Source organism: Paenibacillus sp. y28, assembly GCF_037137075.1.
Taxonomy (GTDB): Bacteria; Bacillota; Bacilli; order Paenibacillales; family NBRC-103111; genus JBBBNV01.
Window position 1 is genome coordinate 1 of the sequence record NZ_JBBBNV010000015.1, and the last position, 57671, is coordinate 57671.

General features: G+C 54.0%; 55 protein-coding genes and 1 other RNA gene (1 of these 56 running past the window's edge). 51 read left to right on the forward strand and 5 right to left on the reverse strand.

The window, feature by feature from the left end; all coding sequences use genetic code 11:
* Positions 1-364: hypothetical protein (locus tag WBG83_RS13220; RefSeq protein WP_336745553.1), on the forward strand; the 364-nt coding region annotated here is incomplete at its 5' end.
* Positions 365-457: 93 nt separating this feature from the next.
* Here the strand turns inward: WBG83_RS13220 and WBG83_RS13225 are convergent.
* Positions 458-2260 (reverse strand): putative bifunctional diguanylate cyclase/phosphodiesterase, encoded by a 1803-nt coding sequence (locus WBG83_RS13225; protein ID WP_336745554.1) that lies wholly within the window; start codon positions 2258-2260, stop codon positions 458-460.
* Positions 2261-2412: 152 nt separating this feature from the next.
* Between WBG83_RS13225 and WBG83_RS13230 the strand changes: the two genes are divergently transcribed.
* The 7 genes from WBG83_RS13230 (at position 2413) to WBG83_RS13260 (ending at position 11721) form a co-directional block, all read left to right on the forward strand.
* Positions 2413-4407 carry a stalk domain-containing protein gene (locus tag WBG83_RS13230; protein WP_336745555.1) on the forward strand — a complete coding sequence of 665 codons (1995 nt, stop codon included), beginning with the start codon at positions 2413-2415 and terminating at the stop codon, positions 4405-4407.
* 148 nt (positions 4408-4555) lie between these two features.
* Positions 4556-4804 (forward strand): hypothetical protein, encoded by a 249-nt coding sequence (locus tag WBG83_RS13235; protein WP_336745556.1) that lies wholly within the window; start codon positions 4556-4558, stop codon positions 4802-4804.
* A 763-nt stretch (positions 4805-5567) separates the two neighbouring features.
* Positions 5568-6917 carry an FAD-binding oxidoreductase gene (locus WBG83_RS13240; RefSeq protein ID WP_336745557.1) on the forward strand — a complete coding sequence of 450 codons (1350 nt, stop codon included), beginning with the start codon at positions 5568-5570 and terminating at the stop codon, positions 6915-6917.
* Positions 6918-7089: 172 nt separating this feature from the next.
* A complete protein-coding gene (locus WBG83_RS13245; protein WP_336745558.1) occupies positions 7090-8529 on the forward strand; it encodes a transposase in 1440 nt (479 codons plus the stop codon).
* 116 nt (positions 8530-8645) lie between these two features.
* Positions 8646-9638, forward strand: coding sequence for an ABC transporter substrate-binding protein (locus WBG83_RS13250; RefSeq protein WP_336745559.1), 993 nt, complete (start codon positions 8646-8648; stop codon positions 9636-9638).
* Complete coding sequence (locus WBG83_RS13255) at positions 9635-10696, forward strand: FecCD family ABC transporter permease (protein ID WP_336745561.1); 1062 nt, start codon at positions 9635-9637, stop codon at positions 10694-10696. The genes WBG83_RS13250 and WBG83_RS13255 overlap by 4 nt, the downstream gene beginning before the upstream one ends.
* Entirely contained in the window at positions 10693-11721 is a 1029-nt protein-coding gene (locus WBG83_RS13260; protein ID WP_336745563.1) for a FecCD family ABC transporter permease, read from the forward strand. Before WBG83_RS13255 ends, WBG83_RS13260 begins: the two co-directional genes overlap by 4 nt.
* Positions 11722-11870: 149 nt before the next feature.
* Here WBG83_RS13260 and WBG83_RS13265 read toward each other — a convergent pair whose 3' ends face one another.
* On the reverse strand, positions 11871-13793 hold the full coding sequence (locus tag WBG83_RS13265) for an FAD-dependent oxidoreductase (RefSeq protein WP_336745564.1): 1923 nt from the start codon (positions 13791-13793) through the stop codon (positions 11871-11873).
* Between the two features lie 505 nt (positions 13794-14298).
* On the opposite strand from WBG83_RS13265, the gene WBG83_RS13270 reads away from it, so the two are divergent.
* The 6 genes from WBG83_RS13270 to WBG83_RS13295 all read left to right on the forward strand — a co-directional run bounded on the left by WBG83_RS13270 (position 14299) and on the right by WBG83_RS13295 (position 18663).
* The gene (locus tag WBG83_RS13270) at positions 14299-14661 is read left to right on the forward strand and encodes a histidine triad nucleotide-binding protein (RefSeq protein ID WP_336745565.1); all 363 of its coding nucleotides are present in this window, start codon (positions 14299-14301) and stop codon (positions 14659-14661) included.
* Positions 14662-14896: 235 nt separating this feature from the next.
* Positions 14897-15070 (forward strand): 30S ribosomal protein S21, encoded by a 174-nt coding sequence (gene rpsU / locus WBG83_RS13275; RefSeq protein WP_336745566.1) that lies wholly within the window; start codon positions 14897-14899, stop codon positions 15068-15070.
* Between the two features lie 15 nt (positions 15071-15085).
* Positions 15086-15529, forward strand: a complete 444-nt coding sequence (locus WBG83_RS13280) for a GatB/YqeY domain-containing protein (protein ID WP_336745568.1) — start codon at positions 15086-15088, stop codon at positions 15527-15529.
* 137 nt (positions 15530-15666) lie between these two features.
* The gene (locus WBG83_RS13285) at positions 15667-17112 is read left to right on the forward strand and encodes an NfeD family protein (protein WP_336745569.1); all 1446 of its coding nucleotides are present in this window, start codon (positions 15667-15669) and stop codon (positions 17110-17112) included.
* Between the two features lie 51 nt (positions 17113-17163).
* Positions 17164-18153: a flotillin-like protein FloA gene (floA, locus tag WBG83_RS13290; RefSeq protein ID WP_336745570.1), complete on the forward strand. Its 990-nt coding sequence runs from the start codon at positions 17164-17166 to the stop codon at positions 18151-18153.
* A gap of 3 nt (positions 18154-18156) precedes the next feature.
* Entirely contained in the window at positions 18157-18663 is a 507-nt protein-coding gene (locus WBG83_RS13295) for a hypothetical protein (protein ID WP_336745572.1), read from the forward strand.
* A 177-nt stretch (positions 18664-18840) separates the two neighbouring features.
* Here the strand turns inward: WBG83_RS13295 and WBG83_RS13300 are convergent, their stop codons facing one another.
* Positions 18841-19590, reverse strand: a complete 750-nt coding sequence (locus WBG83_RS13300) for a YheC/YheD family protein (protein ID WP_336745573.1) — start codon at positions 19588-19590, stop codon at positions 18841-18843.
* Positions 19591-19704: 114 nt separating this feature from the next.
* On the opposite strand from WBG83_RS13300, the gene WBG83_RS13305 reads away from it, so the two are divergent.
* The 23 genes from WBG83_RS13305 (at position 19705) to rnpB (ending at position 42877) form a co-directional block, all read left to right on the forward strand.
* Positions 19705-20919: a hypothetical protein gene (locus WBG83_RS13305; protein WP_336745574.1), complete on the forward strand. Its 1215-nt coding sequence runs from the start codon at positions 19705-19707 to the stop codon at positions 20917-20919.
* A 34-nt stretch (positions 20920-20953) separates the two neighbouring features.
* Positions 20954-21949 carry a 2,3-diaminopropionate biosynthesis protein SbnA gene (gene sbnA / locus WBG83_RS13310; RefSeq protein WP_336745576.1) on the forward strand — a complete coding sequence of 332 codons (996 nt, stop codon included), beginning with the start codon at positions 20954-20956 and terminating at the stop codon, positions 21947-21949.
* Positions 21950-22006: 57 nt separating this feature from the next.
* On the forward strand, positions 22007-22981 hold the full coding sequence (locus WBG83_RS13315; RefSeq protein WP_336745578.1) for a 2,3-diaminopropionate biosynthesis protein SbnB: 975 nt from the start codon (positions 22007-22009) through the stop codon (positions 22979-22981).
* A 177-nt stretch (positions 22982-23158) separates the two neighbouring features.
* Positions 23159-23449, forward strand: coding sequence for a sporulation protein YqfC (yqfC, locus tag WBG83_RS13320; RefSeq protein ID WP_336745580.1), 291 nt, complete (start codon positions 23159-23161; stop codon positions 23447-23449).
* A gap of 61 nt (positions 23450-23510) precedes the next feature.
* Positions 23511-24698 (forward strand): sporulation protein YqfD, encoded by a 1188-nt coding sequence (yqfD, locus tag WBG83_RS13325; RefSeq protein ID WP_336745581.1) that lies wholly within the window; start codon positions 23511-23513, stop codon positions 24696-24698.
* 6 nt (positions 24699-24704) lie between these two features.
* Positions 24705-25676, forward strand: coding sequence for a PhoH family protein (locus WBG83_RS13330; protein ID WP_336745582.1), 972 nt, complete (start codon positions 24705-24707; stop codon positions 25674-25676).
* A 36-nt stretch (positions 25677-25712) separates the two neighbouring features.
* Positions 25713-27971: an HD family phosphohydrolase gene (locus tag WBG83_RS13335; protein WP_336745584.1), complete on the forward strand. Its 2259-nt coding sequence runs from the start codon at positions 25713-25715 to the stop codon at positions 27969-27971.
* 80 nt (positions 27972-28051) lie between these two features.
* Positions 28052-28561, forward strand: coding sequence for an rRNA maturation RNase YbeY (gene ybeY, locus WBG83_RS13340; protein ID WP_336745585.1), 510 nt, complete (start codon positions 28052-28054; stop codon positions 28559-28561).
* Entirely contained in the window at positions 28561-29256 is a 696-nt protein-coding gene (locus WBG83_RS13345) for a diacylglycerol kinase (RefSeq protein ID WP_336745586.1), read from the forward strand. Before ybeY ends, WBG83_RS13345 begins: the two co-directional genes overlap by 1 nt.
* 15 nt (positions 29257-29271) lie before the next feature.
* Positions 29272-29745 (forward strand): cytidine deaminase, encoded by a 474-nt coding sequence (cdd, locus tag WBG83_RS13350; RefSeq protein ID WP_336745588.1) that lies wholly within the window; start codon positions 29272-29274, stop codon positions 29743-29745.
* 72 nt (positions 29746-29817) lie between these two features.
* Positions 29818-30723: a GTPase Era gene (gene era, locus WBG83_RS13355; RefSeq protein WP_336745589.1), complete on the forward strand. Its 906-nt coding sequence runs from the start codon at positions 29818-29820 to the stop codon at positions 30721-30723.
* A gap of 101 nt (positions 30724-30824) precedes the next feature.
* Positions 30825-30971, forward strand: a complete 147-nt coding sequence (locus WBG83_RS13360) for a YqzL family protein (RefSeq protein ID WP_336745590.1) — start codon at positions 30825-30827, stop codon at positions 30969-30971.
* Between the two features lie 57 nt (positions 30972-31028).
* Positions 31029-31784 carry a DNA repair protein RecO gene (gene recO / locus WBG83_RS13365; RefSeq protein WP_336745591.1) on the forward strand — a complete coding sequence of 252 codons (756 nt, stop codon included), beginning with the start codon at positions 31029-31031 and terminating at the stop codon, positions 31782-31784.
* A 450-nt stretch (positions 31785-32234) separates the two neighbouring features.
* Positions 32235-33125, forward strand: a complete 891-nt coding sequence (gene glyQ, locus WBG83_RS13370) for a glycine--tRNA ligase subunit alpha (RefSeq protein ID WP_336745592.1) — start codon at positions 32235-32237, stop codon at positions 33123-33125.
* Complete coding sequence (gene glyS, locus WBG83_RS13375) at positions 33118-35193, forward strand: glycine--tRNA ligase subunit beta (RefSeq protein WP_336745593.1); 2076 nt, start codon at positions 33118-33120, stop codon at positions 35191-35193. Before glyQ ends, glyS begins: the two co-directional genes overlap by 8 nt.
* Positions 35194-35199: 6 nt before the next feature.
* Positions 35200-36009 (forward strand): pyruvate, water dikinase regulatory protein, encoded by an 810-nt coding sequence (locus WBG83_RS13380; RefSeq protein ID WP_336745594.1) that lies wholly within the window; start codon positions 35200-35202, stop codon positions 36007-36009.
* A gap of 127 nt (positions 36010-36136) precedes the next feature.
* On the forward strand, positions 36137-36631 hold the full coding sequence (locus tag WBG83_RS13385; protein WP_336745671.1) for a YaiI/YqxD family protein: 495 nt from the start codon (positions 36137-36139) through the stop codon (positions 36629-36631).
* Positions 36624-38453, forward strand: a complete 1830-nt coding sequence (gene dnaG / locus WBG83_RS13390) for a DNA primase (RefSeq protein WP_336745595.1) — start codon at positions 36624-36626, stop codon at positions 38451-38453. Before WBG83_RS13385 ends, dnaG begins: the two co-directional genes overlap by 8 nt.
* A gap of 47 nt (positions 38454-38500) precedes the next feature.
* On the forward strand, positions 38501-39610 hold the full coding sequence (gene rpoD / locus WBG83_RS13395) for an RNA polymerase sigma factor RpoD (protein WP_336745596.1): 1110 nt from the start codon (positions 38501-38503) through the stop codon (positions 39608-39610).
* 64 nt (positions 39611-39674) lie between these two features.
* Positions 39675-40508, forward strand: a complete 834-nt coding sequence (locus WBG83_RS13400) for a hypothetical protein (RefSeq protein WP_336745597.1) — start codon at positions 39675-39677, stop codon at positions 40506-40508.
* On the forward strand, positions 40508-41266 hold the full coding sequence (locus tag WBG83_RS13405; RefSeq protein ID WP_442955837.1) for a tRNA (adenine(22)-N(1))-methyltransferase: 759 nt from the start codon (positions 40508-40510) through the stop codon (positions 41264-41266). The genes WBG83_RS13400 and WBG83_RS13405 overlap by 1 nt, the downstream gene beginning before the upstream one ends.
* Complete coding sequence (locus WBG83_RS13410; protein WP_336745599.1) at positions 41242-42357, forward strand: Nif3-like dinuclear metal center hexameric protein; 1116 nt, start codon at positions 41242-41244, stop codon at positions 42355-42357. Before WBG83_RS13405 ends, WBG83_RS13410 begins: the two co-directional genes overlap by 25 nt.
* Before the next feature lie 112 nt (positions 42358-42469).
* Positions 42470-42877, forward strand: an RNA gene (rnpB, locus tag WBG83_RS13415) — RNase P RNA component class A.
* Positions 42878-42924: 47 nt separating this feature from the next.
* Here rnpB and WBG83_RS13420 read toward each other — a convergent pair.
* The gene (locus WBG83_RS13420) at positions 42925-44763 is read right to left on the reverse strand and encodes a S8 family peptidase (protein WP_336745600.1); all 1839 of its coding nucleotides are present in this window, start codon (positions 44761-44763) and stop codon (positions 42925-42927) included.
* A gap of 165 nt (positions 44764-44928) precedes the next feature.
* Between WBG83_RS13420 and WBG83_RS13425 the strand changes: the two genes are divergently transcribed.
* From WBG83_RS13425 to WBG83_RS13485, 13 genes are all read left to right on the forward strand, one after another.
* Entirely contained in the window at positions 44929-45426 is a 498-nt protein-coding gene (locus WBG83_RS13425) for a DUF3907 family protein (RefSeq protein ID WP_336745601.1), read from the forward strand.
* 67 nt (positions 45427-45493) lie between these two features.
* Complete coding sequence (locus tag WBG83_RS13430; protein WP_336745602.1) at positions 45494-45703, forward strand: DUF1540 domain-containing protein; 210 nt, start codon at positions 45494-45496, stop codon at positions 45701-45703.
* Positions 45704-45988: 285 nt separating this feature from the next.
* The gene (locus tag WBG83_RS13435; RefSeq protein ID WP_336745603.1) at positions 45989-46657 is read left to right on the forward strand and encodes a lytic transglycosylase domain-containing protein; all 669 of its coding nucleotides are present in this window, start codon (positions 45989-45991) and stop codon (positions 46655-46657) included.
* Between the two features lie 221 nt (positions 46658-46878).
* Positions 46879-48027: a cysteine desulfurase family protein gene (locus WBG83_RS13440; protein WP_336745604.1), complete on the forward strand. Its 1149-nt coding sequence runs from the start codon at positions 46879-46881 to the stop codon at positions 48025-48027.
* Positions 48028-48085: 58 nt separating this feature from the next.
* Positions 48086-49297 carry a tRNA uracil 4-sulfurtransferase ThiI gene (gene thiI, locus WBG83_RS13445; protein WP_336745605.1) on the forward strand — a complete coding sequence of 404 codons (1212 nt, stop codon included), beginning with the start codon at positions 48086-48088 and terminating at the stop codon, positions 49295-49297.
* Positions 49298-49406: 109 nt separating this feature from the next.
* Positions 49407-50066, forward strand: a complete 660-nt coding sequence (locus WBG83_RS13450; RefSeq protein ID WP_336745672.1) for a TerC family protein — start codon at positions 49407-49409, stop codon at positions 50064-50066.
* 257 nt (positions 50067-50323) lie between these two features.
* A complete protein-coding gene (locus WBG83_RS13455) occupies positions 50324-50800 on the forward strand; it encodes a hypothetical protein (protein ID WP_336745606.1) in 477 nt (158 codons plus the stop codon).
* 140 nt (positions 50801-50940) lie between these two features.
* The gene (gene typA, locus WBG83_RS13460; protein WP_336745607.1) at positions 50941-52782 is read left to right on the forward strand and encodes a translational GTPase TypA; all 1842 of its coding nucleotides are present in this window, start codon (positions 50941-50943) and stop codon (positions 52780-52782) included.
* A gap of 21 nt (positions 52783-52803) precedes the next feature.
* A complete protein-coding gene (locus tag WBG83_RS13465) occupies positions 52804-53076 on the forward strand; it encodes a YlaH-like family protein (RefSeq protein ID WP_336745608.1) in 273 nt (90 codons plus the stop codon).
* Positions 53077-53255: 179 nt separating this feature from the next.
* Complete coding sequence (locus tag WBG83_RS13470) at positions 53256-53768, forward strand: hypothetical protein (RefSeq protein WP_336745609.1); 513 nt, start codon at positions 53256-53258, stop codon at positions 53766-53768.
* Entirely contained in the window at positions 53765-54121 is a 357-nt protein-coding gene (locus WBG83_RS13475) for a hypothetical protein (RefSeq protein WP_336745610.1), read from the forward strand. The genes WBG83_RS13470 and WBG83_RS13475 overlap by 4 nt, the downstream gene beginning before the upstream one ends.
* The gene (locus WBG83_RS13480; RefSeq protein WP_336745611.1) at positions 54118-55188 is read left to right on the forward strand and encodes an LCP family protein; all 1071 of its coding nucleotides are present in this window, start codon (positions 54118-54120) and stop codon (positions 55186-55188) included. The genes WBG83_RS13475 and WBG83_RS13480 overlap by 4 nt, the downstream gene beginning before the upstream one ends.
* Before the next feature lie 162 nt (positions 55189-55350).
* Entirely contained in the window at positions 55351-55803 is a 453-nt protein-coding gene (locus tag WBG83_RS13485; RefSeq protein WP_336745612.1) for a pyridoxamine 5'-phosphate oxidase family protein, read from the forward strand.
* A gap of 82 nt (positions 55804-55885) precedes the next feature.
* Here the strand turns inward: WBG83_RS13485 and WBG83_RS13490 are convergent, their stop codons facing one another.
* Positions 55886-56476 (reverse strand): YhcN/YlaJ family sporulation lipoprotein, encoded by a 591-nt coding sequence (locus WBG83_RS13490; RefSeq protein ID WP_336745613.1) that lies wholly within the window; start codon positions 56474-56476, stop codon positions 55886-55888.
* Positions 56477-56574: 98 nt separating this feature from the next.
* Between WBG83_RS13490 and WBG83_RS13495 the strand changes: the two genes are divergently transcribed.
* Positions 56575-57671, forward strand: the 5' portion of a protein-coding gene (locus WBG83_RS13495; protein WP_336745614.1) for a PhoH family protein. 235 nt of this gene lie beyond the right edge of the window; 1097 of the gene's 1332 nt are visible here — the first part of the coding sequence; its start codon is at positions 56575-56577; its stop codon lies off the right edge, out of view.

The window sequence follows — 57671 nt, forward strand, 5'->3', positions numbered from 1 at the left end:
TATGTTCATCAAGTGTAACATAACCCTTGGTAAGATTGCCCTATTACCGTTGGAACTTTTGCGGAATCAAGCACTAGTCTATCGAAAAGCCAATCTACAGGGTACAGCGATCCAACCTGCTGCTCCGGGTGACAACATCCTCGCAAAAAAAGAAGCTTCCATCCCCTTGAACGAGATGCGTCTCTTCGAGTTAACCGGTTTATGGCCTAAACTAGTTTGCTGGAAGGCGGCATATCAAATCGAGGTCTGGAAGCTTCTTCGTTTAAGGGGGATGAGGGACAAACAAAGTACCCGGCCTCATTCCGCCTGCGCCTCTTTCGCACTGCACGAAGCACGCAGCACGAAGTGGGCGGTATTTAGCTGACGGCGATCGGCTGGACCACATGCAGGGCTGGTCAGCGAGCGTCATGCGGTGACAGGCGATGAAACCGCCGTCGAGAAATAGCGTTTCGGTGTGCTATAGAATAAGGTTTTCGCCGCTTAACTGCAGCTCCATCCATTTTTCAATCGTTTCCGCAGGCATTGGTTTGCCGAACAAATAACCCTGAATCTCGTTACACCCGATTTCCTGAAGCAGCATGAACTGGCGCTGGGTTTCGACCCCTTCGGCGGTGACCCTCAGCTTCAGGTGGCTCGCCAAGGCGACAATGGCCGATACGATCGCCACATCGTCGGAATCCTTCTGGGACAGGCCGCTGACAAAGGAACGGTCGATTTTGAGCGCATCGATAGGCAGCTTCTTCAAGTAGCTTAGGGAGGAATAGCCGGTTCCGAAATCGTCAATGGAAATACTGACGCCGGTTTCCTTCAGCATGTTGAGCATCAGGATGTTCAAGTGAATGTTGTGCATTGCCGCGCCTTCGGTAATTTCCAGCTCCAGCCGATGGGGCTTTAGCCCGCTCTTATGCAGGACGTTCTCAATCATTTCCGGCAAATTCTGCTGCTGGAACTGGCGTGGCGATAAATTCACGCTTACTCGAAGGGGTGGGAGGCCCATTTTTTCCCATTTGCATACCTGCTCGCAAGCGGCTTTCAAAATCAGTTCGCCAATCGGGATAATGAGTCCGGTTTCCTCAGCGAGTGGAATGAAATCGTTCGGCATAATGAGTCCCTGCTCGGGATGAACCCAGCGGGCGAGCGCCTCTACACAAACGATTTGCTCCGTCATGGAATCCACGCGCGGCTGGTAGTACACGACGAATTCTTTTTTTTCAATGGCTTTGCGCAGCATCGTTTCCATCGTAATACGCTCGATATTGAGCGTTCCGGTAACCTTGGTGTAGAACTGATAATTGTTTCGTCCGGCTTCTTTGGCTTTATACAAAGCGGCATCCGCATGCTTGAGCAGCTCATGGGAGGTTGTGCCGTCCTGAGGGCACAGGGCGATGCCGATGCTGCACGTGACATAAATATCCTGCCCCTCTACCTGAACCGGTTCCTGGAGCTCGTGTATGAGTGCTTCGGCCGTGCGGGCCGCATCGGATTGATCATCTATACCGGGCAGGATAATGGTGAATTCGTCCCCGCCCATACGTGCCAGGATGGCTTTGCCGGGAATCGCCTGCTTGAGCCGATGGGATACTTGTTTAAGCAGCTTGTCCCCGGCGGTGTGGCCCATTGTGTCGTTCACATATTTGAATTGGTCCAAATCGACAAAAATAACGGCCAGCTTCCCCCGCTTCCGTCGAAGGCGTTCCAGCGCATGGTCCAGCTGCTGGCGGTACTGCTCGCGGTTGGGCAGGGAGGTCAGATGATCGTAGAGCGCCATTCGTTTCATTAAGGAAAAATTTTGCCCCAAAAACACGATGCACATCAGCATGCCAACAGCCAGCATCAGCGTCTGTCCGGTAAAAAAACCGGTGCTGGGCTGGGTGAGATGGTACAGCATCACATCGCCAAGGGACAGCAGGAAATACCAGCCCGCCTGCCTTGGGCCTAGCTCCGACACATAAAAAGGTAACAGGAAAATAACGATCCAGACCGGGCTTGTCGGGGCGGTCGACCAATCGGGAATGACAAAAACAAGCGCCAATAGAAAAAAATCGGAGACCCATAACGGCCAGGCGGAGCGTTCTTCCATACGGTATTTGACAGCAGGCTGTTGCTGAGCCGCGCTCATCAGCAGGATGGTCCAGCCAAGGCTGACCGCTGTGAGCAATAGTAAAACAGGCTGTCGGGTACCGGCGAAAAAAAACAGAAGCAGTACGGCCGGCAGGAACAAATGACAGGCGGCAAAAAGCCGCGTCGGCCTTAAAATCATTTCATGCACCTCGGCAGCTAAGTATTGGCAGCGATTTTTCCAGAAAAAAACTACTTCCTCTGTTTTTAGTAGTATATAATACTTTCAAAACTGATTCTATAAAAATATATTTTGCGACAAAAATCTACAGCGTTCCGAAAGGGGTTCCTTATTTGATTACGAGCCATTCATTCCTTCATGCTGCCAAACGTCTTGCAGCTGGCAGAGCAAGCAAAAAAGCAGCCTGCATCCTTAGCGCGGTGGTGCTGTGCGCAGGATTGCTGCAGTCCTTCGCCCCTGCGCCGGCTTCGGCGGAGGAGAATATCTGGATTACCGCGCAGCGCGCGCAGGCGGCGGTAGATCGCGGCGATGCTGCAGCGGCGGTGCCGATTTGGAGGGAGCTGGTTGACCGGTTCTCCGCAGGAGGAGATTGGGAAAGCGCGGCGATTTACTGCGGCCGGCTCAATGAATATTTCGATGCCGCGAATCAGTACGAGCAGGCGATCTATTATTATGAGCTGGAGGATTATTATTGGCGGCAGCTGGGCAAGGATTGGGGAGCTATAGACGTGATGCGGGCCGATCAGCTGCGGACCACACTCGACCTGTATATATCCAGCGGGGATGAGCAGGCATCTGTCCGAAGAGCTTCCTCCGCCAGCGGCCAGCTGGCCAAATATGAACCGGCCTACGGGGCATATATCGGTATTTATTCGGAGCAGGACCCGGCGATGAACAACAACTTCGTCAAATCCAAAGACATTTACGGGAAAAATCATGCCATCTATTTGGCTTACTCCGGACTTGAAAATAAATTTCCCGGGCAATATGCTGTCCGGGCCAAAGAAGCGGGCGGAGCGCTGCAAATTGCGCTGGAGCCGCGCCAGGGCTTGGATGCTGTTGTGGACGGAGAGCATATCAGGCAGTGGGCAAGAGATGCCAAGGCGGCGGGAATTCCTATTTTTCTGCGCTTTGCCTGTGAGATGAACGGCAATTGGACGGTTTGGTCAGGCGATCCGGACAAATTTATTGAGAAATTCCGGCTTGTGCATGACATTATGGCGGAGGAAGCGCCGAATGTAGCCATGGTGTGGAGCCCGAACGATGTGCCCAAATATTCCATGGACCCGTATTATCCCGGTGATGAATACGTAGATTGGGTCGGCATTAGCCTGTATACGGAGCCTTATGAGAACGGCGACCCGTCTCTTCCGATGCTGGCCACCAGTCCGGTGGAGCGGCTGGACGAGCTGTACCGGCTGTATGCCGACCGCAAGCCGCTTATGATTAGTGAAACGGCGGTATCCCATTATGCCCATGCGGCAGGACAATCCGTCACCGATTGGGCGCTGCTGAACCTGCAGCGGCTGTATGAAGTGATGCCGAAGAAGTATCCGCGCCTGAAGGCCATTACGTATTTCAACGTCGATTTACAGGATCGGGAATCCAGGAACGATTACCTGCTGAGCGACAATCCCGAGATGTTTGATTTGTACAAGCGGATGATTGCAAGTCCTTACTTTCTGAGCAGTGTGCAGCAGGGGGCCAGACCGGCGGACGGCATCGGCTATACGCCGCTGGAGGAGAATGGGGCCTTCGCGCGGAAGGCCCGCATCGTCCCGTTTGCGAAGCACCCGGGGGTCGGAATCAGCAGGATCGATTATGTGCTCAACGGCGAGGTCATTGCTGAGGCGCGCAAGGCGCCGTTTGATGTAACGTTGACCGCGGGGCAGGTACCGGAGGGCTCCGTACTGGAGGCGATCGTCTATGACGACTCCGGAAATGCGGCGGCAAGACGTGTGTTCGGGATTAGCTCGCAGGTGTCGGTTTCGATTGACGGCAAGCTGCAGCGCTTCGAGCAGCCGCCGGTAATTGTTGAAGGCAATACGCTTGCCCCGCTGCGGGCCATATTCGAGGCCATGGGGGCCTCCGTTGATTGGGATGCAGACACTCAAACGGCATCAGGCAGGAAAAGCGGAACGGAGATCAAGCTGTCCATTGGGGAAACGGTTGTGCGGAAAAACGGCCAAAGCAGTACCCTGGAGCAGCCGGCGCAGCTCATAAATGGGTTTACCATGGCTCCGGTCCGATTTGTGGGCGAGGCTTTCGGAGGACAGGTGTCCTACGACAAATCGACCCGTACGGTTGAAATTACGGCATCCAAGTAATGTCCAGGAGCTGACGGGATCGGCGGCACCGGACAAGAGGCGGGCGGATGCACTTGCTTTTTTTGCAGCGGGACGGCCATAGCCTATACCTGGCCGGGTAGTTGACCATATCCTATCATGTAACGGCATGAAGGAGGCTGAGAAGCAAGTGGTCAAGGAACAGGCTTATGCGTTGAGCAGAATGTACATGCACCGCCCTGTTCGGGTGCATACGAGTTACGGGCATTTGTTTGATGGTATCATAGTTGGTGTAGACAGCGAGTATGTGTATATGAAAATGCGGCCGCAGCCGTACCGGGCCCCGTTTTTTCCGGGGTATCCGTATGCTTACAATCCGAATAATGATATATTGACATTATCGTTATTCACACTGCTTGCCATTTACTTGACGATGTAGTCTGCACAAAATTTTGCGCCGTGCAAAGCTCCCGGCTTGCGGTTAGTGCTGTGTGGCGACATGTGGTCGACCGACCGCCGTCATGCGGCGAAACACCGCGCGCTGGGAGCTGCGCGCGGTGCGGAAAGGGCAAGCTCTGCGCGGTTTTTTTTCGAAGTGCAAGCAGCTCCGGGCTCCGGTGTGCGGTGCGTGCTGCAGGATGGCGAGGGCATACTGCTGCGTCTTTTTCCGCTGCGAGCAGCCCCCGGCGGTGCAGGGTGGCGTTGCATGACGGCGAGCAATGACATGCATAAACAAATGGACGGCGAATGACCTCGTTCATAGCTGGCCCAAACAGCCATATCCCGATGCCTTATCCCGATGCTTTATCGGGGTAAGGCTTTATTTTGCTTATGCTCCGGTCGCCGCTGCGTTGATTTTAGGTATGGCAGGGGAAGCAGGGTTGGCGTTGTGCCTCGGCTTGGGGAGGCAATGATAATCAATGACCATGAAAAGAGTAATTCTCCGATACGAATGTGTAATATATATGTTATATAATTATAGAATATTTGATTTTCATGTAAGGTTAAGGATAGTTTCAATCAGAGTAAACGCAGTCCATAGCCGTTTATGTTATATTATATAACACATATTCATTGACGAAACCAAAGCATATCGTTATAATAATGTCATAAATACTTACATTAAGGAAGCGCACAGGGCCAATTTCTCGCTAAATGAAGCAAATAGCCATCATCCGGATGAAAACAAGGGGGAACTCCAAATGGAGCAAGCGGCATGGATTGCAGAGCTGGAAAGCAGTGTGGGAGCCGGTGTGGCGGCATGGGATGCCAAGGCAGTAGATAAATATTCATCGGACTATCATTATTTTTCACCGATTTTGAAGCATGAACTGAAGGGAAGCCTTGCTGATTGCATTGCGACTCCCCGAGATGAGCAGGAGCTGGAGGCTATTCTTTCCTTTGCGGCCGAAAAGCGGATTCCGGTTACCATTCGCGGCAACGGCACGGGGAACTACGGACAGTGCATTCCGATGGACGGCGGCATCGTTTTGAATTTGGTCAAGCTGGACCGGATAGTAGAAATCGGGGACGGCTATATGCGCGTTCAAGCGGGAGCCAAGCTGGGGAAAATGGAGGCGGAAGCACGCAAAACCGGACAGGAGCTGCGCATATACCCTTCCACATATTTGACCGCTACGATTGGCGGCTATTTGAGCGGGGGCTTTGCCGGGATTGGTTCCATTCGGTGGGGGACCATTTGGGATGGTCTGGTCCGGTCCTTGTCGGTCAAAACGCTGGAGCAGAAGCCCAGGACGCTGCTGGTTGAGGGGGAGAAGGCGGTTCCTTACATTCACACCTACGGAACCATCGGGGTTTTGTCCGAGGTGGAAATTTCCATCGTCCCGCGGGTGGAATGGATGCAGTGGATCGTCACCTTTGCCGAGTTTGAAGCGGCGGCGCGGTTTGCGCTTGAAGCAGCCGAGGACGGGGAGCTGACGAAGCGGCTCGTTTCATGTCATGAATGGCCGATTCCTTCTTATTTCACCCCGTTCAAGCTCCCGGCAGGGCGTGCGGCTGTGCTGCTGGAAATGGATGAACGCTGCGAGAAGCTGCTTCTGGAGAAAGTACACGCTCATCAGGGCGAGGTCACGGTCAGGATTGACGCCGGGAAGTATCACCGGGGGCAGGGCATCTCCGATTTCTCCTTTAACCACACGACCCTGTGGGCGATAAAAAGCGATCCGTCCCTGACCTATTTGCAGGTTTCATTTCAGCGGGAGGCTTTCCTTGAGCAGATCCGCAGCGTGAAGGCCGCTTTTCCCGGCGTGGCAACGCATCTGGAATTTAACAGAAAAAATGGCAGCCTGCTCATTTCCGGCCTTCCGCTGTTTCCCTATGAAGGAAATGAGGCGCTTGGAGGTCTGATAGACTGCTACGCGAAGCACGGTGTAGGCATGGCCAATCCTCACAAATGGAAGCTGGAGGACGGCGGCCGCTCTTATCCGCACGACAAGCTGTGGGCGATTAAAAATGCAGATGACCCGCATCATCTTCTGAATACAAGGAAGCTGGGCCTGCCGGTTGATTTTCACCGGGCAAATTTAATTTGATGCTATTGTAAAGAACTGGACAGTCAAAAGTTCTTATTAAAAAATCGTAACATAGAAAAATAACCCAATCAGGCAATGGTCTGGTATCCTTAAGTTCTCACACTAAAAGGAAGGATCGCCGAGTGGGTTACAAGAAGCAGTTTACCCTATTTCCAAGCGATTGACCATACCTATGCTCAAATACTTAAATAACCTTTTACAACCTTTCCGTCCCTGCTTTTCCAGACATGCCACCTTTGAGTGGTTCGTTGTCCTGGTCCTTGGCTTTATGCTGCGCTCCGACCATCTGGGCGTCACTTCGGTGATCCGGGATCTCTCACTAAATAGCCGCTGTTACGAGACGCTGATCCACTTTTTTCGTTCGTCGGCCTGGTCCACCTCGTCGCTACGGCAGAAGTGGCTTCAGGTCGTGCGCCAGCACGCGCCGCTGCTGGTGATTCAGAATCGCGTCGTCCTTGTCGGCGATGGCATGAAACAAGCCAAGGAAGGCCGCCGGATGCCGGGGGTTAAGAAGCTCCATCAGGAATCCGAAAATGTCTCCAAAGGGGACTATATCTTTGGTCATTTGTTCGGCGCCATCGGCATTCTGGTCGGCGATTCCCGGAAGTGGTTCTGCTTGCCCCTGTTCATGAATCTACAAGACGGTATCCAAACCATTGTGGGCTGGAAGAAGTCCGCAAGCGCAGGCGAAACGCCTTCCCATGTCATTCAGATGATTGAACAAGGCTTCGAGGCGGCAAAAGGCTTCGGTCAAGCATTGCTGCTCCTGGATCGATACTTCTTGTCCGTTCCGGCCTTGGAGCGGCTGAATGCGTGCCACCTTGCTTCCGAAACCCGCATGCACCTGGTGACCAAAGCCAAATCAAACGCAGTCGCCTACGAACGTCCCGCTGCGAAGAAGCCAGGACGGGGTCGCCCGCCGAAAAAAGGTTCGGCCGTTAAACTAAAAGAACTGTTCACGACTCGCGCTGCCGATTTTCAAACCACAACCCTTCCGCTGTACGGCAAAGAAGAGACCGTTCAATTTCTGTGCCTGGATCTGCTTTGGGGCCAGGGCTTGTATCAGGAATTGCGCTTTGTGCTGGTGGTACATAAAGGCCGCTACTCCATTTTGGTCAGTACAGATCTGAGCCTGGAAGCGACAGACATCATTCGATTGTACAGTTATCGCTTCAAGATCGAGTGCGCGTTTCGGGAAATGAAACAGGTCACCTACGCCTTTGGCTACCGCTTCTGGAGCAAGTCCATGCCGAAGCTGAACCGGTTTTTGAGAAAAGAGGAAGCACATCCGCTCGAAGCCGTAACGAACGAGCAAGACCGGCAGCGCATCCAGAAAACGATTCAGGCGATCGAGGGATTCGTGATGTGCCAGTGCATTGCGATGGGACTCCTCCAACTCGTCGCCTTGCAGTTTTCAGGCCGCACCTCGGGGCTGTTTTTCCGCTATCTGCGAACGCCCTCCCATGCCGTAGTCTCAGAGGCCAGCGTCGCCGCTTATTTACGCAAGTCTATTTTTCGCTTGTTTGCCCAAAATCCTCACTTATCTATAACGAAAATAATTAAATCCAAGCAGGAAAACACCGCTGTGGAGCGCGATTCGCTGGTTTCTTAGAGGTGTAGAACTTTTGACTGTCCAGTAAAGAAAATGTAAAGGAATGATTGACACTCAGGGCGATGCCCCCTATAATGACGATGATTATCATTATCTACTGTGGAAGGGTGTTCTCTTTGTCAGTCACAAAACGATTCACCAAGCTTTTAAGTATGGTTACTATATCCGCGCTCATGCTCGGCGCCTGCGGCACAGCAGGAAGCATGACTCCTGCCGGCAAACAGGAAGGGGGCGCTGCGACTCCGTCCCCGGCGGCCGATGCGAAGCCGAGAACGATTGTACATGCAGCGGGTCAAACAATCGTGCCTGCTAAGGTCGAGCGGGTTGTGACGCTGACGCCTCATCTGGCGGACCACTTGTTATCCCTTGGCATGAAGCCGGTCGGGTCTGTCGTTCGCGAAGCGGGGGATTTCGAGCCTTATATCGGCGAGCAGCTCAAAGGGACGGAATCCGTAGGCCAATCCGCATCCCCCAATTTGGAGAAGGTGCTTCAGCTGAAGCCGGATTTGATTTTGGGCGAGGAGAAGAACCACTCCAAGCCTTATGAGGCATTGTCCAAAATGGCGCCGACCATTGTGTACGCCAACAAGGAAATGGAGCAGGATTGGACCCTGATTTACAAAAAGGTTGCTGAAGCTGTAGGCAAGCAGGATTTGGCCGAAGCCAAGCTGAAGGAATTTGACGCCAAGACGAAGGGGCTTAAGGAGAAGCTGACAGCCAAGCTTGGCAATGAGACGGTTGTCTTTTTCAAGGTAACGGATAAGGATACACGCGTAATGGGCAGCAAAAGCTCTCTCGGCAAGATCGCCTATGAGCAGCTGGGGCTGAAATATCCTGCAGGTCTGCCGGAGGAAGAGGGCGAAATCAAGCTTGCGCTGGAGAAGCTGCCGGAGATTAATCCGGACTACATCTTCCTGCTGGATGTGAACGTGCCCGACTATGCGGACAAGCTGAACGAAGCCTTGGAAACGCCGATTTGGAAAAGCCTGAAGGCCGTTCAAAACAACCATGTTTACAAAAAGCCGCTGCGCGCAACGAAAACCGGCTTCGGTCTGGTAATGCATAACATTTTTGTCGACGAGATTCAAAAGGAACTGCTGGGTCAATGAGCCGCCGTCTGGAACGAGGCTCACAAGTGCCCGGAGCGGTGCATAAAAAAAGAAGGCTGAGCCCTTCTTTTTTTATTGGGCTGCTTGCAGCGGGGATTGTCGCAGGGACACTGCTGTCCATTGCAACAGGGTCCGCTAATATTAGCCTGCAGACGGTGCTGGATGCGTTTGTGCGCTATGATGCCGGATCCGTGCAGCACTATACGGTGCTTTCGGTGCGGCTGCCCCGGGCGATCCTTGCGCTGCTGGTCGGTGGCAGCTTGGCCGCCGCCGGAGCGATTATGCAGGGAATGACCCGGAATCCGCTGGCCAGTCCAAGCATCATGGGCGTATCTGCGGGCTCCAGCTTCGCAGTGGTGGCGGCATTCGCATTTTGGCCTTTTTTGTCGTACCACCAAGTAATTGCGGTCTCGCTTGCCGGGGCAGCTGCGGCAACGCTTCTTGTGTATGGCGCCGGAACATTGGCCTCATTAAGCTCGGCCGGTCCGCGTGCACATGTGAAGCTGGCATTGGCCGGGGCGGCTGTCAGCGCCTTGCTGGGCGCGATGTCTCACGGCATTCAGCTTTATTACGGGCTGGCTCAGGATGTCATGCTTTGGTATGCGGCGGGTCTTGCCGGAGTGAAATGGGTGGACGTGGTGACGGTGCTGCCGTGGGTCTGCTCGGGACTGGCGGCTGCCGGCTTTTTATCTGGAAGCATTACGCTGCTTGCTCTGGGCGAGGATGTTGCGGCAGGTCTGGGGCAGCGTGTGAAGCGCGTGAAGCTGCTCGGCGCGCTGACCGTATTCGTTCTGACGGGGGCCGCTGTCGCTGTAGCCGGTCCAATCGGATTCATCGGCCTCATCATCCCGCATTTGACCCGCTTTCTGATTGGCGTGGATTACCGCATAGTCATTCCGTGCTCGGCGCTGCTGGGCGGGTGGCTCCTGCTTATGGCGGATACTGTCTCCCGGATGGTGAATCCGCCCCAGGAAACGCCTGTCGGCATTATAACCGCCTTGCTCGGTGTCCCGTTCTTCTTGTATCTGGCTAGAAAAGAAGGGAGAGGAAGCCTATGAAGCCGGACGTAAATGACGGAAAGCCCCGGACGGCAGCCCGGAATGTCCGGTTGTTCATCATCCTGACGGGTCTTGTTGTCGCGATGATGCTGGTCAGCTTGAACTCCGGTTTAATCCGGCTCGATCCGCTAGAGGTGATTCGGACCTTACTGGGCGGCGGGACGAAGGAATCGGCTATCGTTTTGTATGACATCCGGCTGCCCCGGATCGTACTGTCCGTGCTGGTCGGGGCCGGCTTTGCCGTGGCGGGCTCGATTTTGCAGGGAGTATCGCAGAATGCGCTGGCAGACCCCGGAATTCTTGGCATCAACGCGGGGGCGGGGCTGGCGGTGGTGCTGTACATCGTGCTTTTTTATGGGAAAATTCAATATGCTCCCGTCTTCGCGCTTCCTCTTGCAGCTTTCCTGGGCGCGGCAGCCGCCGCCGCATTTGTGTTTATATTGGCGTACAAGCAGGGGAAAATATCGCCGGTCCGGCTGGTGCTGGTCGGCATTGCTGCGGGGGCGGGCATCAGCGCCGCCATGCTGTTTCTGACCTACCGGATGAACGCCTATAACTATGAATTTGTAAAAATATGGCTATCTGGAAGCGTATGGGGCACAAATTGGAGCTATGTGCTGGCGGCGCTGGCTTGGGTGGCTGTGCTTGTGCCCTATGCCATTTTTAAAGCCGGAAGGCTCAATTTGTTGAATTTGGGGGAAGAAGTGGCGGCCGGTATCGGCGTCGGAGTCCAGCGGGAGCGGCTGAAGCTGATGACAGCGGCAGTAGGCCTGGCGGGAAGCTGTGTCGCTGTCGCAGGCAGCATCGGATTCGTCGGCCTGCTTGGTCCTCATATCGCCCGCCGCGTTGCAGGAGCCAACTACCGGCTGGCGCTTCCGGCCTCTGCGTTCATCGGCTCCATCCTGGTGCTCGCGGCGGACACTATCGGCCGTATCATTGTCCAGCCGGTGGAGATTCCGGCCGGTATTGTTGTTGCGGGTGTCGGGGCGCCGTACTTCCTGTATTTGCTGCTGAAGCAGAAGTAGGCACCGCATTCCATATGGATAGAAGGAAAAGATAAGCCGGCAGAGATCGGAACAAGCCCCAAACTTTAAACAAACAGGAGTAGGAACGGCGGCGTCCCCGCGTTCTTACTCCTGTTTGTTTAAGCTATGAATGTGACGCTTGCGTTTGCCTACACGCCGCTGCCGACCGCTGTTTTCAGCTCCTCTAGCAGCATCTGGGCTACGCTGCGCCCGCTGGAAAATGCGCGTTCCGCCAGCTCGCCTTTGCCTTCGCAGCCATCGCCGCAGAAATAGAACGGCACGTTCTCTATCCGGCAGGGCAGCAGCTTGTTGGTGACGACGTTTTTCACGCTGGATACCATCGCTTTCTTGGACACCCGTTTCACCGCAGTACAGTCGCGCCAGCCGGGATAATATTGATCGAACATGGCTTCCATCTGCTTCGTTTTCGTATCCAGATACGCCTTGCGCTCATCCTCGCTCTCGAAGTCGTCCTTCAGATACGCGATGCCCTGCAGCAATTGTCCGCCTTCCGGCACCAGGGTATGGTCTGTGGCGGAAACATCGCTGATGAACATTTTGTTGGCCATCTCGCTAATGTAACTGAACGGACGCGCGACAACACGCTCCAGACCGACGTCGTACACCATGACCTCGGTGGCCGAATTGTCTTCATAATCGGCCATGAACGGCTCCCATGCCGTCCCGCGGAGCAGCTTGACGACCTGCTGGACCGGCATGGCAAAAATAACGCGATCAAACGTCATTTCGCGGGTTTTGGTTTTCAGCACATACTTGCGGTCGGCATAGCGGATTTCCTCCACGCCTTCCTGCAGGGCGATTTCCCAGCGGCCTGTCGACTCCATTTTTTGACGGAGCTGATTGGTAATAACGGCCCAGCTGCCCAATATATAATTGACCGGGCGATTGGACAGGAACAGGTTGTGATAGTATTCGCTGATCACCGCGCCGGAAACCTTGCGCGCATCCTCGGGCGAAATAAAGAAGTTCGAACAGACCAGATGCTCCCATAGCTCTTTGACGTCCTCGTCGGCATTGGAGGCGGCCAGGAATTCACCGAGGGTGTGATAGTTTTTGAGCTGATGAATATTGGCGATGATGGCCGTGATCTCGCCGACAAAACGCATTTTCTGCAGCGGACTGAGCAGCTCGGTCTTCATGAAGTTGACGAAATCCAGCGGCGCCTGCGTCAGGTGATCGTGCTTGGCGTACATCACGCGGCGTTTATCCACCTGCTTGCTGCTGAAGGAGAGGCCCAGCTCCCGCTCCAGCTGTCCGATCGTGTGCCGGTCAATGCCATAGATGGCATGGGCCCCGTAGTTCAGGGTGAAGCCGGCCTTCTCATATGTAAAAGCGCGTCCCCCCAGCTGCGGGCTCCGTTCAAAAAGCACACCTTCAACACCCGAGGCCTCCGATAAGTAGGCGGCAGCGGTCAAACCGGCCAGACCGCCGCCGATAATAGCAATTTTCATGGTTGTTTTCTCCTTCGCTTGCGGTTCAACGGTCAGGCCTTCGTACGGAACGCTGGAGCGTCCCCCGGCCCAAGCGCCCGCCAGATTGTGAGTCAGCATTGCGGACAAGTCGGCATCTTCAATCATGCACCACCGCATGATGGTTCCGTAATAGACGGACAGCAGCAGCTCGGCTTTGCCGCCATCAGGGAGCCAGTGAATAATGCAGCGGTACAGGCGAGTCATTTCATCCTGTTGAATCCGGTAGAGCATGTCGTTTTGCAAACTCAGGGCGGTCAAGCTGCGGATAAGCCGCGGATGCCCGGCGATATTAGACGCAAGGTCTAATAAAAGGCGGTTAATAAACCCTTCCACCGATTGAACCTGAGACGGCGGCATTTTGCTCCATTGCTCAATGCGCTCGATCTGCTGATGACTGACTTCGGCGATAATGTCTTCCTTGCTTTTGAAATAATGATAAAAGGTTCCTTTGGAAGTGCCGGTAATGGTAATGATTTCGTCCACGGACACATGCTCGTAGCCTTTGTCGACGAACAGCCGGAGGGCCGTATCGGCGACAAATTGCTTTTTCCTTCGGGTGGCGTCACGCATATAATTCATCAGGAAACCACGCTCCTTCCGTTATTATATGCCAATATTAGACTGGTGGTCTAGATTTGTTTCGGGAAAAATATGGGCCGCATTCGCCTATTTCTTGGGGCAGGAGCAGGCAAGAATAAGCCTGCCCTGAATTGCTCCTGTTTCGTCTTGAATGCTCCGCTTTTCGACACTTGGAATTTTCCTGCAATTCTGTTCTCCTGCACATGGGAAATCGCGCCGGGACCCAGTAAGCGGGCGTTTGCCCGCTTCCGACATACCGCTCGATCCAGTCGTTATCTGATATCAAATCCAGCTGGTTTTTTCGTTTGCGCGCCGTGACGGTGTGCAGGTAAACGGCAGGAGGACAGACAGGCCGCCGGCCGCTTCGCCGCATTCGCTTGAATAGGTCTATTCTGGCACAAAAGCATGCTTTTATAATCGCTGAAGTGAAAAAATGGCTTTTTGTGCCCGTTTTCGATATGATAGAGCGAAGTAAGGATATGGAAGACGGAAAGGAGGGAATGAAGTGCATAGTCCTGATTGTATTTTTTGCAAAATTATCGCCGGTACGATTCCGGGCCAGAAGGTGTTTGAGTCGGACCGGGTGCTGGCGTTCCGCGATATTGCGCCTGCTGCGCCCGTACATATTTTGATTATTCCCAAAAAACACATTCCTTCCATGAATGATCTGGCGGCGGAGGATGCCGCTGTGATAGGGGAAATCATGCTGGCCGCGCAGCAGCTTGCCAGGGAAGAAGGCATTGCGGAGTCCGGGTACCGGTTAATCAACAACTGCGGCAAGGAAGGCGGACAAGTTGTCTACCACATTCATTTTCACCTGCTTGGCGGCAGGCCGCTCGGTGAATTGCTGGCCCGTCAAGCGTTGTAGGGCGGCCGGAGAGCCGGAAAATCAGTGTCGGAGACGTACACTCGCAGCGCCAGATGCCGGTACAGGCACACTACGGGATCTTTGTTCTTACAGCTGAGGTTGACACTGCCTTTTCTGATCCCCTATAATGTAGGTTAATGAGCATTGTTGACAACCGCTATGCTTTCAAGTTATGATAGCGGATGGTAACATGGCTACTGCCCTGGCACGGTCAGTTCGGAGGGAGGGAAAACAGGTGTCTGAAACTCGAATTCGCAAAAACGAAACGATAGATGCTGCACTTCGTCGCTTTAAGCGCTCCATCGCCAAAGACGGCGTTCTGGCTGAAGTTAAAAAGCGCAAGCACTACGAGAAGCCTAGTGTGAAGAGAAAGAAGAAGTCGGAGGCTGCTCGCAAAAGAAAGTTCTAGGAGGATTTACGGTTCATGAGCTTAAGCGAACGTTTGAATGAAGATATGAAACAAGCGATGAGAGAGCAGGATAAATTTAAACTCTCCGTTATCCGAATGGTCCGTTCTTCCATCAAGAACGTGGAGATTGACCAGCGCAGAACGCTCGACGATAATGAAGTGCTTGATATTCTAAATCGTGAAGTCAAACAGCGCAAAGACTCCCTCCAAGAATTTGAAAAGGCAGGAAGGGAAGATTTGGTAAGCGGCTTGCAACAAGAGCTTGCTATCTTGTCCGTTTATCTGCCGCAGCAACTTACCGCTGAGGAAGTGAAGACAATTGTCGAAGAGACAATTGCCGAGGTCGGTGCAGCCTCTAAGGCGGATATGGGCAAAGTGATGGGCGCCCTGATGCCGAAGGTCAAAGGCCGCGCGGACGGCAAGCTGGTGAATCAAACTGTCCAGCAGCTGCTTCCATAACAACGCAAACAAAATCCGGTCCCTTGGGGCCGGATTTTTTGCTAAATCAAGGGGATGCTCCTGCAAAAGCTGCAAATAGGAATAAAATGAAACATTCTTCCGCGCGTATCGTATAACATGGGGAAGGTGGTGCTGAGATGAGGAGCAAAATAAAGCCGTTCGTTTGCCTGTTGGCGCTGCTGGCCGTCCTGGCCTGCTTCATCCCTTTCGCTCAAGGCGGCGCTGCCGCTGCGGAGGGCGTGAAAAAAAATGACAGCACGAATGGGGAAGGCGCGCAGATCGTCTTTATTGTACCGCTCAAATCCACGATCGAGACCGGTCTGGAGCGGTTTTTGCACAGGGCTTTTGCCGAGGCGGAGAAGGCGCGCGCAGGTCAGATTATTCTTGAAATGAATACGCTGGGCGGACGCATTGATTCGGCGCTTGGAATCGGGGATTTAATCAAAAGCAGTCCGGTTCCCGTAACCGTATTCATTCGAGGGGAAGCGATTTCAGCCGGGAGCTACATCGCCTTGAACGCCTCGCGCATCGTCATGGAGCCCGGAAGCACTATCGGCGCGGCATCCGTGGTAGATATCGCCGGCAATGAAATCGAAAAGGCGAAAACGGTATCCGTATGGTCTGGCAACATGCAGTCGGCGGCGGAAATGCACGGCCGGAACAAGAAAATTGCCGAGAAAATGGTCGACAAAACGATGGAGCTGACACTGCCGGAAATCGGGAAAACCTATGCGCAGGGACAGCTGTTGACCTTGACGGCCGAGGAAGCGCTTAAGGTCGGCTATGCAGAGCAGGTGCTGAGTACCCGCGGCCAGGTGCTGGAATACATCGGCAAAGGCCACGAAACACAGGTGATTGAATTTAATCCGAGCGTGGCCGAGCGACTCGCGCGGGTGATGACAGATCCTTGGGTGTCCACAATACTGCTGCTTATCGGTATCGTCGGTATCGCCCTGGAGCTTTTTATTCCGGGCTTCGGCTTGCCGGGCATGATCGGAATTGCCGGCTTTGGCTTGTATTTTTTCGGACACTATATTGCCGGCTTTGCGGGGGTGGAGCATATGGTATTGTTCATTGCGGGCATCGTGCTGCTCATTGCTGAAATATTCGTGCCCAGCTTTGGAATTTTGGGTCTCCTTGGCGGAGCGGCGCTCGTAAGCGGCATCGTTCTGGCCGCTTACGATACCAGCGATGCGATGCTGAATCTCGGAATCGCCGCATTGTTTGCGATTATCATCGTGGGTGTGTGCTTGAAGGTGTTTAAGCGCAGGGGCATATGGAATAAGCTTGTGCTGAAGGAGAAGCTGACGAGCGAGGAAGGGTTCGTCTCCCAGTCTTCACGGGATCATTTGTTCGGACAGCATGGACTAACCATTACTCCGCTTCGTCCGTCGGGAACGGCGGTCATCGGGCGCGAGCGTGTAGATGTGGTCACAGACGGCGAATTCATTCCTGCGGGAACTCGTGTCGGCGTTGTCAGATTGGAAGGAATCCGGGTTGTTGTCCGCTCGGCGGAGCAGGATGGGGACGAGGAAGGTGCTTTGCAGGGGCTGAGGGACGAGGGGCCTGAGCACAAAAGCTAGAAGTGCTGCAGTTGAAAGAAACCATCATGAACCAAATTGAGGAGGGTGTTTATGGAACCGATTATTTTGATTTTTGTCGTGATCGCGCTGGCTGTCGTAGTGCTGTCCGTATTTTTTAGCTTTGTGCCGGTGATGCTCTGGATTTCGGCGCTCGCTTCGGGCGTGCGCGTCGGTATTTTTACGTTGGTGGCGATGAGATTGCGCCGGGTCATCCCGAGCCGGATTGTCAATCCGCAAATCAAGGCGACCAAAGCGGGCCTCGGCTTGAATATTAATCAGCTTGAAAGCCATTACCTGGCGGGCGGCAACGTAGACCGGGTCGTTAACGCGCTGATTGCGGCCCAGCGTGCCAACATTTCTCTTGTTTTTGAACGTGCGGCAGCGATTGATTTGGCCGGCCGGGATGTTCTTCATGCCGTACAGATGAGTGTTAATCCGAAAGTGATCGAGACGCCGTGGGTAGCGGCGGTAGCGAAAAACGGAATTGAAGTGAAGGTAAAAGCCCGGGTAACGGTCCGCGCCAATATTGACCGCCTTGTCGGGGGCGCAGGGGAAGAAACCATTATTGCCCGTGTCGGCGAGGGGATTGTAACGAACGTCGGTTCCTCGGATTCCCATAAGGATGTTCTGGAAAACCCGGATTCCATCTCCCGTACAGTGCTTGGCAAAGGCCTTGATGCCGGGACAGCCTTCGAAATCTTGTCCATCGATATTGCGGATGTGGATGTAGGTAAAAATATCGGCGCGCATCTGCAGACGGAGCAGGCGGAGGCCGATAAACGCATTGCCCAGGCGAAGGCAGAAGAGCGCCGGGCAATGGCTGTAGCGCACGAGCAGGAAATGAAAGCGCGCGTTGTCGAAATGAAAGCCAAGGTCGTTGAAGCCGAATCCGAGGTGCCGCTGGCAATGGCGGATGCTCTTCGCAGCGGCAAGCTGGGAGTCATGGACTATATGAACCTGCGCAATATCGAATCCGATACGCAAATGCGCAGCTCCTTCGGCAAGCTGACCGATCCGGGTACCGATAAGGACCGGGAGTAAGCTATGCTGCAGCTGATAGATTTTATTTTTAATAACCTTGGCATGGTGATTGTTATCGCCGGCGTGCTGTTTTCTATCGTGTCCTCCATAAAAAAGAAAACGGCAGGCACAGGCGGCGGCAAAGGCGGAATGCCTCCGTTCGGCGGACCGGGCGGCGCACCGATGCAGGGGCGTCCCGCTGCCGGTTCAAAGCCGCAGACTCGTCAGCAGCAAGAGCAAGTCTCCCCGCCTGCGGAGGTGCAGCGGCCGCCGGTGCTCGAGAGCGAGCGCCCCATGATGAAGGAAGTGCAGCGGCTGTCAGAGCCAGAGAGCGAGCGTCCTGTGCCGGCAGTATCAGCAGTTTATGCAGCGCCTGAAGAGCCGCGAGAGCTTGAACGCCGGAGTAAGCCGCTATCTGCGTCAAACAGGCCTCTGGGCGCCAAGCTCCCCGAAAATGAGATTGTGCGGGGAATGATTTGGGCGGAGGTGCTAGGCCCTCCCAAGGCCAGACGAGGGCGCACACCACGTTGACACATAAGCCCGGCGGGAACGGTTGATACCGACCCTGCCGGGCTTTTTATTTTATTCAAAGGAGGACGTCAGTTGTACGGTGCGAAGTCGTGCGGCATTGCCCTCCAAGCGGCGCCTGACACGCTTATAGAAGCCGATCAGGCGGGTTATTTCCGGTTTGTCCTCCACTGCCAAGCGTTAGCGATGCAGCTTGCGCAGTGCCATTATCCGGCGGTACATCCGTTTGTCCTTGAGCTTTGCAAACGGGATGGCCTCGGGCCGCATATTGACCTCCAATATCCAGGGCCGGAGCCTTTGATCCACTGCCACATCCAGCCCAAGCTCCCAAACGCGGGAAAATGTTTTGCGGAACTCCCGGGCGGTGTTTACCCCGATCCGCCGGAGCCTTCTCATGTAACGGTGTATGTTTTTACGTCCCACATAAGGCCGCAGCAGCTTCTCAGGCATACGGCTCTTCGCTCCTTGATGACCGTTGGTTACAATTTTCCCCCGCTTGGCGGACCGGGCGACAATGCCCGGCACGACCCATTTCCGCTTCTGATTGAGCAGCACCATAATCCGCAAATCAAACGGCCCCCCGCGATGCTTCAGCATATGGATGCCTCGCTGGATGACATAGGGCTTTTTGCCCACCGATCTGGTTACTGCCTGTTTAAACCTCCGCTTGCTTTCAAACTGGTATGCGGCTGTGTTGGTTTTCAGTCTGTAGCGCGCTAGGGCATGCTTTTTTTTGATGGCCCGCATGACGCCGATTCCGTAAGACCCGTGCTCCGGCTTGATATATACCATCCCGTAGCGGCTCAGCATGCGGCTGAGCCTGCGGGGGCTGAACCGTTCGGTCCGTGGAACGTACCGGGCAACCGGGCTTTTTTTCTTCAGCAGCGCCTTTGTTTTTTTCCATTTGCTTGAGCTGTACTGTCTCTTCATTGTCATCACCGCCTTGTAGTCAGCATATGACAAGGGGGCTTAAATGTTTGGGCACCCGCTTTGCGCTGATCCGGCATATACTGGAGCAACGTTTCCGGGAGGGGTGGCCTTGCAATGAGCCAGCTAAGCTTGCCGTGGTTTCTCCAGAAAATACAGGAGATGAGACAAACCTACCCATGGTATTCCGGGCTGCTGCCGGAAGGGGGAGTACAATCCTTCGAGGAGCTTCCCCTAATAACCAGCGAGGTGCTGGAGCGCTATTATTACAGCAGCGAAATGGACCCCGGATTAACGGTATACCGAACCTCCGGGACCAGCGGGAGGTCTCGCAAAGCCATTGCGTATTCGGATGAGGATGAAGAGGTGTACCAGCGGCATAAGGTCACGCTGTTCTCCAGGCTGCTGGCGGGATCGCCGGTGAAACGGGCGGCATCCGATATGGGAACCGGGCATGCAGCTAGCACGGCTGAGCCGATATTTCAGGCCATGGGCCTGGAAACGCTCAGCATTCCGTTCCAGCTTCCGGTTGAGGAGCATATCCGCCTGCTCGGTGATTTTCGTCCGGATCTGCTGTACACGATGCCTTCCCTGCTCGACAGTATACTTGCGCAGGCGCAGGACATCCGATCGTTTGGCATCCGCAAGGTGATTTTGGTCGGTGAAACAGCGCCGCGGCAGTGGCAGCGCAATGTGGCCGGCGTGCTCGGAATTGAGCCGTCCTCCGTTATCGATACGTATGGCTGCATCGAGCTGGGAACGATGGCCTATTACGATCATGAGATTGGCCGTTACAGGGTTATGGACGGACTCATTGCTGAAGGAATCACGCCGCTTGAAGCCGGGCTGGAGGAGGTGGAGCTGGGCGAAAAAGAGACGCTGCTTGTGCTGACATCGTTTGTGCGGAGATATTTTCCCGCCCTGCGCTATGTTACGTATGACGTGGTCCGTGATTTGCGCACAGAAGAGCTGGACGGGGTTATGGTGCAAACCTTTGAAGCTATCGTTAAGCGGGTGGGCCCCGAGCTCAAGCATGGCGAGAAAATCAGTATATATGACATTGAAGAGGTGGTATACCGCTATGTCCGCCAGGCTTCGGTGCGGGTGCTGGTCAACGATAACCGGCTCTCGGTGTTTATCCACAGCAGCGCGGAGGCATTGTCGCAGGAAGTGCTTGACTATATCCGGGAAGGCATTCAAAACCAAATTGCCGAAATCGGCCAAATGATAGCAAGCGGGATGCTGGATGAAATCCGAGTGGCAGCCGTAGCCGATGGGGAACAGCTTGCTTCCGGGAAAGTCAAAAACAAGCGGCTGTACTACAGCGAATGATATGTAAAATTTTACATGGCGGGGGAAATGAACCGTGAAATGGACCGAGCAAGGACTGTTCCAGGCGGTTGGCCGGACACCGCTGGTGAAGCTGGCGCGCGTGCTGGCTCCGGCTTCTTTTGAGCTGTACGGGAAGCTGGAATTGCTGAATCCCGGCGGAAGCTCCAAGGATCGTCCGGCACTGAGAATGCTTCGAACGGCCATTGAGTCCGGCCGAATCCATCCGGATACGGTGATTGTTGAATCCAGCTCCGGCAATCTGGCGATTAGCCTGGCTCAACTGTGCAATGTGCTGGACTTAACGTTTATTTGTGTGGTTGATCCGAAAACAACGGCGCAAAATCTGCGTTTGCTGCGTCTGTTCGGCGCGCAAATCGATTTGGTGGAAGTGCCTGACCCGGAGACAGGCGAATATTTGCCAGCGCGCCTGAAGCGGGTGAAGGAGCTGCTGCAGCGGAATCCGGACAGCTTTTGGCCGAATCAGTATGCGAGCCCGGACAATGCCGGCGCTCATTTTCATACCACGATGGAGGAAATTCTAGGTGCGCTGCCCCGAATGGACTATTTGTTTTGCGGGGTCAGCACCTGCGGGACGATTCGCGGCTGCGCCGAGCTGGCGAAGTCCAGAGGCGCGCACGTCAAAATTGTGGCTGTCGACGCCATGGGAAGCGCCATCTTCGGCCCTTCCGCGGGAAAGCGCCTTCTTCCGGGCCTCGGCGCCGCTGTCCGGCCCCCGCTGTGTCCGGATGAAACAGGGCTCATACACGATGTCGTATATGTCAGCGATCAGGACTGCATAGAAGGCTGCCGGCGGTTGCTGAAGCAGGAATCGATTTTGGCGGGAGGCTCTTCCGGGGGTGTGCTGATGGCTGTGGAGAAATACAAGCCGCAGCTTCCCGAAGGGGCGGTATGTGCTGCTATTTTGCCGGACCGGGGCGACCGTTATTTGGATACGGTGTTCTCGGATGAATGGGTAATCGGGCAATTCGGCGAGGCGGGGCTGAGAGGTCATCACCTCCGCGAACCATAATCTCTCCCGTAACGATCCGCCGCTTCCGGGCCATGGCGGGAGAAAGGAGCTGGGAAGATGCCGCTTTATTTGAATGATAACCACATCCGGGACATGGGGACGGATTGGGAGCGGGTAGTCGCATGCCTGGAGGAGGTGGTCTCCACATTGCTGAACGGGGACTACGCCCAGCCGGTGAAGCCGTACCTTCGCTATGGGAATGCGGCTAACCGTATTATCGCGATGCCGGCTTACGTGGGAGGCAAGGTCGGGAGCGCGGGGCTGAAATGGATTGCCAGCTTCCCCGGCAATTCGGCCAAGCGGCTTCCCCGGGCGCACAGTGTGACGGTGCTGAGTGAAGCGGAGACCGGGAGACCGGCGGCGCTGCTGAATACGGCGTTGATTAGTGCGATACGCACGGCCGGGGTGACCGGCATGCTGCTGAAGCGTTTGCTGGATTGCCGTCAAGACGCCTCCGGGCTGGCGATAGGAATTATCGGCTTCGGCCCGATAGGACGGATGCATCTGGAGATGTGCCTCGCTTTGTTTCAACACCGGATCGCGCATATCCGGATTTATGATCCGAGGGGCGTTCAGCTCAGCGATGAATGGCATGATGCGCAGCATGTCATTATCGAGACCGCCGCTTCCTGGGAAGAAGCCTATACAGATGCGGATATTGTGCTTACCTGCACAGTGGCCAAGGAGCGCTATATTACCCGCAAGCCGAAGCCGGGAAGCCTGCTGCTTCACGTTTCACTGCGGGATTACTGCGCCGAAGCGCTTGAAGATGTCAACGTCATCGTTGTTGATGACTGGGAGGAAGTATGCCGGGAAAACACGGACATCGAGATGCTCCATCTGACCAGGGGGCTCGGCCGGGAGCAGACGGTGCGGCTGGCCGAGGTAATCGCGGGGAGCGGGCTCGACAAAATCCGTGCAGAGGATACGCTGCTTTTTTGTCCGATGGGCATGGCGGTATTCGATATCGGCCTGGCTCACGATTACATGCGGCAGGCCGTGCAAACAGGCACCGGCCAATGGCTGGAATAGCGCTGCGGGGCGGAGCGGGGCCGAGTCTGGCCTAACATCCTGCAGTTCCTCATATTTGCGGAGGTTCCGTCATATTTTTAAATGAATAAGGATTCGAGCATAGATGGGCTAGCGTCAACACTATGACGACGAACGTTAGGGAAGCGCCGTAGCGTCGTCTTACTGCGGGAGGGGACTATGCGCCGATTGACACGGAAGCTGAATACCTGGACATCGAAATGGCTGGACCTTCCCCAAGATGTCTTATATGACATGCCCCGCTATACGCTGATCGGCAATCGTCAGCTTGTGGTGGAGAATCATAGCGGCTTGCTTCATTTCTCTGAAACAGAGCTTATTCTTCAGCTTGCCGAGGGGCGGCTGGAAATTACCGGCGAGCAGCTAGTCATCCGTTCGATATTAACCGCCGAGCTGCTGGTGGAGGGCCGGATTGACCAGCTTCGGTTCATTGACGGAAAGCCGCTATAGAGCAGCGCTGCCGCTGCCATGACGCTGGACAAAGACCATATTGCTGAAGGAGGAGCTGTTGATGCGCTCTTTAGTATTGGCCAAGCTGCTAGGATATGTACGGATTCAGGTTCGCGGCGAACGCTGCGAGCAGCTGGTGAACGAGGCTGTGCGGGCCGGGCTGGACGTTTGGGACGTCCGGCGCAAACGGAATGGACAAGCCGAGCTTGTCATTCGGCTGCGAGATTATTTCAGGCTCAAGCCGTTTCTTCGCAGGACAGGCTGCCGCACGCGCGTTGTTGGGCGTTTCGGGCTGCCGTTCGTTCTAGCCCGTCTGGAACGCCGACTTTTTTTCGGCATCGGCATGCTGCTCTTCGTGGCGGGTATTTATGTGCTGTCCTCGTTAGTCTGGACGGTAGATGTAGAGGGCAATCAGCGGCTTTCCAGAACAGAAGTGCTGCAGGCGGCCAAGGGACAGGGGATGTATCCGTGGCAGTGGAAGCACCGGCTTCCGGAGAACGATGTTTTGGCAAGGCAGCTTCACAGCGCACTGCCGGGTGTTTCCTGGGTCGGCATCGAGATTCACGGGACGAGCATTACCATTCGGGTGGTGGAAGCTACGCAGCCGGATGCCCGTCCGCTGATGAATCCACGGGATTTGGTCGCTTCCGGCAGCGCGGAGGTGACGCGTATCCTGGCGGTCAAGGGCCGGCCCGCCGTGAAGCCGGGAACCGTTGTGAAAAAAGGCGATCTGCTGATTGCCGGCACCCTGGGCGACGGTCAAACCGTGGTGGCGGAAGGCACCGTACTGGGGAAGGTATGGCATCAGGCCTCGGTTGAGGTGCCTATGGAAACCAGGCTGAAGGTATATACGGGCGATGTGAAGCGCAGAGACTATATGATTTTGGGCAACCGGGTGCTGCAGCTGTACGGCTTCGGGGGGATTCCGTATCCGGCCTTTGAAACCAAGCTGGATCAAACTGTTGTGGAATGGCGCAAATGGAGACTGCCGGTCAGCTGGCTGCGCGAGTCGGTGATGGCAGTGGAATATACGCAAACAACCCGTACGCTGGAAGAAGCCAGGGCGCTTGGACTTGATGAGGCCAGGGCGGAGGTATTGCGTGAATCTGGTGCCCAGTCTGGGATTTTGCAGGAAAAAATTTTGCATGAAAAGGCCGACAGTGGTAAAGTTTATATGGAAGTTCTTTTTGAAATTGAACAACCGATAGGGGAAGAACGCCCACTTATACCAAGTGTACAAGGAGAATGAGGCCTTTTGCTGACTGCTGAACATTCTGTCAAAATCCAGCTCAAAAACGGCGCAGAGGGGCTCGCGCTTTTCGGTCCGCAGGACAAGTTTTTGCAAGCGGTACAAAAGCATACCGAGGCGAAGCTGTGGAGCCGTGACGCCGAGCTCGTCATTCAGGGGGATGCGGAGGAGGTTGCCGTGCTTCAGGAGGCATTTGAGGTGCTTCTGCAGCTGCTGCGTTCCGGAATGACCCTGGCCGAGCGGGATGTGCTTTATGCTTTTGAGCTGGCCAAGGAGCACAAGGCGGCGGAATTGCTTGATCTGTACCGGGGCGAAATCGCCACCACCTTCCGCGGCAAGCCGATTCGGCCCAAGACGCTCGGACAGCAGCACTACATTACGGCGATCCGCAAAAAGGATATCGTATTCGGAATCGGGCCGGCCGGAACGGGCAAGACATATCTGGCGGTTGTGCTGGCTGTGTCGGCCTTGAAGGAAAACCGCGTGAAACGGATCGTCCTGACGCGTCCCGCGGTGGAGGCAGGGGAGAGTCTCGGCTTCTTGCCGGGTGATTTGCAGGAAAAGGTGGATCCGTACCTGCGCCCGCTTTATGATGCGCTGCACGATGTACTTGGCCTGGATCAGGTCGGCAAAATGCTGGAACGCGGATTAATTGAAATCGCGCCGCTCGCATATATGAGGGGCCGCACACTCGATGATTCATTCATTATTCTTGATGAAGCGCAAAATACGACGCCCGAACAAATGAAAATGTTTTTAACCCGGCTTGGCTTCGGCTCCAAAATGGTCATTACCGGCGACAAAACGCAAATTGACCTGCCTCGCGGCAAAACCTCCGGGCTTGTGGAAGCGGAGCGTATCCTGCAAGGCATTCCGGAGATCGGCATCCTGTACTTTAACGAGCAGGACGTTGTCCGCCACGCGCTTGTACAGCGCATCATCGTCGCCTACAATGAGGACAAGGAGCGCCATGGCTGACATGATCGGGCAAGGGGGAGGAGACCGACCGCAATCATGACGAACCAGCAGATGACCATCAAGGGAAAGTTTTCATATCGTCTCGGAGGCTGGAAATACAGTGGCGGGGTGCGATTTCTGCTTTTTTTCGGCATTGCCCTGCTGCTGTATTTGAGCTTGGCCGGCAAATGGCTGCCGCAAACGTATGAGGTGACGCTCGGCGCACCCGCCTCGACAACCATTTATGCCCCCAAGCAGATGGAGAACATGAAGGAGACCCAGAAGGCGCGGGAGCAGGCCGCCGCTCAGGTGCAGCCGGTGTATGAAATCGTGCCGCTCCATCAGGAGAAGCTGGTGGAACGGCTATACGATCGGCTGGAGACGTTAAACAACGACAAGGACCTGACCCTGAATGAGAAAATTTCCATCGTGCGCATCGACATACCGAAGCTGCTGCAGGACTATTTAACGGAGACGTTAAAGAATGTGCAAAGCGACGGCCGCTACACGGACGGCTTTATGGCGGAGGTCAGCAAGCGGGTGAACGAGCAGCAGTACCGCATTCCGGAGGAAACCTATTACAAGCTTCCGAAGCTTACTGGCGAAGATTTGGCAGCCATGGAGCCGGTGACGACTGATATTGTCAAAAAGCTCACGAGCGAGCAAATCATGGACGCCACCTCCTCCCGGATTAAAGTGGCGGAACTGGTAAACAGCTCGCAATTGTCCAAAAGCACGCAGCGTGAGCTGGTGCAGGAAATCATCCGGTTCGTGCTGCTGCCTAACCGGTTCTACGATCAGGAGGAGACCGATCAGCTCCGGGCCGAAACCAAAGAAAAAACGCCGCCTGTTTTCACCAAGAAAAACGACATTCTGGTTGAAAAGGGCGAAGTGATTTCCGAGGATTTGTACAAGCGGCTGGAGGACGCGGGTCTGCTTAAAGGGAAGGTCAACTATTTCCCGCAGATCGGACTGGCTTTGCTGGCGTTGATGTTCGCGCTGGGGCTGTACATGTTTATACGCCAGAGCCATTTGCAGATGAAGACGAACAACGCGCAGCTGCTCATGCTCGGACTCATTATTTTGCTTAATGTCATTGCCATGGATATTGTTGCGCTCGGCCAAAACCTGGAATATTCCAATGCCGGTTATTTGGCCCCCGTGGCCATGGGAGCGATGCTGATTGCGATTTTGCTGGATGTCCCCTTGGCGCTGATGTGCTCTATTTTGTTCAGCATCATCGCCAGCGTTATTTTCAATCTGGACAGCGCGCGGCTGTTCGATTACCGGTTCGGTCTCGTTTCCATGGTGATGTGCGTGGCGGCTATCTTTTCGATTAACCGGGCCAGTCAGCGCGCGGCCATTCTGAAGGCGGGCATCATGGTCTCGCTGTTTGCGGCGTTGACCGTAGCGGGGCTTTCGGCATTGCAGTATTCCGCAGAGACCGTGCGGGTGAAGGAGGTAGTGTTCTCCTTGGGGTTTGCGGTTTCCAGCGGCCTGCTGACCGCCGTGCTCGTCATCGGCTTGCTGCCTTTTATTGAATCGGCGTTCGGGATTTTGTCGTCGCTGAAGCTCGTCGAGCTGTCGAATCCGAATCACCCGCTGCTTCGCAAGCTGCTGACGGAAACACCGGGAACCTACCATCACAGCATTATGGTCGGCAATTTGTCGGAGGCTGCTGCCGAGGCGGTCGGCGCCAACGGCTTGTTATGCCGCGTCGGCTCGTTCTACCACGACATCGGCAAAACACGCCGGCCGGGTTATTTTATCGAGAATCAGACGAATATGGATAACCCGCATGACCGGATTGACCCGGCCCTCAGCAAGTCGATTATCGTGGCTCATGCCCGCGACGGGGTTGAAATGCTCAAGGAGCACAAAATGCCGAAAGCGATTTGCGATATTGCCGAGCAGCATCACGGCACAACGCTGCTGAAATATTTTTACCACAAGGCCTTGAAGCGTTCCGGCGACGACGGAGCGCACAAGATTACGGAAGAGGAGTACCGCTATCCCGGGCCGAAGGCACAGTCCAAGGAAGCGGCCATCGTCGGCATTGCCGACAGTGTCGAAGCTGCCGTCCGTTCACTTCGCAGCCCGACCATCGAGCAAATTGACGGCATGGTGCGCAAAATTATTAAAGACCGGATGGATGACGGGCAATTCAATGATTGCGACCTGACGATGAAGGAGCTGGATGTGATTGCCAAGACGCTGAATGAAGCGCTGCTGGGCATCTTCCATTCCCGAATCGAATATCCGGCCGAGATGCCTGCCAAGGACAAAGAGCCGCAGGGTGCGCCGAATGACAAGTAGTACAGCGCCTCTCCCCAGGGGGAGGCTGCTTCGCTATACAGCGATCCGATTCTACCGGAGCCAATAAAGGAGCGATTGCGATGAGCTTGACCATGGACTGGACCAATGAGCAGGACGAGATTGAACTGCCGGAGGGCATCATTGAAAAATTGGAGCAGCTGCTTCAAATTGCAGGCCGGGAAGAAGGCGTTACCTTCGGAGATGTAGCGGTGACCTTCACGGATAACGAAACGATTCGCCAATTGAACCGGGATTACCGGGGAATTGATAAGGCTACCGATGTGCTGTCCTTTGCGATGCAGGAGGAGACGGACGAAGAGCCGGAAATTTATTTCGATGAAGCGGATTTGGAGGAGGCCGAAGGAGAGGACCTTGTCGACGTAGAGCCGCTGGGGGATATCGTCATTTCCGTAGCCCGCGCCAAGGAGCAGAGCGAGGAGTACGGGCATTCCTTGGAACGCGAGCTTGGCTTTTTGTTCGTGCATGGCTTCCTGCATTTGCTGGGCTATGACCATGGCAGCGAAGAGGAAGAGAAGAACATGTTTGCCCGTCAGGAGCATATCCTGGCACAGGCAGGCTTGACCCGCTAATGGACGCCGGGAAATTCCGCCGCAGCTTCCGGTACGCCTATGAAGGCATCAAGTATGCGCTGGCAACGCAGCAGAATATGAAATTCCATTTCCTGGTCGCCGTTCTTGTGCTTGTTCTGGCGCTGGCGATGGAGTTGACCAAGACCGATATTTTGTTTCTGCTGCTTGCTGTGACGCTGGTTATTGTTACAGAGCTTATCAATACGGCGGTGGAGAAGGCGGTAGATTTGGCGATGCCCGATCAGCATCCTGTCGCCAAAATAGCCAAGGACGTCGCGGCGGCGTCCGTTCTCGTTTCTGCGGTTTTTGCCGTTGTTACAGGCATGATCGTCTTTTTTTCTCCGCTGGACAGGCTGCTTGTGAACCTGAGAGCAAAAGGGCCGTTAACTGCGGCGGGCGTATGGCTTGTGCTGGCATTGGTGATGCTGATTGTAATTGCAGTCCAGACCCGCTTCAGCCGCAACCGGGTCAGCATGCGCCCAAGCCTGCTGTCTGCGGTCGCCTCTGCGGTGTTTACACTTGTCTCGATACTGGGAAGCCAGACCTTGATCGTGCTGCTGTGCGCCGGTCTTGCCGTTCTGGTGTTGTTTGTTTTATATGAGAAAAAAAGCCGCAGCGCAGCATCTCTGCTGGCCGGTTCGGTGCTGGGCGGCGGAATTGTGCTGCTCGTTTTTGCAATGTTTCACAGCGGGTAGATGGGGGAGAACGGGATGAGCGAAGAGCAATTTCTGCCGCTTCGGCAGGCAGCAGAGGGCAAGCAGGATCATCAAGAGAGCCGGAGCAGGATTACAGCCGAAGAGGTTCAGCGGCTTGTTGCTTCCGCCCGCGAGGTGCGGGAACGGGCCTATGCGCCGTATTCCCGGTTTTGGGTCGGCGCTGCGCTGCTGGATGCGGCGGGCCGGATTCATGCCGGCTGCAATGTGGAGAATGCGGCCTACGGGCCGACCAATTGTGCGGAGCGAACCGCGCTGTTCCGGGCGATTGCCGATGGCTGCTCGCCCCGTTCTTTCCGCGGGATCGCTGTGATTGGAGATACGCCGCAGCCGATTACGCCATGCGGTGTTTGCCGGCAGGTGCTCAGCGAGCTGTGCCCGCCGGATATGCCGGTGATCATGGTGAACCTGAAAGGAGACATGGCGCAAACGACAGTTGCTGCGCTTTTGCCGGGAGCTTTTACACTGTAGACGTTTCTGGAATGGAACGGGCTTCCATAATCTTGTCCATAGAAATTCTATTAAAGGGGATTAACTGAACGAATGAGCAAATCTAACGGATTCAAATCCGGCTTCGTAGCGATTATCGGCCGGCCGAATGTGGGCAAATCAACACTGATGAATCAGGTCATCGGCCAAAAAATTGCGATTATGTCCGATAAGCCGCAAACAACACGCAACAAAATTCATGGCGTATATACAACGCCGCAGGCGCAGATCGTATTTCTCGACACGCCGGGCATTCATAAGCCGACCTCCAAGCTTGGCGACTATATGATGAAAACGGCACACAGCACCTTGTCGGAGGTCGATGCGATTCTGTTTGTTATCGCTGTGGACGAGGGGCTTGGCGGCGGAGACCGCTACATTATCGAGCAGCTGAAAAAGGTGGATACCCCGGTCGTGCTGGTTTTGAACAAAATCGACAAGGTGCACCCGGACGACCTTCTTCCGGTCATCGTTAAATATAAATCGCTGTACGATTTTGCCGAGATTGTGCCGGTGTCAGCGATGCAGGGGAACAACGTCACGACGTTGCTGGACCAGACCATTAAATATTTGGAGGAAGGGCCGCAGTACTATCCGGACGATCAAATTACGGACCATCCGGAGCAGTTCGTTATTGCCGAGCTCATTCGGGAGAAAATATTGCACGCCACCCGCGAGGAAATTCCGCATTCGATTGCCGTAGCGATTGAATCGATGAAGCGGGAAGATAACGGCGTGGTGCATATCGGCGCTATCATTTATGTCGAGCGCGACTCGCAAAAAGGCATCGTCATCGGGAAGCAGGGGGCGCTGCTGAAGCAGGTCGGCCAGCAGGCCCGCCGCGACATCGAAGCGCTGCTGGGCTCACGGATTTTTCTTGAGCTGTGGGTCAAGGTCAAGGCCGATTGGCGCAACCGCGACGGCATGCTCCGTGATCTGGGATACCGGGAAGAGCGGTAGGATTGAAGCTGTTCCAATAAATGCATCGCATACTTCTGCCGCTGCGCGTCCATCCTAACTCATATCTGCTAGTCATTTCCCTGGGGAAAGGATGAATACGCATGCGAGATTTTTCGTGGAAGTATTTCACAATGACTGGAGATGTCGAGTCATACCTGTTGTGGAAGGAAATGGACACCCGGCAGGCCGCCGATACGGGAAGTGAAGATGGCGAGTATGATGACGATATGGAACAAATGGAGATGTAGGCATGATTAGCCGGTTGGTCCCGTACCGGCTGTTCAGGGGAAAGAGGGACGGCCGTCATGCAAATGCAAGCCGAAGGCATCGTTATCCGGGCTATGGACTATGGGGAAGGCAACAAAATTTTAACCGTCTTCACAAAGGAATACGGCAAGGTCGGGGTCATGGCCCGGGGCGCGCGCAAGCTCAAAAGCCGTCACGCGGCAATCAGCCAGCTTTTTACATGCGGACAGTTTGTGTTGTTCAAGTCGGGCGGGGGGCTTGCCTCGCTCACGTACGGGGAAATCATTCAGCCGCATCATACGCTGCGCGCAGATCTGACCCTGGCGGCATACGGATCGTATTTGATGGAGCTGACGGACAGGCTGCTGACGGATCAGGACGCATCACCGGCGTTGTATGAGCAGCTGAAGGCTTTGCTGATGGCGCTCGAAGAAGGCAAGGACCCTCAGGTGCTGGCGCATATTTACGAGCTGAAGCTGCTGCAGCTGTCCGGGGTTAGCCCTGTTCTGCATGCCTGTATTTCCTGCGGGGAAATGGACCCGGCTTTGCTGAACGCCTTCAGCGTGCCGGCTGGCGGGGCTTTGTGTACAAGATGCCGAGGACACGATGCTTCAGCGGTTCAATTGTCTCCAAGCCTGCTGAAGCTGCTGAGAGTACTTAGCACAGCCGACCTGAAGCGAATCGGCCAAGTCGAGCTGAAGGCGCAAACAAGAAGCGGACTGAAGCAGCTCCTGCGCAGCTATGTGGATCATCATCTAGACCTGCGGCTCCGATCGCGGGCCTTCCTTGATCAGCTGGAAAAATACGAGCTGTAAGTATACTATTTTCCTTTTGATTTTTTTCGGGCCGTTGACATTATAACTTGATTTTGCTATTATTCTTTGAAGATTAATTACATACTGCACGATGACGGAAAAAAGTAGTCAACCTGCATTTCTCATAGCGAGCCGGGGACGGTGCAAGCCCGGTGGAATGTAATTGGCGAAAGGGCGTTTCCGGAGTGCTACAGTTCAAAAGTGGAACGGCGCAGGGTGCCTTGTGGCGGCCGGTCGTTCAAATAGGGTGGAACCGCGGGAATGTCCCTCCCGTCCCTATGTCCCGGCGCTTGCGCCGGGACATAGGGACGGGAGTTTTTGCGTCTTGCTGGCAGGGTGTCCAATCCGTATGCTGTCCAGCAATAAACCGGCCGTTTGTGGAACAGGAACGAGGCCTTTCATTTTGAAACACCAATTTTTGAAGCACTAATAAGGAGGGTGTAAGCAAACATGAATTTTCAAACGATGATTTTAACGCTGCAAAAATTTTGGGCCGATCAAAAATGCATCATCGTGCAGCCGTATGACACCGAAAAAGGCGCCGGTACGATGAACCCGATGACGTTCCTGCGCAGCATCGGTCCGGAGCCTTGGAACGTCGCCTATGTCGAGCCATCCCGGCGTCCCGCTGACGGACGTTACGGGGAAAACCCGAACAGGCTGTACCAGCATCATCAATTCCAGGTGATTATGAAGCCGTCCCCTGACAATATTCAGGAGCTGTATCTGGAAAGCCTGAAGCAGCTTGGTATCGATCCGCTGCACCATGATATCCGCTTTGTCGAGGATAACTGGGAATCCCCGACTCTCGGCGCGTGGGGTCTCGGCTGGGAAGTGTGGCTCGACGGCATGGAAATTACCCAGTTTACGTACTTTCAGCAAGTTGGCGGCATTGATGCCAATCCGGTTGCGGTAGAAATCACCTACGGTCTGGAGCGGCTCGCTTCGTATATTCAAGAGAAAGAAAATGTGTTTGATTTGGAATGGGTGGAAGGCGTAACTTACGGGGATGTGTTCCTGCAGCCTGAGTATGAGCACTCCAAGTATACGTTCGAGGTTTCCGATGTTCCCATGCTGTTCCAGCTGTTCAATACGTATGAGGCTGAAGCGACTCGCACGCTTGAGCAAAAGCTTGTTTTCCCGGGCTTTGACTATGTTCTCAAATGCTCCCATACCTTCAATCTGCTGGATGCGCGGGGCGCGATTAGCGTAACAGAAAGAACCGGCTACATTACCCGCGTGCGCAACATGGCCCGCCTGTGCGCGGCAACATATCTGGAAGAACGGGAACGGCTGGGCTTCCCGCTTTTGAAGGAGAAAGGAGTGGTTTCCCATGGCTAAGGATTTGCTGCTGGAAATCGGCATGGAGGAAATTCCAGCGCGTTTCGTGCGCGGAGCAATGGATCAGCTGAAAGAGAAAACAAGCAAATGGCTGGATGATTCCCGCATTGGCTATGAATCGGTGCAGGCGTTTGCAACCCCGCGGCGTCTTGCTGTGCTGGTGCATGGTGTTGCTGAGAAGCAGGCGGACGTGAGCGAAGAAATAAAAGGCCCGTCCCTCAAAATCGCGCGCGACGAAAGCGGTGCCTGGTCCAAGGCTGCGCAGGGCTTTGCCAGAGGGCAGGGCGTATCGACGGACGATTTCTTCATCAAAGAAGTTGGCGGCGTCGAGTACATTTATGCAAACAAAAGCAGTATCGGGGTGGAAACGGCCGGCGTACTGGCTGAAGGGCTGAGTGGAATCATTACGTCGCTCACCTTCCCCAAAAATATGCGCTGGGGCAGCTATGAGCTTCGTTATGTCCGCCCGATCCGCTGGCTCATCGCCTTGTTCGGCGGTGAGTTGATTCCGTTCGAAATTGCAGGCGTCGAGACCGGCCGCACGACGCGCGGTCACCGTTTCCTTGGCGGAGAGGCGGAGGTATCCGAGCCGGCCGCTTATATTGAAGCGCTGCGCAAAGAGCATGTCATTGTCGAGGTGGAGGAGCGCCGTCAGGCGATTGTCGCCCAAATCGAGCAGCTTGCCGCTTCCAAGGGCTGGGTCATCCCGATGAAAGAGGATCTGCTGGAAGAGGTATTGTTCCTGGTAGAGACGCCGACGGTGCTGTTCGGCACCTTCAATCCCGAATTTTTGGAAATTCCGCAGGAGGTTCTTATTACATCCATGCGCGAGCATCAGCGGTATTTCCCGGTGCTGGATGCGGCGGGTAAGCTTCTGCCCTATTTCGTAACGGTGCGGAGCGGTAATGATACCTCGCTTGATGTGGTGGCAAAAGGCAATGAGAAGGTGCTGCGCGCCCGGTTATCCGATGCCCGTTTCTTCTATAAAGAGGATCAGAAGGTGAGCATCGATACGCAGCTGGCGAAGCTGGAGAAGATCGTGTTTCATGAAAAGCTGGGTACGATTGGCGACAAGGTCCGCCGCTTCGGCGCAGTGGCCGAGCTGCTCGTTCAACGCCTTCAGGCAGATGCGACGACACAAAATACAGCCGCCCGTATCGCAGCAATCTGCAAATTTGATTTAGTGACTCAAATGGTCTATGAATTTCCGGAGCTGCAGGGCGTTATGGGCGAAGACTACGCACGTAAATTCGGGGAGCCGGAAGCAGTGGCGAGAGGGATTTTCGAGCATTACCAGCCGCGTTTCTCCGGCGATGCCGCGCCTGCTTCACTGGCCGGCGCCATTGTCAGCATAGCCGATAAGCTGGACACGATTACCGGCTGCTTCTCGATCGGCATTATTCCAACCGGCTCACAGGACCCTTATGCGCTTCGCCGCCAAGCGGCAGGCATTGTTCAGACCTTGCTCGAGCATCAGCTGCCGGTATCCTTGTCCGAGCTGTTCGGCATGGCCATTCAGGTTCAAGAAAAGGCAGGTCTCCTGAAACGTTCCGCTGACGAAATACGTAATGATCTTGTTGAGTTTTTTGCTCTGCGTGTCAAAAATTTGCTGAACGAGCGCGGAATCCGCTATGACGTTATCGATGCGGTGCTTGCCAGCGGCTTTGAGCACATCGGGGCTGTGGTCAGCCGTGCCGATGCGGTGATGAACAAGGTCTCCGAGGCGGAGTTCAAGCTGACTGCAGATGCGTTCAACCGCGTCATCAATCTGGCGGCCAAAGCTGAAACGGCGAATACCGATCCGGCTCGTTATGCGGAGCAGGTGGAGCATGATCTGTATGCCGGCTGGCAGCAGGCTCACGTGGAGGTAGAACAGCTGCTTGCTGATGGCAAGCCGGCGGAGGCAATTGAGGCTCTGGCCGGACTGAAGCCTGCGATTAACGCTTATTTTGAGAAGGTTATGGTAATGGCTGAGGACGTGGAAGTGCGCGCCGGCCGGTTAGGCTTGTTAAAAAGCATTGCCGATGATTTGAAACGGATTGCCGATTTCCAAAGATTGGTGTGGTGATGCCGCATGTCAGGTAAAAAGCCGATTGTGTACGTCATTTCCGACTCGGCTGGAGAAACGGGGGAAGCGGTGGTCAAGGCTGCCGCGATCCAGTTTCATCCGGTTTCGGTGGAAATTCGGCGCACGCCGTTTGTGAGCGATCGGGAAGGAATCGACCGGGCTCTTCAAACCGCCAAGCAGGAACATGCAGTCATCGTTTACACGCTCGTTATCCCGGAGCTTCGCGACTATGTGAAGAAGCGCTGCCGGGAGCAGCGGATTGTGTCTATCGATCTGCTTGGACCCGTCATCAACGGCTTGGAGAAGATGCTGCATAAGGAAGCCCTGCAGCAGCCCGGCAAAATTCATCTGCTCGATGAGGATTATTTTAAAAAAGTCGACGCGGTCGAGTTTGCCGTCAAGTACGACGATGGCCGGGATTCGAGCGGCGTGCTGAAAGCGGACATCGTGCTTGTGGGGGTTTCCCGCACATCAAAAACTCCATTGTCGATGTATTTGGCGCACAAAACGTACAAGGTGGCGAATGTTCCGCTTGTGCCGGAGCTGAAGCCGCCGGATCAGCTGTTTACCGTTAACAATAAAAAAATTATCGGGTTGACGATCCGGCCGGACAAGCTGAATGAAATCCGCAAAGAGCGCCTGAAGGCGCTGGGCCTTGCTTCGGATGCGCTTTACGCCAATCACGACCGGATTGAAAAAGAGATTGCCTATGCCGAAGGCATTATGAAGCGGCTGGGCTGTGTAGTGATTGACGTATCGACCAAGGCGGTCGAGGAAACGGCGAGCATTATTCTTGAACGGATGCGAAGCCGCTGATTTTCCGTTTTTCAGGCGATTTTCAGCGGGGACAGCAGGATTTTTTACAACTTCATCGTATATAATATTACGGTAGTTATCCCGTAGGAAATTGGTGGTATATATTCAAAGCGATTCTCCTAAAATAATGGTTGATGCGGATGCATGTCCGGTCAAGCCTGAAATCGTCCGGATTGCGCGGGAGTTTGGGATTTCCGTAGAGATGGTCGCCTCGCACGATCACCGGCTGCAGGAGGAAGATGGGGTTCGGATCGTTCAGGTCGATTCTTCGGACCAATCCGTCGATTTGTTTATCGCCAACCGGCTTCAGCGAGGGGATGTGCTGGTGACCCAGGATTTTGGACTGGCAACGATCGGGCTTGCCCGACAAGCGGTGGCTCTATCTGTAAGAGGGCAAATCTACAGCGAACGGACGATTGATTTTTTGCTGCAGACCCGTCATGAGTCAGCCAAAAAACGGCGGAGCGGGCAGCGGACGAAAGGACCAAAGGCTTTTACGGATGAGGATCGACGCAATTTTCAACAAACATTGACAAAAGTTTTGGTCGGGATGCAGGAGAACGGGGGCAAACAGCGAATTATAATATCTGGTTCAATGGATGAAGGTGATTCAGATGAGTAATGGCAGGGTTCCCCAGGAGGTCATCGATGCGGTCCTGAAGCACCATGACATTGTCGATGTAGTGGGAAAATATGTCCACTTGTCCAAAAACGGCAAGTACATGAAGGGGCTGTGCCCCTTTCACTCTGAGAAGACGCCCTCGTTTACAGTTACACCGGAAAAGCAAATCTTCTATTGCTACGGCTGCCATGCCGGCGGAACGGCCATTCAATTCATTATGGATATTGAAGGCTACACGTTTCCTGAGGCGGTGCGCCAGCTTGCAGAGGAAGCCGGCGTGGCGTATGACTTTGAAAGCGCGGTTGTGCCCAGAACGGAGCAGGACCACGACAAAGCCGAGCTGCTGAGGGCTTATGATTTCTCCGCCAAGCTGTACGCCCATTTGCTCAAGAATACGGCCGAGGCTCGTCCGGCAATGGATTATTTGCGGTCCCGCGGCTTTACGGATGCGATGATCGAGACGTTTCAAATCGGCTATGCGCCGAATCGATGGGACACGTTAGCCCAATTTTTGGAGAAACGGGATTATCGGTTACCGCTGATGGAGCAGGGCGGGCTCATATCGGAGCGATCCGAGCAGGGCGGCTATTATGACCGCTTCCGCGACCGGATTATGTTTCCGATTTGTGACGGGAAGGGCAATGTCATTGCCCTGGCGGGCAGAACGATGTCGGCGGACGTCCAGCCGAAGTACATGAATAGCCCTGAAACGGCGCTGTTCAATAAGCGGCAGCAGCTGTACAATTTCCATCTGGCCCGGCCTCAAATCCGCAAGAGCAGGCAAATTGTTTTGTTCGAAGGCTATGCCGATGTGATTAAAGCGTGGGCAGCCGGCATCCACAACGGAGTGGCTACAATGGGCACGGCGCTCACTGAGCAGCACGCGTCGATTTTGCGGACGCAAGCCGATGAAGTCATTGTATGCTATGACGGGGACGATGCGGGTCAGAACGCGGCATACAAAAGCCTGCCGATTCTGGCCGATACCGGCTGCCGGGTCAAAATAGCGCTGCTGCCGGACCGCATGGACCCCGACGAGTACATTACCGCCAAAGGCGCGGACTCCTTCGTACGTGATATTATTGAAGCTTCGCTTCCGGTTGTGCGCTTCAAGCTCCAGTATATGCGCCGCAATTTCCGCTTGCATGATGATGATGGACGGCTTCAATATATTCGGGCTTCCGCAAGGCTGCTTGCCGGAATTGATTCACCGGCTGAACGGGAATTTTATGCCAAAGAGCTTGCCGATGAGTTTCAATTTCCGATGGACACGATCAAGCAGGAGATGCATCAGCACCGCCAGCAGCAGCAAAAATTCAAAGCCGGCGGGGATAATAACGAATTATCGTGGAATAATGTTATGCATGACGGCCGCGGAACAAAGCAGGCTCCTGCACTGCTTCCCGCTTACCATAATGCGGAGCGGAAGCTCCTGGCGGCCATGATTTATGACCCGGATGTGGCCGAGACAGTCCAGCGCAAGCTGGGGGACGGATTTCATGTCGAAGCTCACGCAGCGCTTGCTGCTTATCTATATGCGTATTACGCCCAAGGGCACGAGGCAGAACCCAGCAGATATATCGCATCCATTCAAGACGATCAATTGGAGGGAATTGCCAGTTCTATCTCCATGATTACCGAAACGGTGACTCCGCAGGTGATTGACGATTATATCCGGGAAATCAAAAAAGTGCCGCTTTCGGCGAAGATTGAGCGATTAAAGGAAGACATGGTGCGGGCGGACAAATCGAAAGATTTTATTCGTGCCGCGCAAATTGCGGTTGAGATTGAAGCCCTGAAGAACGAGCTAAAATCAATGTAAGGATGGCCCCTACTTGTTTTAGTGTTCCAGGGAGGAGGAGTTGGACTATGGCAGATCAACATACTGAACTGGATACGGAACTGACGCTGGAGCAGGTCAAAGAACAGCTCATTGAGCTGGGAAAGAAGCGCTCCTCGCTAACCTACAAAGATATTATGGAGCGTCTTTCTCCTTTTGACCAGGATCCGGAGCAGATTGATGAGTTTTTTGAGCAGCTCGGCGAAATGGGGATTGATGTAAATAACGAAACGGAAGACGACATGGTTATTGGCCAAGATGATCATGAAGAATTCAGCTTCGACGATGATCTTGCACTTCCGCCGGGAATTAAAATTAATGACCCTGTACGGATGTACTTGAAAGAAATCGGACGAGTACCGCTGCTGTCAGCTGACGATGAGGTGGATCTGGCGAAGCGGATTGAGAACGGGGATGAGGAAGCGAAACGCCGACTGGCTGAAGCGAACCTCCGGCTCGTTGTAAGTATTGCCAAGCGCTATGTAGGCCGCGGCATGCTTTTTCTCGATTTAATTCAGGAAGGCAACATGGGTCTGATTAAAGCAGTAGAGAAGTTTGACCATACAAAGGGCTATAAATTCAGCACGTATGCAACCTGGTGGATTCGCCAAGCGATTACCCGGGCCATTGCTGACCAGGCCAGAACGATACGTATACCGGTACATATGGTTGAGACCATCAACAAACTGATTCGGGTTTCCCGTCAACTGCTGCAAGAGCTGGGCCGTGAACCGACGCCGGAAGAAATTGCGAAGGAAATGGATTTAAGCACGGACAAGGTACGGGAAATTATGAAAATCGCACAGGAGCCGGTTTCATTGGAGACTCCAATCGGGGAAGAAGATGACTCACACCTGGGGGATTTCATTGAGGATCAGGAGGCGCTGGCGCCGGCTGATGCAGCCGCATATGAGCTGCTCAAGGAACAGCTGGAGGATGTGCTCGACACGCTGACCGAGCGGGAAGAGAACGTGCTTCGCCTGCGTTTTGGACTTGACGATGGACGTACGCGTACCTTGGAAGAGGTCGGTAAGGTATTCGGCGTTACCCGTGAGCGGATTCGTCAAATCGAAGCCAAAGCGCTGCGCAAATTAAGACATCCGAGCCGCAGTAAACGGCTGAAAGACTTTTTAGAGTAAATCCGATGATTCGAAAGACCTTTTCTGCTTGCAGCAAAGGTCTTTTTTGCAAAGGGGACCAAGCATGGATTCCGAAAAAAGGAAGCTAATCGTCAGAGAGATTGAGCACTGGCGGCGAAGCAAATTTTTGCCGGAGCAATATTGCGATTTTTTGCTCAATCTATACCGCGATCAAGAAACAGAGCCGGAGCCGAAGGTATTCGGCGTTTCCAAGTCCTCCATTGTAGGAAGTAGCTGGAAAAAATGGATGCTGGTATTGGCGTCGGCAGCGGTGACGACCTATTTCGTACTTCATTTTAATACTTTTCAATTTCCAATGCAAATCGGAACATGTGTTGCATTTATGCTTGTTTGTTACCTGTTTTCCTTTCTAAAACGAAGCCGTTCGCCGATAACGGCCAATGTGCTGGCAGGTATCGGTTCCGTGCTGGCGCTGTTTGCCGGAATAAAGCTGGTCGAAGAAGCCAGCTTGAGTGAAGCGGTGTCCTTGCCTTTGATGATTTCGGCGTGCAGCCTGCTGTGGATGGCGGTCGGCTTGGCCGGACGGATGGGGCTGTTTCATTTTTGCGGCTGGGCGGGCTTAGCGGTGACCTATGCCTATTTCCTGGATAAGCATATGGTTTCATTTAGCTGGCTGCAGGTCGAGCTGGCCTGGGTGCCTATCGGCGCCATTATGCTATGGATCGGCTGGCTGCTCCAGCACCGGACGAAGCCCGTAGCCAGTGTGTTATTTTTGGCAGGGGGGCTGTATGAATTTGCTCCTGAGCTGTACGCTGCGGTTTATAGCAGCGAAGGAGCCAGCGCAGTGCTGGCGGTTCTGCTCGCAGTCAAGATTGGGGTTGCGGGCATCCTGCTGTACACGACTAGAAAAACATGGATTGAGTGGGTTGCTTCATGATTAAATTGTCAGAACGATTACATAAGATTGCACTGCAAGTCCCTTGTGGCAGCAGGCTGGCCGATATTGGATCGGACCACGCCCTGCTGCCCACCTTTTTGGCGCTGTCGGGTACCGTAGAATACGGTGTGGCGGGGGAATTAAATCCGGGTCCCTTCGAGGCAGCCTCGCAGCAGGTCGCTGCTGCCGGTTTGAAGAAGCGGATTCAAGTGCGGCGCGGCAACGGGCTATCGGTTATCCACCCGGAAGACGAGATTGATGTGGTGACCATTGCCGGAATGGGCGGCGGGCTAATCGCCACGATATTGGATGAGGGCCGGGAGAGGCTCGGCCCCGTCAAACGGCTCGTGCTTCAGCCCAACGTGGCGGAGGATCAGGTCCGGTGCTGGCTCGACGAGCATGGCTGGCTCATTGTGCACGAGCAAATTTTGGAGGAAGACGGCAAACTCTACGAGATTATTACGGCCGAACGTGCAGCAGATCCGTCTGGGGCAGCTGAGCTGTACAGCAGGCTGACACTGGCGGAGGGGACAGTCCTTCATAAAGACTGGCTGTATCGCTTCGGACCGCTGCTCGTTAAGGAAGCGCCGGCTTTGTTTTTCGTCAAATGGAGAAGCGAGGTGGAGAAGCTGGAGCATATTTGCCGCCAGCTGGCTCAATCGGATACAGCGTCCGCCAGAGATAAGGAAGCGGTATTCCGTGCCGAAATAAAGCTGATGGAGGAGGTTATGGCATGCTTGCCAAAGGCCAAACCGTAATTCAGTTGTTTGAAGAGTTCGCACCGAAGGCTTATGCCGAGCCGGATGACAAAATCGGACTGCAGGTCGGCTCTCTGCAGAAGGAAATCCGACATGTCCTGATTACGCTGGATGTGACCATGGAGGTCGTCGAGGAAGCGATCCGGGAGCAGGTGGATTTGATTATCGCGCACCACGCGGTTATTTTCCGGCCGCTCCCTCACGTACAGACCGATACGCCTGCAGGGCGGCTGATTGAGAAGCTGATTAAGCATGACATCGCTGTCTATATCGCGCATACGAACCTGGATGTGGCTTCCGGCGGCGTAAATGATTTAATGGCTGAGGCGCTTGGCTTAACCGGAACGACCCATTTATCCGAGGTCCACACGGAGAAGCTGAAGAAGCTGGTTGTGTTTGTGCCGCAATCTCATCATGAGGCGGTGCTGCAGTCGCTATTCCAAGCGGGCGCCGGCTGGATCGGCAATTACAGCCATTGCAGCTTTAATATCGAAGGAACGGGCACCTACATCCCACGGGAAGGGACGCAGCCCTACGCAGGGCAGCAGGGGAAGCTGGAGCGCGCGGAGGAGGTTCGGATAGAGACGATCGTGCCGGAAACATTGGAGCGCAAAGTCGTGCAGGCGATGCTTAAGGCGCATCCGTACGAAGAGGTTGCATATGATTTGTATCCTGTGGACCTCAAGGGCCGTTCCTTTGGGCTTGGGCGGGTCGGTAAGCTGTCTGAACCTGTAACGCTGGCGGAGCTGTCTGAACAGGTGAAAAGCGCATTCGACGTGCCGTTCGTCCGCATGGTAGGCGATCCGCAGCGCAGCATACGGAAGGTAGCTGTGCTGGGCGGGGCAGGCCGCAGCTTTATGCGTTCGGCGATATTTGCCGGTGCTGATGTGTACATTACCGGAGATATCGATTATCATACGGCCCACGATGCTCTCGCCGCAGGGCTTTGCCTGATTGACCCCGGACATCATGCGGAAAAAATATTGAAGCAGGGCGTTGCCGCTGTTATGACCGAAAAGCTGGCCCGCATCAAAAGCGAAACCCGGGTCATCGTTTCCCAAGTCGATACCGAGGTGTTCAAGCTGATTTAAAAGCCGATAAACCAAGGTGCCGCTGCCCACATTCCAAATGGTAGCAGCGGAGTACACATTTTGGGGTTGTCATTCATATCGTATCCATGTATACTAGCAAATGAAGTTCGGGAAAGCTTGACAGACAATCGCCGGCAGCGAGAGCTGCGGGAGGAAAGTCCGGGCTCCACAAGGCAGGGTGCTGGATAACGTCCAGTCAGCGCGAGTTGAAGGATAGTGCCACAGAAATGGACCGCCGATGGCCCGCCGCAAGGCGCGCACAGGCAAGGATGGAACCGTGGTGTAAGAGACCACGAGGGAATCTGGTGACTTATTCCCTGGTAAACCCCACCTGGAGCAAGACCTAATGGAACGCAGCGCCTTCGCGGCGCAGTCTTTGCCTGAGACGCGTTCGGGTTGGTCGCTTGAGCCTGCCAGCAATGGCCGGCCTAGATAGATGATTGTCACTTTCGTTCGTGGGAGGGCTCAACCCCGTTATACCACTGAGAGAACAGAACCCGGCTTATGGCAGGCTTTCCGGCTGTATAAACAAGAAGAAAACGCCCCTTGGGGCGTTTTTTTGTTTTTTTATTTGCCGGTGTATTTGTCCTCAATACGGCCGATTTCCCTCCCGACGTAACTGGAGGTCAGGGTCAAGGAGCCTTGACTTTGACTGGCTTGATCCAGCGCCTTGACGACATCGATTTGCCCGTATCCGTAATATTTGTCCTGCCCGGCGGTTCCTAAGTCCTCGGCGGTTTGGCGCATAATGTTCATGACGTCCGCATTACGCAGCTTCGGATTAACGGAACGGATGAGCGCTGCCAGGGCGGATACATGGGGACTGGCCATAGAGGTTCCGGACAAGGCTGCGTATTGATTGTGCGGATAGGTGCTCGGTATGTTAACGCCCGGAGCGGATACGTCGACATAATCTCCAAAGTTGCTGAAGGAAGCCTTTGTTTTGTTTGCATCCGTCGCAGCTACAGCAAATACCTCGGGATAGGCCGCAGGATAGCCGGGCTTCTCGGTATTGTCGTTCCCGCTTGCGGCAATAAGCAGCACGTCCCGGTCATACGCATATTTAATCGCATCATGGAGGAACTCCGCCTGTGCGTAATTTCCAAGACTGAGATTAATGACTTTTGCCCCGTGATCAACAGCCCAAATAATGCCCTGGGCCACAGAATAGGTTGTCCCGGCCCCGGTGTGATCCAGCACCTTTACCGGCAAAATGGGATTAAACCATGACATCCCGGCGACGCCCTCTTTATTGTTGGTGATGGCGGAGATCACACCGGCGACGTGAGTGCCGTGGCCTACATCGTCTTCGGGTGGAGAAGTCTGATCAACCATGTTGCGGCCCTCCAGAAGCCGTTCCTTCAAATCAACATGGCTAGTATCTACGCCGGTATCGACTACGGCGACAATCACCTTATCCGTGCCCCGCCCGACATCCCAGCCCTTCAGGGTTTCGATAATCGGAAGGTTCCATTGATATTTGGAGAACAGCGCGTCATTGGGTACGACGGATTCGTTGGTCGTATACAAAAAGTGCGGCTCCACATACTCCACATGAAGCTGTTTGAAATAGGACATCAGCTGCTTGGCTTCCATCGTTTGAGACTCAAAAACATACGTATAGCCAAGCTTTTCCATCTTGGCGGCCCCGATGTCCTTGCGGATTTGCTCCAGCTCCGCGGCACTTGGCGGCTGCCGGAATTTGACCACAACCTGATTGACATGGTAATGGCTTGTCCCTTCGTTATCCTCAGGGTGATCGACCTTCACATCGCGCAGCGTGTCGGAATCCACTGATTCGATTTTCCAGCGGTTGTCGCTAGGGTAGGGCACAAGCCGCAAGTCCTTGCGCAGATCATTTTCCACCTTGTACAAAATTTGCTGGCGGACTACGCCGACGAGCGCCTGCTGCCCGTCGGCGGAAGGCACGCCCAGCACAAACATCCGGTTTTCCCCTTCGCCTGCGCCCGGCGATTGATAGGTTTGTCCTGCCAGCGCCTGCTGTCTGGCTTGATCCAGATACCCGGCTACCAGCGCTTGATCGGATGACGTCAGCTTTCCGGCTTCCGCTGCGGCGGATGGCCCTTGAGCCGGTGTCTTTTCCAGCCACTCCAGATGCGTCATATGATGGTGCTCCTGCTTCAGCTTTTCCAGCCGTGCGCGGGCTTCCTCAGGGCTGGCGGGCCGGGGCTCGTTTACAGCCTGCTGGAAATCCAGCAAGCACTGGGAACGGCACAGATCGTCAGTTCGGCTTACATCGTTCTCCAGTAGCGACTGCTTGGCCTGAAGCTCATGCTCCGGGCTGAGCAGCTGTCCCTGCCGCTGTTCCTTTGTGCAGCCGGCCGTGCTGATCAGAAGCGTGCTTGCAGCGCACAGAACTACCAGCGGGGATAATTTTTTTGGCATGCTGCTGCCTCCTCCTGTCGTTTGATCGTATGGATTAGGCTTGGAAGGAAGGAGAGCAAATATTCATGAATTGGCTGTACCCTTCGCAGTGAATTTATGGTACGATAATGCTGATTAATTGGTGCCGACAGGGCAGCAATATGCACTTAAGGGGGTCAATACAACGTGGCAGTCGACGTTAAATCATTATGTGAATCAACCAAAGCCAAATTAAAAGAAGCTATCAATGCTATGGAACAATTTCTGAACACGCAATCCCTTGCGGGTTTGAACACGGATAATGACCCGGAGATGGATGAATTTTATAAAGGATATTTGGCTGATACACGTCATCTGCTTGTATTCAGCGAAGTATGCTACGAGAAGCTGGGGGTCTGTCTTCGCCGTCCTTCCTTTCATGCGGAGCAAGCAGAAAGGGCGCTTTACGAAACTTACCACAACTCCATTAACAGCTACTTTTATCCGCAGCATGAGTGTTATTCGGAGGATGGCCGCTATGCTTATACCGGGCATGATGCGATCCGCTTCCGCAAGAAGCCGTCGCGTGCGGTTCGCGATCTGACCATCGGCCTTTCGCCGATTTTTGAGAGCCTTCGGGAAGAGCTGGCGTATTACGAAAACGATTATATTAATCAAAAACGAATTCACGGCGAGCGCGTTTAATTTGAGCCGCCAGTAAGTATATCTCTCCTCCGGAACGGGAAGCTTGTAAAGGAGGGGGTGAATACGTATGGCGAAACCAACAGTCAAGTGCAGTGTTTCCAACTGCGAATACTGGGCTACGGGGAATAATTGCTCAGCAGAGTCCATTATGATCGAAATCGATTCGCATGCCTCTCGAAGCTTTGACTCCGAGTTTGCCCAAGAATCAGGTCATCAGGATACGGCGGGCACGAGTGCAGAAACCTGTTGTCTGACCTTTAAACCGAGACAGGGCTGATACGAATAAAAAGGCAGTCAATGCCTTTTGGTATCAAACCGGGCGGTTTTTAGGTGAGAGCGGACATAAACAAGCAAGCCGGGGCTGTCTTCTGGCTTGCTTGTTTGTATGAAGCGGCCTTTTTCCGCGGACGTATGCGGCACCTGTCAGGTAGGAATCGGGAATCGAGCTTCAATAAAAGGAGTAAGAATAAGCGGATCGGCACTAGAATATGTTCAGGAAACGGTGTAAAATAATAGCCAGGTATGACAGAAGGCTATTCATGTATGTGAGGAGACCCGGGCAATGAACAAAATTCATCCGAGTGTGGTGCAACAGCTCATTCAGCTGCAGCTGCAAAGCGCAATGGACAAGCCCTTTGGCTCAACCGGCACAGGAGCAAGCAGCACTGAATTTGCAGGGATGCTGCAATCCCTTGTGGGGGCTGAAGATGAGAATGCGGGTTTATCTTCGGACAGCAGCGCTGTGCAGGGCTTAGGGCGGTTATCCAGCTACATATCCATTGAAGCGGGAAAACGCGCAGGCGGCATGTCCTCCGCCGGCCAATATGACGAAATAATTGAACGGGCAGCAAAACGCTTTGGCGTGGATGCCTCCCTGATTAAATCCGTAATCCAGAATGAATCCTCCTTTCGCCCGGATGCCGTTTCAGGCGCGGGGGCTAAGGGCCTGATGCAGCTGATGGACGGGACGGCCAAAATGCTGGGGGTAACCAACTCATTTGACCCTGAACAAAATATTAACGGCGGCGCTAAATATTTGAACTACCTGCTGTCAAAGTATAACGGGAATGAAGCGCTGGCGCTGGCCGCTTATAATGCGGGACCGGGCCGGGTGGACAAGCTGGGCGTGACGCATGATGCCGAGCTGATGGCGCGGCGTTCCGAGCTTCCGGAAGAAACGCGCAATTATATAAGCCGTGTATTGAATACACGCAATTCCTATCTTGGATAGGTTTGATGTTATAGCCTGGCCCACTGTTCAGTAACCCCGTTGACCGTAGTGCGATCAACGCCAGTCAAGCTGTATGCTTGCAGGTGCTTGGTCGTTTTTATTTGCCGTCAAGGCTTCACCCTGCGGCGGGTATGGACACGATAGGATCCCCATACCGTATCCCCCACACCCGTAGATTTCAAATTTGGGGAATATCGGCATGAGGGCGGAAAGGAGCGGTTATGCTATATTTTGACCATTGCGCGACAACGCCGGTAGATGAGGAGGTTCTTCGCGCAGTGACCGAGGTCATGCGTACGGCGTACGGCAATCCGTCGGCTCTGCACAAGCTGGGTGTGGAAGCGGAGCGGCTTGTCAACAAAGCCCGAAGCGTGATTGCCGGACAGCTTTCAGTGCGGCCGGAGGAAATTATTTTCACCTCTGGGGGGACGGAAAGCAACAATTTGGCGGTCAAAGGCGCAGCTTATTATTACCGCAGCCGGGGGACGCATCTGATTACGACCCGTATCGAGCACCCTTCCGTCATGGAGCCGTTTCGGCAGCTGGAGGAGGAGGGGTTCCAGGTCACGTACTTGGATGCGGACCAGAGCGGAGCGGCTTCTGTGGCCCAGCTTGCACAAGCCTTGAGGCCTGATACCATTTTGGTAAGCATGATGCATGTCAACAATGAAACAGGGCGGATTCAGCCCGTAGCCGAAGCGGGAGCACTGCTAAAGGCGTATCCGCGCATTTTATTTCATGTTGACGCGGTGCAGAGCATCGGCAAGCTGCCGCTAGCTCTCTCGGACTGGGGGATTGACCTGTGCAGCATATCCGCGCACAAAATCCGCGGCCCCAAGGGAGCGGGAGTGCTGTACCGGCGCAATGGTGTACAGCTGCGTCCGCTGCTGGCCGGGGGCGGACAGGAGCAGGGGGCCCGCTCCGGTACGGAGAATGTGCCGCTTATTGTCGGCACCGCCAAGGCGGTCAGGCTTGCCTGTGAGCGCCAGCCTGCAGCAGCCTTGAAGCTGCGGCAGCTGCGCAGGCAGCTGTTAGACCTGCTCGCCCGGGAGCCAAGGCTTGTTTATAATGGGTCGCTGCAGGAGACGGACATGGCTCCGCAGGTCGTGAATGTTTCTGCGCCGGGCTTGAAGGCGGAAGCTGTTGTGCATGCGCTGGAGGAGCTTGGGATTTGCATCTCGACCAAGTCGGCCTGTTCCTCCGGCAAAGAAGAGCCGAGCAGCGTACTGCTTGCTATGGGAGCGGACCGGCAGCGGGCGGTAAGCCCGCTGCGGATTAGCTTATCCGAAGCGCATGAGCCGGAGCAAATCCAGCAGCTGGCAGCCAAGCTGAGCGCCGCACTGGACCGGGTGGCGGCAGTTTCCCGATAATTCAGTCAATACAGATTTTCATCAGGTCAATGTCGTCGATGAAGAAAAGGAGAACAGTATGAAGCCGGATCTCGTTGTTCTCCGCATGGGAGAGCTTACTCTTAAAGGGAAAAACCGAAGCAAGTTTGAAAATCGCGTTATCCAGCACATCCAAACCATTCTCCGCGCGTATCCGCAGGTTGCGCTGCACCGGGAATACGGGCGGCTGTACCTGCGGCTGCACGGTGCGCCGTACGAGCCCATAGCGGAGCAGCTAAGAAACGTGTTCGGGCTCTTTTCCTTCAGCCCTGCTGTACAGACGGCGCTGGATCCCGTCATTATTCAGCAGGCTGCACTGGAACTGGTGCAGTCCCGGTCGAATCCGCCGGCTACCTTCAAGGTTGAGGTTAAACGGGTCAATAAATTATTCCCGATGAATACACCGGAGCTGGCCAGGTTTGTGGGGGGATACATTTTGCCACGGATACCGGGCCTGAAGGTGGATGTGCGCAAGCCGGAGCTGCAATTAGTGATCGAAATCCGCGAGGACGGCGCTTATTTATTCGACCGTGTAGAAGCGGCTCCCGGCGGTTTTCCGCTTGGAACCAACGGCAAAGCGATGCTGATGCTGTCCGGAGGCATAGATAGTCCCGTCGCAGGCTGGTATGCGATGCGCAAGGGGCTTAAGCTTGAAGCGGTGCATTTTCACAGCTACCCGTATACCAGCGAGCGGGCCAAGCACAAGGTTCGTGAGCTTGCTTCACAGCTTGCTCACTATTCAGGCTGTATCCGTCTTCATATGGTACCGCTAACAGAAATCCAATTGAAGCTGAAGCAGAACGCGCAAGAAAATTTGCTTGTAACCCATACGCGCCGGGCTATGTATCGGCTTTGCGAACGGCTGGCTGAGCGGGAAGGGGCCCGGGCGATCGTAACAGGGGAAAGCCTTGGACAGGTGGCCAGTCAAACCTTGCCGAGTCTTGATGTAATCGGGCGGGCCTCCGGACTGCCGCTGCTGCGTCCGCTTATTATGATGGATAAGCAGGAGATTATTCCGGTGGCGGAGCGGATTGGAACCTTCGACCTGTCCATCCAGCCGTATGAGGATTGCTGCACATTATTTTTGCCGCGATCCCCGAGCACGAATCCGAATGTACATGTCGTTGAACGGCAGGAGGCAGTCTGGGGCTGGTATGAAGAGCTTTTGAATGATGCGATCGCGCGTACGGAAACGGAGCTTGTATTTCCGGGAGGGCCGCAGCTGGAAGAGGACGATCAAGATTTATTTTAAACGGGACAACATAAATCAGGCCAAGCCGGACTATGATTCCTAAAGATACCCTTTTTACTTTTACAATACACGGCAGTATGATTTCAATGCTTTGGAGGGCTAGTTGATGATTTTGGAGTGGATTTTTCTTTTTTTCCAAATTATGCTTATTAATATTGTATTAAGTGGGGATAATGCGGTCGTCATTGCCCTGGCCAGCAAAAATTTGCCGGTTCATCAACGGAAAAAGGCGATTTGGTGGGGGGCGTTCGGAGCGGTCGGCCTTCGGCTGATTTTGACCGTTATTGCTATTTATTTACTTGCCGTCCCATACATTCAGGCTATCGGCTCTCTGCTTCTGATGTATATCGCCATCAAGCTGCTGATTGAGGATGAGGGGCATGCAGATGTCAAAGAAGCAAGCACGCTGATGGGCGCCATCGGTACCATCATTGTGGCTGATTTCGTCATGAGCCTGGACAACGTGCTGGCGATCGCGGCTGTTGCCAAAGGCAACATTCCGGTAATCGTGCTCGGCATTGGCCTTAGCGTGCCGATTATTATTTGGGGCAGCACGCTGGTTATGAAGCTGCTTAGCCGCTATCCGATTCTTGTTTTTGTAGGCGCGGGTATTTTGGGGTATACGGCCGGCGAGATGCTGATGAAGGATGAGAAGGTGAAGGAATGGCTTCCGCATGCGATACCTCATTGGATTATTCCTGTGCTGTTCACAGCCATTGTGATCTTGTCTGGTGTAATTAAAAAAATAGCAGGCCGGGGCAAGCACTAGCTCTCCTTTTTACGAGTTCAAATGCCGGCTCCGTCCCTTCGTCCCAGCTTCACGTGAAACAATGAACTGTGCAGCATTCAACCGTTCCAGGCCTGACCGGCTGAAGAACGGTTTTTTACTTCCCGATTTTTCGGATAGCCAACTCATTTCATGCTGACCGCTGACCGCGCAACGTGTTTCCGCTACTAGGCAGGTGTCAATTTTTCGGATAAAATGGAAATTGGTGATACACCGCACGTGGTTCTGGAGGGATGGACTTGTCGAAACAACAGTATTCACTAGGCTGGCTTATCATTGTTATCGGAGCGATAATCGTTCTTGGCAAATTAGGCGTGTTTCATTTTTTGGGCAAGGTGTTCTGGCCGCTGCTGCTCCTGATTCCGGGACTTCTCCTTCATTATTTATTTTTTAACCGGCGGTTTTCGGCGGCAATGCTCGTTCCGGGCGGTATTTTGGTCTCATACGGAGCGCTGTTTTTGTTCTGCACGGTTTTCGGCTGGTGGGCGATACGCTGGCTTTGGCCCCTGCTGATCTTAGGCGTGGCGCTTGGGCTATATGAATATTATTGGTTTGACAGGAATCCGCCGCGAGGGGTTTATGTCGCCTCGATGGCTCTCGGGATTTTGTCGGCGTTGTTGTTCTTTTTCATTTTTTTCTTCTCGATCGGAATTTATTTTATTGCCGCCGTTCTGGTTATTTCGGGGATTTATCTTGTTGTAAGCAGGAAAAAATAAGCATGTTGCGCCTGTTTTTCTTATGGAAGCTGCCGCAGGGCTCTTGCATTTTTCGGCATGAAAATCTATAATGAAAACAAATGTCAAGCGTCGGAGCTGTCCGGCGCTTCTTTATTGAAGAGAGGATTGAAACCATTCCAATGATAAACAGAGAAAACATCCGCAATATTGCCATTATTGCCCACGTAGACCATGGCAAAACGACACTTGTTGACAAGCTTCTGCAGCAATCCGGTATTTTCAGCGCGCACGAGCAGCTTCAGGAGCGGGTCATGGACTCCAACGATCTGGAGCGTGAGCGCGGGATTACCATTTTGGCGAAAAATACGGCGGTAACGTATAAAGATTATTTGATTAACATTGTAGACACCCCAGGCCATGCTGACTTCGGAGGCGAAGTAGAGCGCATTATGAAAATGGTTGATGGGGTGCTGCTCGTTGTGGACTCCTTTGAAGGCTGTATGCCGCAAACCAAGTTCGTGCTGCGCAAAGCACTCGAGCAAAACTTGACGCCAATCGTCGTCTTGAACAAAATCGACCGTCCGAACGCCCGTCCTGCTGAAGTTGTAGACGAGGTGCTGGAGCTGTTTATCGAGCTTGGGGCCAATGACGACCAGCTTGATTTCCCGGTTGTTTATGCTTCCGGTCTGCAAGGAACGTCCAGTCTTGTGCCAGAGAAGCAGGATGACAACATGCTGGCCCTGTACGAAACAATTATCAGCCAGATTCCGTCCCCAACCGAGAACCCGGAGGAGCCGCTGCAATTCCTGGTAACTCTGATGGATTACAATGAATATTTGGGCCGAATTGGCGTTGGCCGTGTGAACCGCGGCAAAATCCGTCAAGGTCAGCCGGTTGCCGTAATGACCCGTGAAGGCGGAACGAAGCAGGCCCGGATTGAGAAGCTGTTCGGCTTTCAAGGCTTGAAGCGGATTGAGATTGAAGAAGCTGCGGCGGGCGATATTATCGCGATTGCCGGGATTAAAGACATTAACATCGGGGAAACGATTGCCGATCCGGCAAACCCTGAAGCGCTTCCGGTACTGAAAATCGATGAGCCGACACTGCAAATGACGTTTCTTGTCAACAACAGCCCGTTTGCAGGCCGTGAAGGAAAATGGGTCACGTCCCGGAAGCTTCGTGAGCGTCTGTTCAAAGAGCTGGAGACCGACGTGGCGCTTCGTGTCGAGGAAACGGACAGCCCGGATGCGTTTATCGTCAGCGGACGCGGCGAGCTCCATCTCGGGATTCTTATTGAAAATATGCGCCGTGAAGGCTTCGAGCTGCAGGTTTCCAAGCCGGAGGTTATTATCAAAATGGTGGACGGCGTCAAGATGGAGCCGATTGAGCGCCTGTTGATTGACGTGCCGGAAGAAAGCATGGGCTCGGTTATGGAAAGCCTTGGTACGCGCAAAGCCGAAATGGTGAACATGATTAACCACGGCAACGGCCAAGTGCGCCTGGAATTCCTGATTCCGGCACGCGGTCTGATCGGATACCGGACGAACTTCCTGACACTGACTCGCGGCTACGGTATTATGAACCATGCGTTTGACAGCTATGGCCCATATGCAGGTGCCGGCGTAGGCGGACGTCATCAGGGCGTGCTGATTTCGACAGAGAACGGCACGGCCACGCTTTACGGTATTTTGTCCGTCGAGGATCGCGGGATTCTGTTTGTTGAGCCTGCGACAGAAGTATATGAAGGCATGATCGTCGGCGAGCATACTCGCGATACGGATATTGTTGTCAATATTTGCAAAGAGAAACAATTGACCAACATTCGATCTGCGGGTAAAGATGATACGGTCAAAATGAAGGTGCCGCGCATTTTCTCCTTGGAGCAAGCGCTGGAATACCTCAATGATGACGAGTACTGCGAGATTACGCCGAAATCGATTCGTCTCCGCAAGAAAATTTTGAACAAAAGCGAGCGGGAGCGTGCAGAAAAACAACGTAAAATGGCTGAAGCCGGAGTTTAATCAGGACGGGGGAAGCGCTCCATGCAAGCATGGTTTGTAAGTCATCCGTTTTGGACCTATGTCATTATTTATGTGTTTGTTGCGTATGTGTACATTAAAGTGTTTCGCGTACGCAGACTGCCGCTCCTGAAAGAATTCATTGTTTACGTATTACTTGGCGTCGGTGTTATAATTTTATGGCTGTTCCAGATGGATTTGGGGCTGCCGATTATTATCAGCCTCGGCGTGGCCATATTGCTCATGCTCATTGTCCGAATCCGGTTCTGGGTACAGGCGAAGCTTGGCAAAAAATAACGCTTTGCTCACGGCAGCCCGGGCAGGCGGCGAAAGCCGTCTCTTCCCGGGCTGCGCTTTTTTATTAGTCAGGGGCGCGGGGGTTACCGTAATTTTTCAATTGAATGAGCTTGAACTCGCAGCAAAATAGAAGCGGCGAAGGATGGCATACAAATGATTTCAATAGGAGAGGGATGCCAATGTCGAGGGTATGGCTCGTTCCGCTGAAAAGCCGCGACCCGCTGACGCTGGGCGGAGAGAGGCTGGGCTGTGATGATCCGGATTCACTTCAGGCTTTGCGCCTGCTGATGCAGGAGGTCCATCCAAGAGCGCTTATGCTGTTTAAAACAGCAAGCCTGCTTGCCGAAGAAGAATCTGCAATCCCCCGGGAGAGCGGTGCAAACGATACAGCGCCGTTTGATACGGGTAAACAGTCTTCCTTGTCCTGCGGCGTATCTATGGCACGGCTTGAGTTGAACGTGCCTGGTGAAGTGACGATTGGCGGGACTCCGGGTGCCATGCGGTTGTCCTCCTGTGCTGAAGCCTTGCTGAACCGGCTCCCGGCTGTCGCTGAAGTAAAGAGGTGGATGGATGATGCCCCAATCGGGAGAGCAGGGCTTCCTGCGCAGGCCGCGCAATGGCTGGAAGCGATGCAGAGGTGGCACGGCGAAGGCTGGGATGTCATACTGCTGAAGGAGGATGGACAGCAATGAGGCTGCAGGATGCATTGTTTAATTGGCTTCAAATTCGTCTTGTCTCGGAAGGACGACCGGGGGATGGGGCTGCGATGGAAACCCAGCAATTTTTTATGCAAATTTTAGAGGAAGACCATAAACTCAGCCAGGTCGGGTTTCGCATAGAAGATGAGGAATACTACATCGTTCATTACATCGCCGAAGGCCAGCCGCGTGAACAGCGGTTCGACCGGGAGCTTGCGGATCAGCTGCTTGCAGAAATCAACGCCAATCCCAAATATAATGACAGTCCTATACCGCTGCAGGGTAGCGTCAAAACGGGCTGCGGCAATGCCGGCGAGGAGACCGGAGAGGGAGGGGGTGCGGAATGAGCGCTCAGCCTCCGACGAACGGGCCGGAGCCGCCTTCATTTGTGAAACGGGGCACTCCTCTTAGCCGCAAAGAGTCGGCAGATATCCGCAAGCATGTCAAACGTGCGGCCGGATCACGTCCCTCTGGCTGGCGTACCTTCGGCAAGATTTTATTGTGGATTTTGTTTATCGGACTTCTGGGTGGCGGTGCCGCGGCGGGTTATGTGCTGTTAAAGGCGGACCAGGCGATTCGTACCGTCGGAACAGATGCTTCCGTGCCTGCAGACAAGGCGGATAAACCGTTTGCAATGCTCCTGCTCGGCATGGACACCCGAAAAGCGACGGGCAGCCTGAATACTGATGTCATTATTGTGGCGGCGTTTAACCCGGAGCGGAAAACAGCTACGCTGGTTTCCATTCCAAGGGATACCTACATGACGGTGAAGGTGAAGGGACTGCGTCAAAACAAGGCCAATGCGTATTATGCCAATTTTAAATTGGGCGAGCAATCCAAGGGCCAGGCCGAAAAAGAAATGAAGGACTTGTTCTCCAAATATTTGGACGTGCCGATCTCATATATCGGCTCCGTTGATTTCTCCGGGTTTGCCGCAATCGTGGATCGGCTCGGAGGCTTGACGCTGACAGTGGATTCCGACATGTGCTACCGTGATAATTACGATAAAACCGATATTCGCCTCAGCAAAGGCCTGCAGCACCTGGATGGGGAACAAACGCTTAATTTTGTGCGTTATCGCCATTCGAACTGCCGTCCGGCTACACCGGAATCCAATGATATTGAGCGAAATGAGCGTCAATCCATGGTGCTGCGGGAAATTCAAGGCCGCATGCTGTCGCTCGGCAGTCTGACCAGGCTGGGCCCTGTCATTGAAGCAGCTGGAGAGCATGTCAAGACGGATATGCCGTCCGAGCAAATTCGCAGGCTCCTGATGACATATCTTTTGGCGGGCCGCGATAATATGAACTATGTACACCTTGCCGGAAAATGGCAAAGTCCTTATATTACGATCGATGAAGAGGAGCTGAAGCAGGCCAAGGATGCGTTGAAGCAGGAACTCAAGGAAGAGTGACTGTTCGGTGGCAGACGGTATGTTATCCGGGCTGGAGCCCACTTTAAAAGAGCCGGTTTTATGCTATAATAGAGGCAAAGGCATTTAGTACATAAGCTTTTACTGATGAACGCCATACCTGACTTTAGACGCATGTAAGCGATAAAGGAGGCCTTCTACTACATGGCAGAACTCGTAACAGCATTATCCGAACCCCTGCTCAGCCTGCTTCGGCAGCAAACGCTCGTTTTGCTCGGCACGACTGATGCGCAGACGGATTCGCCGGCGATTAGCGCCATTTCTTGGGTGTATGCAGTGAATGCCAAAACGGTAAGGTTTGCCATTGATCAGCGTTCCCGGGTAGTAGCTAACCTTGGCAAACAGCCGCTGGCTGTATTGACTGTGTTCGGCGAAGGAACTATCAACGCTATTTACGGCAAAGCCAGACTGGTCTGTGAAGCCCTGGAGGAAGTGCCCTTCAAGCTGGCCTGCTTTGATGTTGAAATCGACACGGTGCGGGATGCGATGTTTTATGGCTCCCGCATTTCTGTCGATCCGGAATATGAGAAAACCTATAACAAACAAGCTGCGGAGAAGCTGGATGGACAAGTGTTTTCCGCAATGAAAAAGGCCTAAGTACGTTTTGTGTACTAGGCTTTTTTCTTACTTCTTACTTGATATAAGGAGAAGGGGTGTGCGGATTCCAGGCTTTTTCAGGCTACAGGTTATTGGATTGAAACTGCCCTTCGTTTTCCGCTTTGCTCGGCTCGGGCTGCTCCGGACGAATGTCTCTTGGAATTTGGGGGACGATACGTCCGATCAGCTCGGCTAACTGCTCCGCTATGCCGGCCATAGGACGTCCATGACGGACGTCATCCCGGATTCGGGCGATTCGCGCATTCAAATCCAGATCCGCTGTGACGAAGGCATTGACGCCATACGGGTCCTTGCGAAGCGCTTCTGCTACGGAATACTTAATGACATCGACCCGGGCCCGTTCGAGCGACTCATCTACATCAAGACCGACAATAGCTGTGTTGCCGATGACAACGCAGGTTGCTTTTTTAACACTGGGATTACTCTCCGCCAGCTTCTCCAAATGATCGGCAACTTCTTGCCGGTTCTCGATTTGCTTCTTCTCCGGCGCCGTTTGCTGTACACGGATTTGACCGGCTTGACCCGTTGATTCTTGAGAGGGGGCGGTTTCTTTCTGTTGATTCATACACCCGGCCAGCAGTAAACAGCTTATTCCTGTCGTCCACAAAATGCGAAGACGCATGTGCATCCGTCCTTTCCGCGATTGGTTCATTGTTTCATAGGTTGTCCCGCATGCGCCTCGGTTATGTACTTGATCGTGCCTTCCGATTTCCAATTCAGGGCAGGCACAATTCATAGGAGGGAACCCGGATGAAAAAAATTTACGTGCTCGATACAAACGTACTGCTGCATGATCCGAACGCGGTTTTCGCTTTTGACGATAACGATGTCGTTATTCCGGCTGTCGTGCTGGAGGAGATTGATACCAAAAAGCGGAATGCCGACGAGCTCGGACGAAATGCCCGGTATGTATCTAGACTTCTGGATTCCCTTCGGTCGCAAGGCCGCTTATTTGAAGGCGTGGAGCTGGAGCAGGGGGGCTCTGTAAAGGTAGAGCTGAACCATCGCAGCTTTGTGAAAATGCAGGAGGTGTTCGGGGAGATAACGAATGATAACCGCATTCTGGCGGTTGCTTTGAATTATCATGTTGAAGAGCAGGAGAAGCCGGAGCCCAAGCCTGTCGTTATTGTCAGTAAGGACACTTTGGTTCGGATTAAAGCCGATGTGCTGGGCTTGACGGCCGAAGACTACATGTCCGACCGGATCGTAAGCCAGAGCGATATGTATGCCGGGTGTATCACCCTGAGGGTTCATCCGGGAGTGATCGATGAATTTTACAATGCCCGGTTCCTCCCGGTTTCCAGTCTGAACTTGGGATACCCGCTTCACCCGCATGAGTTCGTCATTCTGAAGGATGAAATGGGCACAAGCAAGTCGGCGCTGCTCAAAACGAGTGCAGATTCGAAGCGACTGGAGCCGCTGTTTCTCAGCAATGACCAAATCTGGGGAATCGGCGCCCGGAACGTTCAGCAGCGCATGGCGCTGGAACTCCTGCTGAATGATGACATACCGCTCATCACGCTGACCGGCAAGGCGGGAACAGGAAAAACGCTGCTGACGCTTGCCGCGGGCTTGATGAAAATCGAGGATGAGCGCAAATACAAGAAGCTGCTGATTGCGCGTCCCGTTGTCCCCATGGGCAAGGACATCGGTTATTTACCCGGAGAGAAAGAAGAGAAGCTGCGTCCGTGGATGCAGCCGATTTATGATAATCTGGAATTTTTGTTTGATACGAAAAGACCGGGAGATATCGACAAGGTGCTTGCGGGTCTGGGCAGTATTCAGGTCGAAGCGCTGACCTATATTCGCGGCCGGTCCATTCCGGGCCAGTTTATTATTATCGACGA

Coding starts and splice junctions, on each gene's coding strand:
- dnaG (WP_336745595.1), top strand. CDS start 36,624: ATGAGTAATGGCAGGGTTCCCCAGGAGGTCATCGATGCGGTCCTGAAG.
- WBG83_RS13400 (WP_336745597.1), top strand. CDS start 39,675: ATGGATTCCGAAAAAAGGAAGCTAATCGTCAGAGAGATTGAGCACTGG.
- WBG83_RS13420 (WP_336745600.1), bottom strand. CDS start 44,763: ATGCCAAAAAAATTATCCCCGCTGGTAGTTCTGTGCGCTGCAAGCACG.
- WBG83_RS13440 (WP_336745604.1), top strand. CDS start 46,879: ATGCTATATTTTGACCATTGCGCGACAACGCCGGTAGATGAGGAGGTT.
- floA (WP_336745570.1), top strand. CDS start 17,164: ATGGAACCGATTATTTTGATTTTTGTCGTGATCGCGCTGGCTGTCGTA.
- yqfD (WP_336745581.1), top strand. CDS start 23,511: ATGCGCTCTTTAGTATTGGCCAAGCTGCTAGGATATGTACGGATTCAG.
- WBG83_RS13410 (WP_336745599.1), top strand. CDS start 41,242: ATGCTTGCCAAAGGCCAAACCGTAATTCAGTTGTTTGAAGAGTTCGCA.
- WBG83_RS13240 (WP_336745557.1), top strand. CDS start 5,568: ATGGAGCAAGCGGCATGGATTGCAGAGCTGGAAAGCAGTGTGGGAGCC.
- WBG83_RS13305 (WP_336745574.1), top strand. CDS start 19,705: ATGAGCCAGCTAAGCTTGCCGTGGTTTCTCCAGAAAATACAGGAGATG.
- recO (WP_336745591.1), top strand. CDS start 31,029: ATGCAAATGCAAGCCGAAGGCATCGTTATCCGGGCTATGGACTATGGG.
- WBG83_RS13295 (WP_336745572.1), top strand. CDS start 18,157: ATGCTGCAGCTGATAGATTTTATTTTTAATAACCTTGGCATGGTGATT.
- WBG83_RS13465 (WP_336745608.1), top strand. CDS start 52,804: ATGCAAGCATGGTTTGTAAGTCATCCGTTTTGGACCTATGTCATTATT.
- WBG83_RS13255 (WP_336745561.1), top strand. CDS start 9,635: ATGAGCCGCCGTCTGGAACGAGGCTCACAAGTGCCCGGAGCGGTGCAT.
- WBG83_RS13480 (WP_336745611.1), top strand. CDS start 54,118: ATGAGCGCTCAGCCTCCGACGAACGGGCCGGAGCCGCCTTCATTTGTG.
- WBG83_RS13285 (WP_336745569.1), top strand. CDS start 15,667: ATGAGGAGCAAAATAAAGCCGTTCGTTTGCCTGTTGGCGCTGCTGGCC.
- yqfC (WP_336745580.1), top strand. CDS start 23,159: ATGCGCCGATTGACACGGAAGCTGAATACCTGGACATCGAAATGGCTG.
- WBG83_RS13475 (WP_336745610.1), top strand. CDS start 53,765: ATGAGGCTGCAGGATGCATTGTTTAATTGGCTTCAAATTCGTCTTGTC.
- WBG83_RS13385 (WP_336745671.1), top strand. CDS start 36,137: ATGGTTGATGCGGATGCATGTCCGGTCAAGCCTGAAATCGTCCGGATT.
- WBG83_RS13490 (WP_336745613.1), bottom strand. CDS start 56,476: ATGAACCAATCGCGGAAAGGACGGATGCACATGCGTCTTCGCATTTTG.
- WBG83_RS13430 (WP_336745602.1), top strand. CDS start 45,494: ATGGCGAAACCAACAGTCAAGTGCAGTGTTTCCAACTGCGAATACTGG.
- WBG83_RS13245 (WP_336745558.1), top strand. CDS start 7,090: ATGCTCAAATACTTAAATAACCTTTTACAACCTTTCCGTCCCTGCTTT.
- typA (WP_336745607.1), top strand. CDS start 50,941: ATGATAAACAGAGAAAACATCCGCAATATTGCCATTATTGCCCACGTA.
- WBG83_RS13360 (WP_336745590.1), top strand. CDS start 30,825: ATGCGAGATTTTTCGTGGAAGTATTTCACAATGACTGGAGATGTCGAG.
- WBG83_RS13335 (WP_336745584.1), top strand. CDS start 25,713: ATGACGAACCAGCAGATGACCATCAAGGGAAAGTTTTCATATCGTCTC.
- thiI (WP_336745605.1), top strand. CDS start 48,086: ATGAAGCCGGATCTCGTTGTTCTCCGCATGGGAGAGCTTACTCTTAAA.
- ybeY (WP_336745585.1), top strand. CDS start 28,052: ATGAGCTTGACCATGGACTGGACCAATGAGCAGGACGAGATTGAACTG.
- WBG83_RS13345 (WP_336745586.1), top strand. CDS start 28,561: ATGGACGCCGGGAAATTCCGCCGCAGCTTCCGGTACGCCTATGAAGGC.
- glyQ (WP_336745592.1), top strand. CDS start 32,235: ATGAATTTTCAAACGATGATTTTAACGCTGCAAAAATTTTGGGCCGAT.
- WBG83_RS13260 (WP_336745563.1), top strand. CDS start 10,693: ATGAAGCCGGACGTAAATGACGGAAAGCCCCGGACGGCAGCCCGGAAT.
- rpoD (WP_336745596.1), top strand. CDS start 38,501: ATGGCAGATCAACATACTGAACTGGATACGGAACTGACGCTGGAGCAG.
- era (WP_336745589.1), top strand. CDS start 29,818: ATGAGCAAATCTAACGGATTCAAATCCGGCTTCGTAGCGATTATCGGC.
- WBG83_RS13280 (WP_336745568.1), top strand. CDS start 15,086: ATGAGCTTAAGCGAACGTTTGAATGAAGATATGAAACAAGCGATGAGA.
- WBG83_RS13435 (WP_336745603.1), top strand. CDS start 45,989: ATGAACAAAATTCATCCGAGTGTGGTGCAACAGCTCATTCAGCTGCAG.
- WBG83_RS13470 (WP_336745609.1), top strand. CDS start 53,256: ATGTCGAGGGTATGGCTCGTTCCGCTGAAAAGCCGCGACCCGCTGACG.
- WBG83_RS13315 (WP_336745578.1), top strand. CDS start 22,007: ATGCCGCTTTATTTGAATGATAACCACATCCGGGACATGGGGACGGAT.
- glyS (WP_336745593.1), top strand. CDS start 33,118: ATGGCTAAGGATTTGCTGCTGGAAATCGGCATGGAGGAAATTCCAGCG.
- WBG83_RS13380 (WP_336745594.1), top strand. CDS start 35,200: ATGTCAGGTAAAAAGCCGATTGTGTACGTCATTTCCGACTCGGCTGGA.
- WBG83_RS13300 (WP_336745573.1), bottom strand. CDS start 19,590: ATGAAGAGACAGTACAGCTCAAGCAAATGGAAAAAAACAAAGGCGCTG.
- cdd (WP_336745588.1), top strand. CDS start 29,272: ATGAGCGAAGAGCAATTTCTGCCGCTTCGGCAGGCAGCAGAGGGCAAG.
- WBG83_RS13485 (WP_336745612.1), top strand. CDS start 55,351: ATGGCAGAACTCGTAACAGCATTATCCGAACCCCTGCTCAGCCTGCTT.
- WBG83_RS13265 (WP_336745564.1), bottom strand. CDS start 13,793: ATGAATTATATGCGTGACGCCACCCGAAGGAAAAAGCAATTTGTCGCC.
- WBG83_RS13225 (WP_336745554.1), bottom strand. CDS start 2,260: ATGATTTTAAGGCCGACGCGGCTTTTTGCCGCCTGTCATTTGTTCCTG.